Here is a 55,899-nt window from a genome sequence, read left to right on the forward strand (position 1 = left end):
GAACGCGTCCCGGGCCAGCCGGGCCACCTTCACCGCCTCGGTCGCGGTGTGGCAGCCGGCGGTGTTCGGCAGCAGCCGCACCCCGCACCGGTCCAGCAGCTCCAGCAGCCCACCGGTGGAGCCCGGCGCGGTGCCCACCCGGCGCAGCGCCAGCGTGACCAGCTCGGTGCCGGACGCCCGGATCGCCTGTTCCAGCACGTGCAGGTTCGCGGCGCCGCCGGTGCCGAGGATCAACCGCGAGGTGAACGTCTCCCCACCCAGCTCGAACGTCACGCCGCTCACCCGCCCTGCGCCGCGGTGAGGACCTCGACCCGGTCGCCGTCACGCAGCACAGTGGCCGGCCAGCCGGCCCGGGGCACCACCTCGCCGTTGACCGCGACCGCCACCCCCCGCTGTTCGGGCACGACGTCGCGCACCAGGTCGGCCACCGACGCGCCGCCGGGGACGCTGCGTCCGGCCCCGTTCACCGTCAACTCCACCGGTCCCCCTCCGTCGTCGGTTCAGGTCCACCCGCCGCGGCCGGTGTGCGAGCGGCCGATCCGGCACCGACGAACCGTCCGGGTCCGAAGGGCGCGAGCAGCGGGTCGGGCACGCCGTCGAGCACCAGCTCGGTGATCAGGTCGGCGGTGATCGGGGTGAGCACGATGCCGTGCCGGTGGTGCCCGGTGGCGGCCAGCACGTCCGGCCGGTCGGGCAGCGGCCCGAGGATCGGCGCGTTGTCCGGCGTGCCCGGGCGCAGCCCGGCGACCGCCTCGACCAGGTCGTACTCGGCCAGCTCGGGCAGCAGGTCGACTCCGGCGCGGAGCAGGCGCTGCACGGCACCGGCGGTGACAGTGGTGTCCGCCCGTTCCTCGACCGTCGCGCCGAGCACGACCTCGCCGTCGGCGCGGGGCACCAGGTAGACGGGTTCGCCGTCGGCGTACCCCCGGATCACGTGCCGGAAGCCCGGCGCGACGCCGTCGGGCGCGCGAAGCCGGAGGATCTGGCCCTTCACCGGCCGGACGGGCAGGCCAGTGAGGGCGGCGGCCCCACAGCCGGCGGCGACAACCGTGACCGCAGCATCCACATCGGACAGGTGCGCGACCGCCTGCGGCACCAGCACCGCGCCGGCCCGCTGGGCGGCCGTGCGCAGCGCCGGCACCAGCCGCCGGGGGTCGACCTGGTGGTCGGTGGGCGCGAGCGCGCCGCCGCGCAGCCGTGGTGCGAGCGCCGGCTCGCGGTCGCGCAGCTCGCTGGGGCGCAGCGGCGTCACCGGCAGGCCCAACCCCTGCTGGTACGCCCAGAGCCGGCGCGCCTCGGCCAGGTCGTCGCCGGTCAGCCCGACCATCAGAGTGCCCTCGGTCCGGTAGCCGATCCCGGTGCCGCTCGCCGCGGTCAGCTCGGCGGCGAACGCCGGCCAGCGGGCGGCGGACGCCAGCAGCAGCCCGGTCAGCTGCCGCTCACCGAAGTACGCCTCGGCGACCGGCGAGAGCATGCCTGCGGCCACCGCCGACGCCCCCGAGCCGGGCTCCGGATCGTGCACCACCACGCGCAGCCCCCGGGCGGCGCAGCGCCAGGCGATCGCCAGCCCGATCGGCCCCGCCCCCACCACCGCGACGTCCGGCCGGGCCCGGTCACTCGATCGCGCTGACTCCGACCGGCCGGTCAGCACGCCAGGGCCTCGATCAGCTCGGCGGTCGCCCGCGCCGGGTCGGCGGCAGCCGAGACCGCCCCGACGACCGCCACCCCGTACGCCCCGGCGGCCCGCAGTTCCGGCACCCGCTCGGCGGTCACGCCGCCGATCGCGATGACCGGCACGTCGACGGCGTCGACGACGGCACGTACGCCCACGGGCCCGATGGGGTCAGGCAGGCCGGACTTGGTGCTGGTGGCGTGGCACGGCCCGACGCCCAGGTAGCTGGCTCCCGCCGCGACCGCCGCGGTCGCTGTTCCCGGCGCGCGGGCGGTGGCGCCCAGCACGCCGGCCGGGCCGAGCACCCGACGGGCGGCGGCGACCGGCAGGTCGTCTGCCCCGACGTGCCCACCGGCGGCACCGACCGCCAGCGCCACGTGCAGCCGGTCGTTGACCAGGCAGGTCGCCCCGTACGGCACGCAGAGCGCCAGCACCCGCTGGGCCAGCTCGTACGCCTCGCGGTCGGTGGCGGAATCCTCGACCCGGACCTGCACCACCAGGTCGGCTCGGGCCACCGCGAGGGCGGCCCGGACCACGGTGAGCGGGTCTCGCCCGGGTCGGGTGTCGGTGATCAGATGCAGTCGCCCCAGGGACGGCACGGCAACGCTCCTCCCTGCGCCGGCATTATCCGGATCAGGTTCGACGGTCGGGGGCTGTCAGCCCCCCTCTCAGCCCGGTACACCGGACTCCCGTGGGTTACTTGCGTGTCACCGTACGACAGATCCGCCGGTCTGCCAAGGCGGGTGTCGACGGGCCGGAATGGCGGATTAGGTTGGGCGCTTCATCCCGGTCCTATTCGGAATGTCGCCCCCCGTTGCAGAACCGTTACCTGCCGGCATCTTGCCGGACATTGAGCCAGCCGAATTAATTTGTTCAGCGATTCGACAAAATGTTGGCGGGGGCACCGTGACGCGGTGTCACCACCGGCTCCATCTGGGAGGGTCTTCGGCGAGCCGGCTCCCGCGATCCCTGTCACTACGACATAGGAGGCGGCGTGTCCCGTTCTCGTCGTGCCCGCGTACCCATCACCGCAACCCTGATCTCCCTGGCCATGGCCTCGACCACCCTGTTCGGCACGCCCGCCCAGGCGGCCGCCCAGGTCCCCCCACGGGATGCGAAAGCCGCAGCCCCGGTCAGCCAGGTGGTGCCGAAGGCGCCAAAGGCCGCGGCCGATCCCTTCTCCGTCCTCGTCTTCTCCAAGACCGCCGGCTTCCGGCACGACTCCATCCCCACCGGCATCGCCGCCATCCAACAGCTCGGTGTGGCCAACGGATTCACAGTGGACAACTCCGAGGACGGCGCCGCATTCAACGACGCCAACCTCGCGAAGTACAAGGCGGTGATCTGGCTCTCCACCACCGGTGACGTGCTCGACGCCGAGCAGCAGGCGGCGTTCGAGCGCTACGTCAAGGCGGGCGGCGGCTACGTCGGCATCCACGCCGCGTCGGACACCGAGTACAGCTGGGCCTGGTACGGCGACCTGGTCGGCGCGTACTTCGCCAACCACCCGCAGAACCAGCAGGCCACGGTCAAGGTGGAGGACCACGCCCACCCGTCGACTGCCGGGCTGCCGGACCGATGGTCCCGGTTCGACGAGTGGTACAACTACCAGACCAATCCCCGGCCGGACGTGCACGTGCTCGCCAGCCTGGACGAGAAGAGCTACACGGCGGGCGCCGGTGCCATGGGCGCCGACCACCCGATCGCCTGGTGTCAGGACTTCGACGGCGGCCGATCCTGGTACACCGGGGCTGGCCACACCCGGGAGTCGTACGCCGAGCCCGAGTTCCTGTCCCACCTGCTCGGCGGCATCCGGACCGCGGCCGGTGTCGAGAACGCCGACTGCGGCGCCTCGAAGACCTCGAACTTCGAGAAGGTCGCGCTGGACAGCAACACCAGCAACCCGATGGAGCTGGACATTGCCCCGGACGGGCGCGTCTTCTACATCGAGCGCGACGGTCGCGTGCAGATCGTCAAGCCGGACACCGGCAGCACCGTCACCGCCGTCGACCTGGACGTCTTCACCGGCAACGAGGACGGCCTGATCGGCATCCGGCTCGACCCGGACTTCGCCACCAACAAGTGGGTGTATCTCTACTACGCCCCGAACGACGGGGTCACCCGCAACCTGCTGTCCCGCTTCACAGTCACCGGCGACACCATCGACCCGGCCAGCGAGAAGCAGGTGCTGCGGGTCGACACCCAGCGCAACACCTGCTGCCACGCTGGCGGCAGCATGGCCTTCGACAGCGCCGGCAACCTCTACCTGGCCACCGGTGACAACACCAACCCGTTCGAGTCGAGCGCGTACTCGCCGCTCGACGAGCGGCCGGGCCGCCAGGACTACGACTCGCAGCGCACCTCGGCCAACACCAACGACCTGCGCGGCAAGGTGATCCGGATCCACCCGGAGGACGACGGCACGTACACCGTCCCGACGGGCAACCTCTTCGCGCCGGGCACCGAGAAGACCCGCCCCGAGATCTACGCGATGGGCTTCCGCAACCCGTTCCGGATCGGCACCGACCCGAAGACCGACACCCTCTACGTCGGGGACTACGGGCCGGACGCCAACGCGAACAACCCGGACCGGGGCCCCCGGGGCCTGGTCGAGTGGAACGTCGTGACCCCCGGCAACTACGGCTGGCCGTACTGCACCGGGACGAACGAGGCGTACAACGACTACACGTTCCCGTCCGGCCCGAGCGGCCCGAAGTTCGACTGCGCCGCACCGGTGAACAACTCGCCCAACAACACGGGCCTGACCAACCTCCCGCCGGTCGTCCCGGCCACCGTCGACTACGGCTACGCCGGTGACGCGCGCTACCCGGAGATCGGTGGCGGTGGCGCCCCGATGGGCGGCCCGGCCTACCGCTACGACGCCGACCTCAACTCCAACCGCAAGTGGCCGGCCTACTACGACGGCAAGGCGCTGCTCGGCGAGTGGAACCAGAACAAGATGTACACCATGCAGGTGACTCCCGACGGCAAGTCGTTGGTGGACATCAATCAGCTGCTCACCGGCATGAAGATGGTCCGGCCGATGGACTTCGAGTTCGGTCCGGACGGCGCGCTCTATCTGATCGAGTGGGGCACCGGGTTCGGCGGCAACAACGACGACTCCGGCATCTACCGGATCGACTACACCGCCGGTGACCGCGCACCGATCGCCGCGGCGTCCGCCAACCCGACCTCGGGCCCGGCGCCGCTGACTGTCACCTTCTCCAGCGCCGGCTCCCGGGACCCGGACGGCGGCGCGCTCACCTACTCGTGGACCTTCGGCGACGGGCAGACCTCGACCGAGGCCAACCCGACGCACACGTACGCGACGGCCGGCAACTACACCGCCCAGCTCACCGTGACCAACCCGAAGGGCCGTACCGCGGTGGCCAACGTGCCGGTCACCGTGGGCAACACCGCACCGACGGTGAGCATCGAGTTCCCGCCGGACGGTGGCTTCTTCAACTGGGGTGACCAGGTCCGCTACACGGTCAAGGTGACCGACCCCGAGGACGGGCAGATCGACTGTGACCGGGTGAACCTCCAGGTGCTGCTCGGTCACGACGAGCACGCCCACCCGCTGGAGCAGCACACCGGGTGCACCGGCACGGTCCAGACGTCGCTCGCCTCCGGGCACGGCGCCGAGGCGAACGTCTTCGCTGTCTTCGAGGCCACCTACACCGACGAAGGTGGTGCCGGCGGCGCGGGCGCGCTCACCGGCCGGGACATCGAGATCCTGCAGCCCAAGCAGAAGCAGGCCGAGTACTTCACGGCCACCGGACGGGTGCCGGGCGGCACCGGCGGCGGAGACGCCGGCGTGCAACGAGAGGCCGGCGCCGACACCGCCGGTGGGGGCCAGAGCATCGCGTTCATCGAGGACGGCGACTGGTGGTCGGTCGTCCCGGCGGACCTGACGAACATCACCGAGATCCGGTTCCGGGCCGCCTCGGCCGCCGCCGGCGGTCGGATCGAGGTCCACGCGGGCGCCGTCGACGGACCGGTCGTGGCCACGGCCACCGTTCCGACGACCGGCGCGTGGCAGACGTACACGGACGTGAGCGCGCCGGTGACCGGTGCCGCGAGCGGCTCGCTGTACTTCGTGGCCCGCGACCCGAACGGCGGGACGGGTTCGCTGTTCAACGTCAACTGGATGGACTTCGTCGGCCGCGGCGTCACCGAGAACGCGCCGCCGGTGGTCACCGCCACCGCGACCCCGTCCACCGGCACCGTGCCGGTCACCGTCGAGTTCGACGGCACGGCCACCGACGCCGAGGGCGACACCCCGCTGACGTACGCCTGGGACTTCGGTGACGGAGGCTCGGCGACCACAGTGGACGCCAGCCACACCTACACCAACGCGGGCACCTTCACGGCCACCCTCACGGTGACCGACAGCAAGGGCGCCAAGTCGTACGCCACGGTGCCGGTGCGGGTCGACGCTCCGGACACGTCCTGCTTCGGGGCGCGTTCGGACGACTTCAACGGCAACAGCCTCGACAAGGAGCGCTGGACCAGCGTGGTCCGGGAGAACCAGCTCTACTCGGTGTCGGGTGGCGCGCTGCGGCTGCCCACCGGGGTGGGCGACCTCTACGGCGCTCGCAACGACGCCACCAACCTGGTGCTCCAGGCAGCTCCGACCGGCGCCTGGGAGATGACCACCAAGGTCACGCTGCCGGTGACGGCGAACTACCAGCAGGCTGGCGTGCTGGTGTACGGCGACGACGACAACTACGCCAAGCTGGACCTGCTGTACAACGGCAGCCGGCGGGTGGAGTTCATCCGGGAGACGGCCGGTACGCCTCGCAACGAGGCCGCCGACAGTGCCGCCGCACCGGCGGGTGACACCGTGTACCTGCGGATCACCAGCGACGGGACGAACCTGACCGCCGCCGCCTCGGGCGACGGGCAGACCTTCACCCCGGTCGGCCAGTCGGCAGCGCTCGCCGGCATCACCAACCCGCGGATCGGGGTCTTCGCGCTCAACGGAGGCACCGAGGCGCCCGTGGTCGACGCCGCGTTCGACTCGTTCCAGGTCACGCCGGACGCCCCGGCCGGCCCGGTCGACCCGTCGGACGAGTTCACCGGTTCCACGTTGGACAAGTGCCGCTGGGACGCCATCACGCGGGAGGACCCGAACGGTTACCGGGTCACCGATGGCGCGCTGCGGATCGACGTGCCCAACGGTGACATCTACGGCACCGACAACACCGGGCCGAAGAACTTCATCCTCCAGACCGCGCCGTCCGGCGACTGGACCCTGGAGACGAAGGTCGACGGCAGTCTGCTGAACGAGCAGTACCAGCAGGCCGGTCTGCTCGTGCAGGCCGACGACGACAACTACCTGAAGTTGGACTTCATCGCGGACAACCAGGCCGGCCAGGCGGTGACGCGGCGGATCGAGTTCCGCAGCGAGATCGCCGGGACGGTGCAGAACCCGCAGCCGGAGGCGGCCAGCCTCACCTCGGCGGTGTGGCACCTGCGGCTGGCCCGCACCGGTGACACGTTCACCGCGTCGTACTCGGCCGACGGGACGACCTGGACCGCGTTGGAGGCGCTGACGAACAGCGCGGTGGGTGCCACCCCGAAGGTCGGGTTGTTCACCCTCGGCGCCAACCAGACCGCCTCGAAGACCGCCGCGTTCGACTACTTCCGGTTGAGCACGAAGGTCGCCGACGAGACCGCGCCGGTCACCACGGCGACGGTGTCCGGCACCCCGACCGAGGGGTGGCACACGGGGCCGGTGACGGTGACCCTCGCCGCCACCGACGAGGCCGGCGGTAGCGGGCTCGCCAGCACCGAGTACCAGTTGGACGGTGCCACCACCTGGACGGCCTACACCGCTCCGGTGGCGGTCAGCGGGGACGGCGAGCACGAGGTGCGGTTCCGCTCGACCGACCAGGCGGGCAACGTGGAGTCGACGAAGACCGTCACGGTCAAGATCGACACCACAGCGCCGGTCACCACGGCGACGTTCGCTCCGGCGAACGACGCCGGCTGGCACAACGGGACGATCCCGGTCGTGCTGGCCTCGACCGACGCCGGTTCCGGCGTCAAGACGGTGGAGTGGTCCCTGGACGGTGGCACCTGGACGCCGTACACGACGCCGGTCGAGGTGACCGGTGACGGCCAGCACGAGCTGCTGTTCCGCTCGACCGACAAGGCGGGCAACGCCGAGACGCTCAAGTCGGCGGTGCTGCGCATCGACGGCACGAAGCCGACGCTGCTGGTGTCCGGGATCGCCGACGGCCAGCTCTACGGTGACAGCCAGGACGTTCGGGTGTCCTGGCAGGCCGTCGACCCGACCTCGGGCATCGCGTCCGTGGTCGGCCAGCTGGACGGCAGGGCGTACGCCAGCGGCACTCTGCAGGCCATGTACGAGCTGCCGCTCGGCCTGCACGAGCTGACCGTGACCGCGACCGACAAGGCGGGCAACCAGACCACCTCTGCGGTCCGGTTCTTCGTCACCACCTCGTTCCGGGACATGCAGGGCCTGCTGGACCGGTTCAAGGCGACGGGTCGACTCTCGGCCAAGGCGCACAAGCAGTTGACGGCGAAGCTGGACGCGGCCCGTCAGGCCGAGGCGGCCGGCAACGACAACAAGGCGATCAAGCAGTTGGCCGCCTTCCGTACGCTGGCCGCCGACGCCACACTGGTGGCCGAGGCGGAGATCCGGGACGTCCTGATCCGGGACGCCGACGCCATGATCGTCCGGCTCGGCGGCGCGGCCAGCAAGGCCGGGGTGAAGGCGAACGACGGCGCTCCGATCAAGGGCACCGGACGCCTGGGTGAGGATGCCACCCGGCTCGCACCCGGTCGCCAGCTCTGATCCGACGAGGCCCCTCCCCGACGTCACGACGTCGGGGAGGGGCCTCCCTCGTAGGTAGTGAGGAGATGTCCGTGACGGGTATCCGCAAGGTGTTGGCCGCCGTTCTCGTCGGGCTGGCCCTGACCCTGTTCTCCGCTGCCCCGGCGGCCGCTCAGGCCGACAAGCTCAAACTGACGGTGGCCGGTGACGGGGCTGAGGGGGTCACCATCCAGGCCGTCTACGCCGACGGCCGCCGGCTGGACCGGGTGGTGCGGTTGGTCCTCACCGCCACCGGCCCGGACGGGCAGAAGGTCGGGCCGGTGCAACTGGAGCCACAGCCCGAGGGGCAGGGCTTCTACAGCAGCGGCCCGGTGCTCTCCACCGGCACGTGGAAGGTGACGGTGAGCTCCCCCGCTCCGCTCAAGAGCGAGGCCACCGCCACGGTGCAGGCCCGGGCAGCACAGTCACCACCGGTGCCCGCACCGGTCGCGGTGACCAGAACGACTGACGGAGACCGCGGGGCGGGTGCCGACTGGTGGCCGTTCGCGGCGGCCGGCCTCGTGCTCGTCGCCGCGGCGATGGGGGTGGCCATGCTCTTCGGCCGCCGCCGCACCGGTACGCAGAACAACTGATCGACTCGACATCCTTGAAGTCGGGGCTTCCCGGACCGCAGGGCGCCCCGACTTCAAGGAACGCGAGTGGATCACGCGCCGGCGGGCGCCCGCCTCGCTCAGAGGATGGCGCGCAGCGCCGTCAGATCCTCGTCGCTGGGTTCCCAGGTGCCGGCAGCGGCGTTGGCCACCACCTGCTCGGGCGTGGTGGCACCGGCGATCACCGAGGTCACCGCCGGCTGGGCTGCCAGCCCACCGATCGCCACCTGGAGCATGGTCAGACCCCGCTCGGCCGCGTACGCCTCGATCGCCTCGATGGTGTCCCAGTCGGCTGCGGCGAGCCGCTCCGCGTACCGGCCACCGCCGGAGAGTCGGCTGCCGGCCGGCGGCTGACCCGAGCGCTTGTACTTACCGGTGAGCAGGCCGTTGGCGAGCGGGAAGAACGGCAGCATGCCGAGGCCGAACCGCTCGCAGGCCGGGATGACCTCGGCCTCCACCGAACGCTCCAGCAGGCTGTAGTGGTTCTGCGCACTGATGAAGCGGGCCCGACCGTTGGACGACGCGACCCAGTCCGCGTCGGCGATCTGCCAGCCGGCGAAGTTGGAGTTGCCCAGATAACGCACCTTGCCGTCGCGGACCAGGTCGTCCAGGGCGGCGAGGGTCTCGTCGATCGGGGTGCCCGGGTCGGGCTCGTGCATCTGGTAGAGGTCGATGTGGTCGGTGCCGAGCCGGCGCAGCGACGCCTCCACGGCACGGGCGATGTAGCGCCGCGAACCCCGGGCACCGAAGTCCGGCCCGTTGAGGCCGTTCATGTCCATGCCGAACTTGGTGGCCACCACCACGTCGTCCCGGCGCCCCTTGAGCGCCTGCCCGAGCAGTTCCTCGGAGCCGCCCTGCGGTTCGCCGTAGATGTCGGCGGTGTCGAAGAGGTTGATGCCGGCGTCCAGGGCGGCGTCCACCACCGCGCGCGTGCCGTCGAGGTCGAGCTTCCGGCCAAAGTTGTTGCAGCCGATGCCGACCACGGACACCACGAGCCCGGAGTCGCCCAACCGGCGATAGGTCATCTCAGTCACGAGATCCACCCTATGCCCGCCGGACGCGGCGGGCCCGGGGACCGCTCAGCCCAGTCCCAGACCGGCTCCGGAGTCTCCACCACCTCGTTGTCACCCCGGAACAGCACGAACCGGTCGAAGGACCGGGTGAACCAGCGGTCGTGGGTGACCGCGATCACCGTTCCGTCGAACGCGGTCAGACCCGCCTCCAGTGCCTCCGCGCTGGCCAGGTCGAGGTTGTCGGTGGGTTCGTCGAGCAGCAGCAGGGTCGCCCCGGACAGCTCCAGCAGCAGCACCAGGAACCGGGCCTGCTGCCCACCGGAGAGCGTGCCGAAGCGCTGGTCGCCCTGCGCGGCCAACTCGTAGCGGCTGAGCACCCCCATCGCGGCGTGCCGGTCCATCCCGGTGCGATGCTCGTCACCCCTCCAGAGGATCTCGACCAGCGTCTTCGACATCAGCTCCGGCCGGTCGTGGGTCTGGGAGAAGTGACCGGGTCGGACCCGGGCACCGAGGCGGGCCGTGCCGTCGTGCGCCACCGGGGCGAGCGCGCCCGCCCCGTCGACCGGCCCGTTCGCCGGGTCGGGGTCGGTGCCGCCCCGGGCCAGCAACCGCAGGAAGTGCGACTTGCCGCTGCCGTTGGCACCGAGCACCGCCACCCGGTCGCCGTACCAGATCTCCAGGTCGAAGGGGAAGGTCAGGCCGTCGAGCTCAAGCTGCTCGCAGATGACCGCGCGCTTGCCGGTCCGCCCGCCGCTCAGCCGCATCCGGATGTCCTGGTCCTTCGGCGGTACGGGCGGCGGCCCGGCCTCCTCGAACTTGCGCAGCCTGGTCTGCGCGGCCTGGTAGCGCGAGGCCAACCCGTCGTTGTACGCGGCCTTCTGCTTGTACATCAGCATCAGCTCGCGCAGCTTCTGGTGCTCCTCGTCCCAGCGACGACGCAGCTCGTCCAGGCGGGCGTGCCGGGCCACCCGGGCGGAGTGCCAACTGGCGAAGCCACCCGGGTGCACCCAGGCGCTGCCACCCTCGACGGCGACCACCCGGTCGGCGCTCTGGGCCAGCAGCTCGCGGTCGTGCGACACGTAGAGCACCGACTTGGTCGACTCGCGCAGTCGCGCCTCCAGCCAGCGTTTGCCGGGCACGTCGAGGAAGTTGTCCGGCTCGTCGAGCAGCAGCACCTCGTCCGGGCCGCGCAGCAGCAGCTCCAACGCGAAGCGCTTCTGCTGGCCACCGGAGAGGGTGCGCACCGGCCGGTCCCGCACGGTGTCCCAGGGCAGGCCGAGCACGATTGTCGCGACGGTGTCGAAGAGCACCTCGGCGTCGTACCCGCCGGCCTCGCCCCAGGCGCCGAGCGCGTCGGCGTACGCCAACTGGGCCTTGCCCGCGGCGTTGCTGAACTTGCCGTGGGCCTCGGCCGCCCGCATGGCCGTCTCGGTCTCGCCGAGCCGGCGGCCGGCGTCGCGCAGCGCGGGCGGGGCCAGCGACAGGGCGAGGTCGGCGAGCGTCGACTCGTCCCCGATCATGCCGATGAACTGGCGCATGACGCCCAGCCCACCGGCGCGCGCGACGACGCCGCTCCGCACCGGCAGGTCACCGGCGACCATTCGCAGCAGCGTCGTCTTCCCCGCGCCGTTCGGGCCGACCAGGGCGACCTTGGCGCCCTCCCCGACCCGGAACGACACGTCGGCGAAGAGTTCCCGACCGTCGGGCAGGATGTGCCCGACCCCTGCCACGTCCACGTATCCCACGCGGGGATCCTGCCCCAGCGAGGGGCGGAGGGTATATCCAATTACCGGGTGACTCGCAGCACCCGGAAGCCCTTCTGGCTGGCGTGCCGCTCCACCTGCCAGCCCTGTTCGGTGAGCCAGCGTTGCAGCGAGTCGCCGCCGAGGTGCCGGGCGACGACCAGCCAGCCGACGCCGTCCGGCGCGAGGCGGGGCAGCCACCGCAGCAGCAGGTCGTGCAGCCCGTCCTTACCAATCCGAATGGGAGGGTTGGACCAGATCTGGGCGAACGAGACGTCGGCCGGCACGTCGTCCGGCGCGCTGACCCGGACCCGGTCGCCGGCGCCGATCCGGACCGCGTTGGCGGCGGTCAGCTCGCGGGCGCGGGCGTTGACGTCGACGGCCCAGACGGTGCTCGCGGGCGCGAGGTCGGCCAGAACGCAGCTGATCGGCCCGAATCCGCAGCCCAGGTCGAGCAGGTCGCCGCTGGTGTCGGCGGCGGGCAGCTCGGCCTTGCGCAGCAGGACCGCCGTGCCCGGGTCGAGCCGGCTGGCGGAGAAGACCCCGCCGGCCGAGGCGAGCCGGTAGTCGCGGTCGGCGACGGAGAACTCGATCTCGCGCGCCGGGGCGTCGCTGGCAGGCTGCGCGGTGAAGTAGTGGTCGCCGGTCACGCCGGCAATTCTCGCACCGGCCCGGGCCGGCCATGACACGGCCTACGCACACATTTCCTGGATATTATCCCCAAAAGGGACAACGGCTCTTACTCTGGGCGACATGGTGTATCGGTACGAGTCCGATGAGGACGCTTTCGAGGAGTACCCGGAGCCCGGGTCCGACCTGTCGGTGCTCGGCGCCGGTCCGCCCCCGCCCGCCGGGCCCTCTCCGTCGCGCTTCCCCACGCCGTCGCTGCCGCGAGCGAACCAGCTCTCGCTGCCGTCGTCGTCGCCACCACCGCCGCCACCGCCACGGCCGACTCGTGCCGAGACGCCGCCCGCCGCGCCCCGTGGCCACGTCTACAGCTCGGCGTCGCCGATAGAGCCGTCAGCCCGACGCGGCGGCGGCCGACTGTGGCAGGTGCTGATCGGCGGCGCAGCCGTCCTGGTGCTGCTCGCCCTCTGCGGCCTGGGCGCCGCCGCGCTGCTCGACAACCGCGACCAGCAACCGCAGGCCACCCCGACGTTCCAGCCGAACGCCGCCCCGACGTCCGCCGCGGCGCAACGGCTCACCCTGGACTCCCGGGACACCGACCAGGCCCCGCTCACCGCCAAGGAACTCTTTCCCGGCAAGGAGTTGAAGCTCAACGACGGCCAGCCGAGCTACCAGGTCCTCAAGACCCAGTCCAGCGCCAGCTGTGCCGTCGCCGCCACCGGCGAGGTCGCCGACCTGCTGGTCCGACTCGGCTGCAACCAGATCGTCCGGGCCACGCTGCGGACACCCGACGGGGACCATCTGGTCACCACCGGCCTGTTCAACCTCACCGACAAGGTCAGCGCGGAACGGGCCCGGGACCGGATCCGGCCGCTGCTCGACGAACGGCAGGGCCGGTTCCGTGGCCTCACCGCCGGCGAGGGCGACGGCACCGACGTGCTGGCCAGCGCCCCGGCGCGGGTGGGCTGGCAGGTCCGGGGCCACTACCTGGCATACGCGCTGGTGGTCCAGAAGGACGGTGCGGCGATCAAGGCGGGAGACGCCAAGGTCGGCGAGATCCTGTTCGACATGATCGAGCTGCACCTCAGCCGGGGGGTGTTGCAACAGCGGGCCGACGGTGGCAGCGCCGGACAGCCGACGGCGGCGCCGACCGGCAGCAGCGGAACCCAGGGTGGCAGCACCGACGACGGCGAACTGCCGGGCAACTGACCGGCACGTCGTCGACGGTCAGCCCTCGACCGGGACCCGCAGCCGGCGGGTGAGGTCGGCGCGGCGGGCATAGTCGGCCGGGTCGGCCGGGTAGCCGACCGCGACGAGGGTCAACCCGCGCGCCGGGGCCACTGTCACCTCACTGGAACGAACCTCACTGGTGAGCAGGCTGCCCGGCCACTCGACCGGGCGGCGGCCGTCACCCGCCACCAGCATCGCCCCCACCAGGCTGCGCACCATCGCCTGGCAGAACGCGTCGGCCTGCACGGTGGCCACCAGGATGGCGTCCGGGTCGCGACGCCAGTCCAGCCGGGTCACCTCGCGCAGCGTGGTCGCGTTCTCCTTGCGCCGGCAGTACGCGGCGAAGTCGTGCTCACCGACCAGACCGCTCGCCGCGGCGTTCAGCGCCGCCAGGTCCAGGGGCTTGGGCCAGGCCAGCACCTCGTGCCGCCGCAGCGGCTCCGCACCGAAGGGCGCGTCGGTGACCCGGTACTCGTAGCGCCGGAAGGTGGCCGAGAACCGGGCGTCGAAGTCGGACGGCACCTCGGTCATCGCCCGTACGCGTACGTCGGTGGGGAGCAGGCGGGCCAGCCGACGCAGCAGCCGTCCCTCGTGCTCCCGCCACACGTCGACGGGCAGATCCAGGTGGCACACCTGCCCGGTGGCGTGCACTCCCGCGTCGGTCCGCCCGGCCACCGTCAGCCCGGTGGCCGTACCGGCGCCGAGGACGAGGTCCAGGGTCTCGACCAGCACCCCCGCGACGGTGCGCCGGGTCGGCTGGGCGGCCCAGCCGGAGAAGCCCGTGCCGTCGTACGAGACGTCCAGCCGCAGCCGGATCCGCTCGTCCACCTCGTACCTCCTGTCATGGGTCGGGCCCGACACCCCGATGGGGTGCCGGGCCCGACGTTGCCCTTGATCAGGCCTTGTTCTCGGTGGCCTCGTCGCTGTCCTCACGGGCGGCGTCGGTGTCACCGGACGCCGACACCGGCGCCTCGGAGTCCTGGTCGGCCGGGGCCGACTTCGGGGTCTCGTCGGCTGGGGCGAGCGCCTCGACCTTGTCCTGCTGCGCGGCCTTGCGGGCGGCGGTCTTCTTGTTCGCCTTCGGCTCGGCGACCTGAAGCTCCTCCACCAGCTCGATGATGGCCATCGGCGCGTTGTCACCCTTGCGCGGACCGGTCTTCACGATCCGGGTGTAACCGCCGGGGCGGTTGGAGTACCGGGGCGCGATCTGGTCGAACAGGGCGTAGACCACGTCCTTGTCCTTGACGACACCCAGCACCCGCCGCCGCGAGGCGAGGTCACCGCGCTTGGCCTTGGTGATGAGCTGCTCGGCCAGCGGACGCAGCCGCCGAGCCTTCGTCTCGGTGGTCTGGATCTTGCCGTGCTGGAACAGCGCGGTCGCCAGGTTGGCGAGCATCAGCCGCTCGTGCGAGGGGCTGCCGCCGAGGCGGGGGCCCTTGGTGGGCGTGGGCATTTTTGGTGCTCCTCAGTTGTGGCGGCAGCGCGGACTAGAGCTGCTCGGTCTCGCGGTAGTCGTCGGTGTCGTAGTCGGCCTCGCCGAAGGTGTCCACGACGTGCGCCGGGTCGAAGTTCGGAGCCGAGTCCTTCAGCCCGAGACCCATCCCGGCGAGCTTCATCTTGACCTCGTCGATCGACTTCTGCCCGAAGTTGCGGATGTCGAGGAGGTCGGCCTCGGTACGCCCGATGAGCTCACCAACGGAGTTGATGCCCTCGCGCTTGAGGCAGTTGTAGGAGCGGACGGTGAGGTCCAGCTCCTCGATCGGCAGTGCGAGGTCCGCCGCCAGCTGGGCGTCCTGCGGGGACGGCCCGATGTCGATGCCCTCGGCGGTCTCGTCCAGCTCCCGGGCCAGCCCGAACAGCTCGACCAGCGTCGAACCGGCGGAGGCCAGCGCGGTACGCGGACCCATCGACGGCTTGGTCTCGACGTCGATGATCAGCCGGTCGAAGTCGGTGCGCTGCTCGACACGGGTCGCCTCGACGCGGTAGGTCACCTTCAGCACCGGCGAGTAGATCGAGTCGACCGGGATGCGGCCGATCTCGGCGCCGGACTGCTTGTTCTGCGCCGCCGTCACGTAGCCCCGGCCCCGCTCGACGGTCAGCTCCATGTCGAGCCGGCCCTTGCCGTTGAGGGTGGCGAGCTTGAGATCCGGGTTGTGCACCGAGACGCCGGCCGGCGGCTGGATGTCCCCCGCGGTCACGTCGCCCGGGCCCTGCTTGCGCAGGTACATGCTGACCGGCTCGTCGTGCTCGGAGCTGACGCACAGCTCCTTGATGTTCATGACGAGCTCGACCACGTCCTCCTTGACACCGGGGATCGTGGTGAACTCGTGCAGCACGCCGTCGATCTTGATCGAGGTGACGGCCGCGCCCGGGATCGACGACAGCAGCGTGCGCCGCAGCGAGTTGCCCAGGGTGTAGCCGAAGCCCGGCTCCAGCGGCTCGATGGCGAACCGGGACCGGGTCTCGTTGATCGACTCCTCGGACAGGGAGGGTCGCTGGCTGATGAGCATCTTTTCTCTTCTCTTCCGGGCACCCGCTATTTGACGCCCACGACACAAACTGTTCCGGTGGCCCGCCCCCGGGAGGGCGGGCCACCGAACGAGCTCGGACTACTTGGAGTAGAGCTCGACGATCAGCTGTTCCTGGACCTGCGTGTCGATGACCTGCCGGGCCGGGAGGGAGTGCACGAGCACCTTCATCTGGCTCGGGATGGCCTCAAGCCACGCCGGAACCGTCTTCGAGCCGGCCTGAGCCTGCGCGACGATGAACGGGGTGAGCTCCTTGCTCTTGCCCCGAACCTCGATGATGTCGTGCTCCTTGACGCGGTACGACGGGATGTCGACCTTCTTGCCGTTCACCGTGAAGTGACCGTGCTTGACCAGCTGGCGGGCCATGTCCCGCGAGTGGGCGTAGCCGGCCCGGTAAACGACGTTGTCCAGCCGCGACTCGAGGATCTGCAGGAGGACCTCACCGGTCTTGGCCTGCTTGCCAACGGCTTCCTCGTAGTAACCGCGGAACTGCTTCTCCAGCACGCCGTAGACACGACGGGCCTTCTGCTTCTCGCGGAGCTGGAGCAGGTACTCCGTCTCCTTCGTGCGGCCGCGGCCGTGCTGCCCGGGCGGGAACGGCCGGGACTCGAACGGGCACTTCGGACCATCGCACTTGCTGCCCTTGAGGAACAGCTTCATCTTCTCCCGCCGGCAACGGCGGCAGTCTGCACCGGTGTAACGAGCCATCTCTCTCTACCTCTCAGACCCGGCGACGCTTCGGCGGACGGCACCCGTTGTGCGGCTGCGGGGTGACGTCGGCGATCTGCCCGACCTCGAGGCCCACGGCCTGCAGCGAACGGATGGCGGTTTCCCGGCCGGAGCCGGGGCCCTTGACGAACACGTCGACCTTGCGCATGCCGTGCTCCATGGCGCGACGCGCGGCAGCCTCGGCGGCCAGCTGCGCGGCGAACGGAGTCGACTTGCGGGAGCCCTTGAAGCCCACCTGGCCAGCGGAGGCCCAGGAGATGACCGCACCGGTCGGGTCCGTGATGGACACGATGGTGTTGTTGAACGTGCTCTTGATGTGCGCCTGCCCGTGGGCGACGTTCTTGCGTTCCTTGCGCCGGACCTTCTTGACAGCGGCTCCGGCACGAGCCTTCGGTGGCATAAGTCTGTGCGCTCCTAGTTGACTTTCCGGATTGGGTTGCGGCCTGACCCACCTCGGCGGCGGCCGACCCCGTCATCCGGTTAAGAACTACTTCTTGCCGGGCTTCTTCTTGCCGGCGACGGTCCGCTTCGGGCCCTTGCGGGTCCGTGCATTGGTCTTGGTCCGCTGGCCACGCACGGGCAGACCCCGGCGGTGCCGGATGCCGGCGTAGCAGCCGATCTCAACCTTGCGGCGGATGTCAGCGGCGACCTCGCGGCGCAGGTCGCCTTCAACCTTGTAGTTGCCCTCGATGTGGTCGCGGAGCTGCACGAGCTCCTCGTCCGTGAGGTCCCGAGCGCGCTTGTCCGGCGAGATGCCGGTAGCGGCGAGTGTCTCCTGGGCGCGGGTGCGACCGAGCCCGAAGATGTAGGTGAGCGCGATTTCCATCCGCTTCTCGCGGGGGAGATCCACGCCGACTAGACGTGCCATGTGCGGGCGTACTCCTTGTGATGTGTGGCGGAGGTGTGGACCCGTCCCATCCCGCTACCGACTGTCCCGTCCTTCCGACGCGATGAGCGCCGGCGACCGGGAACGGTCGCTGCCCGAGCGGGCCCCGGCCTCCGACCGGGGGTCAGCCACGCAGGAGTACGTCTCGCGTACCGCTCGTGGCTGGGACGAGCATGTGTGATGTGTGTGTCGCTGAGGATCCGCCTGGACCAACGCCACCCGGCCGGTGTTACGGCCGGACGGGCTGAGTCAGCCCTGGCGCTGCTTGTGGCGCGGGTCGCTGCAGATGACCATGACCCGGCCGTGCCGGCGGATAACCCGGCACTTCTGGCAGATCCTCTTGACGCTCGGCTTGACCTTCACGGTTGCCTTACTTCCCATCTGGCCCGGGGACGCGCGTTGCACGACACCAGACGTCGAAGACGGACACGGGACTTCCCGGTCGTCGTCAGGACTACTTGTAGCGGTAGACGATGCGCCCGCGGGTCAGGTCGTACGGCGAAAGTTCGACGACGACCCGGTCCTCCGGAAGGATGCGGATGTAGTGCTGCCGCATCTTGCCGCTGATGTGAGCCAACACCTTGTGGCCGTTCGCGAGCTCCACCCGGAACATGGCGTTCGGCAGGGGCTCGATGACCCGACCCTCGATCTCAATGGCTCCGTCTTTTTTCGGCATGTCCTCCGCTGTCCTGACGTCGATTGCTCCGGGCGGCCCACAACGTCTTACACGGAAATCTGATCAGAATCAGAAAACCGCGCCAGCCGCGGCTCCAGGTCCCACCGAAGCGCAGGGTGGGCATGCCGGAGTGGACGCTGTGCGCCGATCTGAAAGTGTACGCCGGCCTGCACTCGCACGCCAAACCGGCCACCCACCCAGCCCTGTCCCCCACCCCCAGGGACCCACCCCCAGCCCTGTTGATCATGAAGTTAGCGTCACAACACGCCGGGAACGGCGGCGACAACCTCATGATCGACGGGCGGGGTGTGGGCCTGGGGGGCGGGGTTGGGGGTCAGGGGGTTGGTGGGGGGTTTTCTGGGTTGGTGGTGGGGGCTTTGCGCTTTGCCTGTTTGCGCTGTCGCTTGACCGCTTGACGCCTTGGCTCTCCCCCGGCCAGCCCGGTGACCGTCTGGACCGCCAGCACCGCGCCCCACGGCCCCGCCACCCAGGCCGGCCAGAAGTAGAGCAGATCCTGGCTGAGCAGTGACGTCACCGCCCAGATGGTCACCACGATGGCGATCACCTTCAGGTACGGCAGCCACACCTCGGCCAGCCAGCGGGCCGTGACGCCGCGCGCCACCGGGGCAGGCTGGTCACCGACACTCGGCGGGGCAGCCGGGGTGAGCGGCGACAGCGCCGAACGCTCCACCGGCGCAACAGGCGGCAGGTCGGTCAGCAGCCCGTCCAACTCGGCGTACGTGCGCGCGGCGTAGGCACGCTGCAACCGCTCGTCGTACTCGTGCAGATCCAGCCGACCCTCGTTGAGGGCGACCCGTAACCGGTCGGCCACCGCCGTACGGTCCGAGTCCGAGGCTCGCATCCCGTCGCGCCCGTCCATGCCGGCAAGCATGCCACCGTCACGCCAGTCATGCCCCACCCCAGGGCTCAGTCGATCATGAGGTTATCGCCACCGTTCCCGGGGTGGTTTCTAAGGTTCAGTGCAACTGATCTTGGTTGTGCTGGGGGTGTTGGTGGCCAGGCCGGGTGTGTTGACGTTCGGGCATCGGCAGGTGTTGGAGCATCTGTGGGGTGCGGGTCGGCGCATTAGTGAGATCGCCGGTTTGTTGGGGGTGCCGGTGTGCACGGTGTCTCGGGAGGTGTCCCGGTATCACTCTGCGCGGCATGGGACGAAGAACCCGCTCGGGCGGTCGTTGCCGTCGGGGCGGGCACGGGCCCCGTATCGGTGGGGGTATCAGGCGCAGTGGGCGCAGCGGCGTGCGGATACGGCGCGTCGGCGGTCGAAGGCGTCGAAGTTGGGTCCGGGGACGCGGCTGCGGCAGGTGGTGCGGGGGAAACTGGCGCGTAGGTGGTCTCCGAAGCAGATCGCCACGTGGTTGCGGACCACGTTCGCTGACCGGCCGGAGTTGTGGGTGTCGCACGAAACGATCTACCAGGCGATCTACGTTCAGTCGCGGGGCAGCCTGCGCGAGGAGTTGACCCGACAGGTCGCCCTGCGTTCGGGACGAGCTGATCGGCGCCCACAGTCACGGGCCGCCGCGGGTGGCCGTAGTCGCCGGCCGTGGATCGGGGACCTGCACATCAGTGCCCGTCCCGCCGAGGCCGACGACCGGGCGGTGCCCGGGCACTGGGAAGGTGACCTGGTCATCGGTAAGGCCGGCCGTTCGGCGATCGTCACCCTCGTCGAACGGGCCACCCGCTACGTCATGCTCGGCGCCCTCCCGCAGGGCCGCGACACCGAAGCCGTCATCGCCGTGCTCACCGACCTCGCCCAGCGTCTACCAGCACATCTGCGCCGCTCCCTGACCTGGGACCAAGGCAGCGAGATGGCCGCTCACGCGGCATTCACCGTCGCCACCGGCTGCCCGGTCTACTTCTGCGACCCCCACAGCCCCTGGCAACGCGGCTCCAACGAGAACACCAACGGCCTGCTACGCCAGTACTTCCCCAAAGGCAGCTACGACTTCCGCAGCATCGATCAGGCAGGCCTCGACGAAGTCGCCCACGAGATGAACACCCGCCCCCGCCAGACACTCGGCTGGGCAACCCCAGCCGAGCGCCTGGACCACCTCATCGCCACCTGACGATTGCACTCACCCCTTGACCCCAAGCGGCGTGTCGTGACCACAACTTCATGATCAACGGGAGGTGCCGGGGGTGGAGGCCCTGGAGTGGGAGGTTTCAGGGGGTTTTGGAGGCGGCGGGTTGACGGGCGGTCACCAGGTCGCCCAGGCGGGCCCGGCCGCCGTCGAACGCGGTCAGCACCCAGACCCCGTCCGGCAGCAGAGCCATCGAATGCTCGACGTGCGCCGCCACCGAGCCGTCGCGGGTCACCACCGTCCACCCGTCGGACAACTCGACAGTACGCGGGGACGCCATCGTGATCATCGGCTCGATGGCCAACGCCATGCCGGGGACCAGGCGTGGGCCCTTGCCCGGCCGACCGTGGTTGAGCACGTGCGGGTCCTGGTGCATCTCGGTGCCGATGCCGTGCCCGCCATAGCCGTCGACGATGCCGTACCGGCCACCCTTGCGGACGGCGGTCTCCACCGCGTGCGAGATGTCGGTGAGTCGGCCCTTGCCGCTGGCCGCACCGCGGGCTGCGGCGGCGATGCCGGCCCACATCGCGTCCTCGGCCACCGCGGCCATCTTCAGCAGAGCCGGGTCGACCTCGCCGACCCCGACGGTGATCGCAGAGTCGCCGTGCCACCCGTCCAGGACCGCACCGCAGTCGATCGAGATCAGGTCACCGGCCTGGAGCACCTGCTTCGGCGACGGGATGGCATGCACGATCTGCTCGTTGACCGAGGAGCAGATCGACGCCGGGAAACCGTGGTAGCCCTTGAACGACGGAACGCCACCCGCCTCGCGGATGGTCGACTCGGCGATGGCATCCAGATCGGCGGTGCTCACCCCGGGGGCGACAGCCTCCCGCATCCGGCGAAGCGCCTCGGCGACCACCAGCCCGGCGGCCCGCATCTTCTCGATCTGGTCAGGGGTCTTCAGCTGGATGTCCAGCTGGGGACGACGCATGGAGCGATTACCTTTCGTTGCCGAACAGCGGGGCACATAACGCGTACCCCGCTGTTCGCACTCTATCCGCCGTGGCCCGGCCGGACCTCAGCCGCCGTACGACCGCAGGGCGTCGATGGCCCGGGTGGTCACGTCCTCCACCGGGCCGGTGGCGTCGATCCCGACCAGCTTGCCCTGAGCGCCGTAGTAGTCGACCAGGGGTGCGGTCTTCTCGCTGTATTCGCGGAGCCGCGTCGCGATCGTCTCCGGCTTGTCGTCGTCGCGCTGGAACAGCTCGGCGCCGCACCGGTCACAGATGCCGGGCCGGGTCGTGGCGTCGAACTCGACGTGCCAGATCTTGCCGCAACCCCGGCAGGTGCGCCGGCCGGAGAGCCGCCGGATCACCTCGTCGTCGTCGACCACCAGCTCCAGGACCAGATCGAGCGCGGTGCCCAGGTCAGCGAGGAGCTTGTCCAGAGCGGCCGCCTGCGGAGTGGTCCGCGGGAAACCGTCGAGAAGGAAACCCTCGCTGGCGTCGGGCTCGGCCAGCCGGTCCCGGACCATGTTGATGGTGACCTCGTCCGGAACCAGCTCGCCCGCGTCCATGTAGCGCTTCGCCTCGACCCCGAGCGGCGTGCCCTGGGTGACGTTCGACCGGAAGATGTCTCCGGTCGAGATCTTCGGCACCGAGAGGTGCGCGGCGATGAACTCGGCCTGTGTGCCCTTGCCCGCCCCCGGCGGGCCAACCAGAACGAGTCTCATCTACCGCAGGAACCCTTCGTAGTTCCGCTGCATGAGTTGGCTCTCGATCTGCTTCACGGTCTCCAGACCGACGCCGACCATGATGAGCACAGCGGTGCCGCCGAACGGGAAGTTCTGGTACTGCTGGTTGTCCAGCCAGATGAAGAAGAAGTTCGGCAGGATCGAGATGACGCCCAGGTAGAGCGCGCCCGGCAGGGTGATCCGACTGAGGATGAAGTCCAGGTAGTCGGCGGTCGGCTTGCCCGGGCGGATGCCCGGCACGAACCCGCCGTACTTCTTCATGTTGTCCGCGACCTCGGTCGGGTTGAACGTGATCGAGACGTAGAAGTACGTGAAGAAGATGATCAGCAGGAAGTAGACCGCGATGTAGATCGGGCTGCTCGGGTTGACCAGGTTGTTCTGGATCCACGCCTGGGTCTTGCCCGGGTCGTTCTGATCGAAGAACTGCAGGGCCAGCTGCGGCAGGTAGAGCAGCGACGAGCCGAAGATGACCGGGATGACACCCGCCTGGTTGACCTTCAACGGGATGTAGGTCGAGGTGCCGCCGTACATCCGCCGGCCGATCATCCGCTTGGCGTACTGCACCGGAATGCGGCGCTGCGCCTGCTCGATGAAGGTGACCGCGGTGATGACCACCAGGACCAGCGCGATGACCAGGGCGAACATGTCCCAGCCCTTGCTGGTCTTGATCTGCCAGCCCTCGCTGGGCAGCCGCGCCGCGATCGAGGTGAAGATCAGGACGGACATGCCGTTGCCGACGCCCCGGTCGGTGATCAGCTCACCGAGCCACATGACCATGCCGGTGCCGGCGGTCATCGTCATCACCAGGATGGTCAGGGTCAGCCAGTCCGGGATGCCGGTGCCGGTGGGGATGATCGGGAACTGGTCGCACTTGTTTTGGAACAGCTGCCCGGAGCGGGCCAGGGCCACGAAGGCCGAGGCCTGGAGCACACCGAGGCCGAGGGTCAGGTAGCGCGTGTACTGCGTGATCTTCGCCTGACCGGCCTGGCCCTCCTTGCGGAGCTGCTCCAGACGCGGGATCACGACGGTCAGCAGCTGCAGGATGATCGACGCGGTGATGTAGGGCATGATGCCCAGCGCGAAGACCGAGAGCTGTAGCAGCGCTCCGCCGGAGAAGAGGTTGAGCAGGTTCACCACCCCGGTGGTGTCCCCCTGGATGGTGTCGAGGCACTTCTGCACATTGCCGTACGAGACGCCCGGGCTGGGGAGCGTCGCGCCCAGCCGGTAGACCGCAATGATGCCTACTGTGAACAGCAGCTTCTTGCGCAGGTCAGGCGTACGGAACGCACTGAGAAAGGCGGACAGCAACTTCTTCCTCCTGCGCGAGGCGGGCCGCCGGTGATCCCTGGCGGGTCGGGGTGGATCACGGGCGAGCGCCCGCAATCCATGGCTGGGATGGGACTCTAACAGCCCCACCCCGGTCCGGGCAGATGCGCCCGACTACATAAATCGATTCCGATATTACCGGGCGCTCAGGCCCCAGGCAGACCATGGCGCCCGCCAGTTGCTCACAACTGGACGGGCGCCATGGGTTGTACGCCTTACAGCTCGGTGACGGAGCCACCGGCAGCAGCGATCTTCTCCTTGGCCGACGCACTGAACGCGTGCGCAGACACCTGGAGCGCCACACCGCCGAGATCCCCGGTGCCGAGGACCTTGACCGGGTGACCCTTGCGGACCGCGCCGGACTCGACGAGCTCCAGCGGGCCGACCTGACCACCATTCGGGAACAGCTCAGCGAGCCGGTCCAGGTTGACCACCTGGAAGACGACCTTGAACTTGTTCTTGAAGCCCTTCATCTTCGGAAGGCGCATGTGGATGGGCATCTGCCCACCCTCGAACGCCGCCGAGATGTTCTTACGGGCCTTGGAACCCTTGGTACCGCGACCAGCGGTCTTGCCCTTGGAACCCTCACCGCGACCCACACGGGTCTTCGCGGTCTTGGAACCGGGCGCCGGGCGCAGGTGGTGAACCTTGATCGTCATTACTCGACCTCCTCGACCTTCACGAGGTGGCTCACAGTGAAGATCATGCCGCGGATCTCGGGCCGGTCCTCCTTGACCACCACGTCGTTGATCCGCTTGAGACCGAGCGAACGCAGCGACTCACGCTGGTTGTGCTTGGTCCCGATACCGGACCGGAGCTGGGTGACCTTCAGACGTGCCATCAGCGAGCCACCCCCGCACGCGACGCCAGCATGGCTGCCGGCGCGACGTCCTCCACCGGCAGACCACGACGCGCCGCGACCTGCTCGGGGGACTCAAGCCCCTTCAGGGCCGCCACGGTGGCGTGCACGATGTTGATCGGGTTCGACGAGCCGAGGCTCTTCGAGAGCACGTCGTGGATCCCGGCGCACTCCAGCACGGCGCGCACCGGACCACCGGCGATGACACCCGTACCGGCCGAGGCCGGCTTGAGCAGCACGACGCCAGCGGCGTCCTCACCCGTGATCGGGTGCGGGATCGACTGGCCGATCCGCGGAACCTTGAAGAAGTGCTTCTTGGCCTCCTCGACACCCTTGGCGATGGCCGCGGGCACCTCCTTGGCCTTTCCGTAGCCCACGCCGACCGTGCCGTCGCCGTCGCCCACGATCACCAGGGCGGTGAAGCTGAAGCGACGACCACCCTTCACGACCTTGGCGACGCGGTTGATCGCGACGACCCGCTCAAGGTGCGGGGTCTTCTCGACGGGCGCGTTTCCGCGGCCGCCCTCACGGCGGTTGTCGCGGCGACCACCCTCGTTGCCACCGGACCCGCCGCCACGGCGCTGTTGACCTGGCATCAGCAGCCTTCCTTATCTCTCGTGACGGGGTTGTTAGAACTCGAGCCCGGCTTCGCGGGCGGCATCGGCAAGCGCGGCGACTCGCCCCGCGTACCGGTTGCCACCGCGGTCGAAGACGACCTTGGAGACGCCGGCGGCCTTGGCCCGCTCGGCGAGCAGCGCGCCCACCTTGCCAGCCAGGGCGCTCTTGTCGCCCTCCGTACCACGCAGCGAGGCGTCCAGGCTCGACGCCGACGCCAGGGTGTGACCCTTGGTGTCGTCGACGACCTGGGCAACCATGTGCCGCAGCGAGCGGGTGACGACCAGGCGCGGACGCTCGGCCGTACCACTGACGTTCTTGCGGACGCGGAAGTGCCGACGCGCACGCCCGACGGCGCGCTTGGCGGCAACGCCGCGGCGGCGCTTGAGCAGCGTGGCGCTCACTTCTTACCTGCCTTTCCAGCCTTGCGGCGGATGACCTCGCCCTGGTACTTCACGCCCTTGCCCTTGTAGGGCTCCGGCGGGCGGATCTTCCGGATGTTGGCGGCGACCTCACCGACCTGCTGCTTGTCGATGCCAGCCACGTGGAACAGGGTCGGCCGCTCCACCGTGAAGGTGATGCCCGCCGGGGCGGGGACGACCACCGGGTGCGAGAACCCGAGCGCGAACTCGAGGTCCGAACCCTTGGCGGTGACCCGGTAACCGGTGCCGGCGATCTCCAGGCTCTTGCGGTAGCCCTCGGTGACCCCGACGATCATGTTGGCAACCAGCGTACGGCTCAGGCCGTGGAGTTCCTTGGCCTTGCGCTCGTCGTTCGGCCGGTTGACGCTCAGCTGCCCATCCTCGGCCCGCTCGACCGTGATCGGCTCGGCGAGGGTGTGCTCAAGCTGGCCCTTGGGGCCCTTGACCTTGACGGTCTGCCCGTCGATCGTGATGTCGACGCCGGCTGGCACCGGGATCGACTTACGTCCAATTCGCGACATTTCTACCAGTCTCCCGTTACCAGACGAAGGCGAGGACTTCCCCGCCAACACTCCGCTTGCGGGCCTGCCGGTCGGTCAGCAGCCCCTGGGACGTCGAAATGATCGCCACGCCCAGCCCACCGAGCACCCGCGGGAGCCCGTCCGACTTGGCGTACACCCGGAGACCGGGCTTGGACACGCGCTTGATGCCGGCCAGGCTCCGCTCGCGGCTCTGGCCGTACTTCAGCTCGACGACCAGTCGCTTGCCGACGGCGCCCTCTTCGGGCTCCTCGACCGACCAGGCAGCGATGTAACCCTCGGCCTTCAAGACCTCGGCGATGTTCGCCTTGATCTTGGAGTAGGGCATCTTCACCTGATCGTGGTACGCCTGGTTGGCGTTACGCAGACGCGTGAGCATGTCTGCGATCGGGTCGGTCATCGTCATGGATTTCGTCAGCCTTTCTCGCCGGGGTTCCCCGGGCATCAGCCCCGGGCCTACGGCGAAGAGCAATACCTAATCGGTGCAGGAGTTCCCGGCCGACGGCCGGGACGCGGTCGCCCTTACCAGGAAGCCTTGGACACGCCCGGCAGCTCACCGCGGTGAGCCATCTCCCGGATGCAGACCCGGCAGAGCCCGAACTTGCGGTAGACCGCCTTCGGACGCCCGCACCGCTGGCAGCGGGTGTACGCGCGAACCGAGAACTTCGGCTTCGCGGCCGCCTTGATGATCAGCGCCTTCTTGGCCATCTCAGTTCTCCTTGAACGGGAAGCCCAGGAGCTTGAGCAGCGCCCGGCCCTCGTCGTCGGTCGTGGCGGTCGTGACCACCGTGATGTCCATGCCCCGCTGGCGATCGATCCGGTCCTGGTCGATCTCGTGGAACACCGACTGCTCGGTCAGACCGAACGTGTAGTTGCCGTGCCCGTCCAGCTTGCGCCCGTCCAGGCCGCGGAAGTCGCGGATACGCGGCAGCGCGATGGAGAGCAGCCGGTCCAGGAACTCCCACATCCGGTCGCCACGAAGGGTGACCTTCGCGCCGATCGGCATGCCCTCGCGGAGCTTGAACTGCGCGATGGACTTGGTCGCCCGCCGCACCTGCGGCTTCTGGCCGGTGATCGTGGCGAGGTCGCGGACCGCGCCGTCGATCAGCTTGGCGTCGCGAGCAGCCTCGCCGACACCCATGTTGACGACGACCTTGACCAGCCGCGGCACCTGCATGGGGTTGCCGTAGCTGTGCTGCTCACGCAGCTGGGCCACGATCTCGTTGCGGTACCGCTCCTTGAGGCGCGGCAGGGTCTTTTCGGTAGCCGTGGTCATCACAGGTCCTTACCGGTGCTACGCGCGATGCGGACCTTCTGGCCGTTGTCGTCGATCCGGTAACCGACGCGGGTCGGCTTGCCGTCGGAGTCCAGGACCTGCACGTTCGAGACGTGGATCGGGGCCTCCTGAGTGACGATGCCGCCGGTCTTGGCGCCACGCTGGGTGGTGCTGATACGGGTGTGCTTCTTGACCCGGTTCACGCCCTCGACCAGGACCTTGTCCTGCCGCGGGTAGGCCGCGATGACCTTGCCCTTGGCACCCTTGTCCTTGCCGGCGATGATGACGACCGTGTCGCCCTTCTTGACCTTCACGGTCACAACACCTCCGGCGCGAGGGAGATAATCTTCATGAACCGCTTGTCCCGCAGCTCCCGGCCCACCGGGCCGAAGATGCGGGTACCACGCGGGTCCCCGCCGTCCTTGATGATGACGGCGGCGTTCTCGTCGAAGCGGATGTACGAGCCGTCCGGCCGACGCCTCTCCTTGGCGGTGCGAACGACGACCGCCTTGACGACGTCGCCCTTCTTCACACCGGCACCCGGGATCGCGTCCTTGACCGTGGCCACGATGACGTCGCCGATGCTCGCGTAGCGCCGACCCGAGCCACCGAGAACCCGGATGCAAAGGATCTCCCGAGCACCCGTGTTGTCGGCGACGCGCAGTCGCGACTCCTGCTGAATCACGTCTATCTCCTATGTCTGCCGGTTCTCCGGCCGCCGTAGCGGCCGGCCGGAGCCTGGCGGAACCTACGCCCGACGCAACCGCCGGGCTCGAGCCTTCGCTACTTGGCCTTTTCCAGGATCTCCACGATCCGCCAACGCTTGGTGGCGCTCAGCGGCCGGGTCTCCATGATGAGAACCCGGTCGCCGGTGCCAGCGGCGTTCTGCTCGTCGTGCACCTTCAGCTTGGCCGTACGGCGCATGATCTTGCCGTACAGCGCGTGCCGAACCCGGTCCTCGACCTCGACCACGACGGTCTTGTCCATCTTGTCGCTGATCACCAGGCCCTCGCGGACCTTGCGGCGCGACCGCGCGGCGGCGGTGGCGGTCTCTTCGGTCATGATGCAGTCACCTCAGTCGGCGCGGCCGAGAGCCCCAGCTCACGCTCACGCATGATCGTGTAGATCCGGGCAATCTCCCGACGGATGACCTGCAGCCGCCGGTTGTTGTCCAGCTGCCCGGTTGCGGCCTGCACGCGGAGGTTGAACAGCTCCGCCTTGGCCTCCCGCAGCTTCGTGACCAGCTCCTCTTCGGAGAGCTCACGCAGCTCGGTCGCCTTAACGCCCGCTGCCATCAGGATTCACCCACTTCGCGCGTAACAATGCGGCACTTCATCGGGAGCTTGTGGATCGCGCGACGCATGGCCTCTCGCGCGATCTGCTCGTTGGGGAAGGACATCTCGAAGAGAACCCGCCCCGGCTTGACGTTGGCGACCCACCACTCGGGCGAACCCTTACCGGAACCCATCCGGGTCTCGGCAGGCTTCTTGGTGAGGGCCTGGTCCGGGAAGATCGTGATCCAGACCTTGCCACCACGCTTGATGTGGCGAGTCATCGCGATACGTGCCGACTCGATCTGCCGGTTCGTCACGTACGCCGGCTCGAGAGCCTGGATCCCGAACTCGCCGAAGACCACCCGGTTACCACCCTTGGACGCGCCACTGCGGTCCGGGTGGTGCGGCTTGCGGAAGCCCTTCGGGGGCTTGCGCGGCATCAGCATCTGTCAGCCCTCCTGCTGCGTTTCTGCCGGCTGAGTCGCGGCCGGAGCGGTAGCCGTTGCGGCGACAGCTGCGCTGTCGACCGGCTCGCCACTCGGCGTCTCGGCCTGCTGCGCGATGGTGGTCGCAGCAGCCCGGCCGGCCTCGGTGCCACCAGCCGTGGTGCCGGACGAACCCGACCGACCACGGCGCGGACGCTCGGGACGGTCGCCACGCTCACCACGACGCGGGCGGGACGGACCGGCCTCGGCCGGAGCCTCCCGGCCCGGAACGGCGTCGCCCTTGTAGATCCAGACCTTGACACCGATCCGGCCGAACGTCGTACGGGCCTCGAAGAAGCCGTACTCGATGTTGGCCCGCAGCGTGTGCAGCGGAACCCGGCCCTCACGGTAGAACTCGGTCCGGCTCATCTCGGCGCCGCCCAGGCGACCCGAGACCTGAACCCGAATGCCCTTGCAGACCGGGTTCTTCATCGCCGACTGCATGGCCTTGCGCATCGCCCGACGGAAGCTGACCCGGCTGGACAGCTGCTCGGCCACGCCCTGCGCAACCAGCTGGGCGTCCGACTCGGGGTTCTTCACCTCGATGATGTTCAGCTGAACCTGCTTGCCGGTGAGCTTCTCCAGCTCGCCGCGGATCCGGTCGGCCTCCGCACCCTTACGGCCGATGACAATGCCCGGCCGGGCGGTGTGGATGTCGACGCGAACCCGGTCGCGGGTGCGCTCGATGTCGACCTTGGAAATCCCGGCACGCTCGAGGCCCTTGGACATCATGCGGCGGATCTTGACATCCTCGCCGATGTAGTCCTTGTAGAGCTTGTCCGCGAACCAGCGGGACTTCCAGTCGGTCGAGATGCCGAGCCGGAACCCAGTGGGGTGAACCTTCTGACCCATTACTCGGCGTCCTCCGTCTTGCTCTGCGCTTCGGCCGGTGCGGCCTCCGTGGCCGGGGCGGCCTTCTTCGCCGCGGCCTTCCTCGGCGCTGCCGGCGCGACCGCTTCGACCGCCACAGTGATGTGGCAGGTGCGCTTGCGGATTCGGTACGCCCGACCCTGCGCCCGCGGCTGGAACCGCTTCATCGTCGGGCCCTCGTCAACGAAGGCCTCGCTGACGAGCAGCGCGTCAGGGTCCAGCCGCTCGTTGTTCTCCGCGTTGGCAATCGCGCTAGCGAGCACCTTGTACACCTGCTCGCTCGCAGCCTGCGGCGCGAACTGCAGCACCGTTAGCGCCTCCTTCGCGGGCAGGCCGCGGACGAGGTTGACCACCCGGCGCGCCTTCATCGGCGAGATGCGCACGTGCCGCGCAACCGCCCGCGCGCCCGGAAGCACCGGAGCGTCGCCCTTTCCTGGCATCGCTGTAACCCCTTGTTCCCTCTATCCGTATGCCCGCGGCGTCAGCGCCGACGGCTCTTCCGGTCGTCCTTCTCGTGACCCTTGAACGTGCGGGTCAGCGCGAACTCGCCGAGCTTGTGCCCGACCATCGCCTCGGTCACGAACACCGGGACGTGCTTACGTCCGTCGTGCACGGCGATCGTGTGCCCCAGCATCTCGGGGATGATCGTCGAGCGCCGCGACCAGGTCTTGATCACGTTCTTGGAACCCTTGTCGTTCTGTACTTCCACCTTCTTGAGCAGGTGGTCGTCGACGAACGGGCCCTTCTTCAGGCTGCGAGGCATGTCTTATCTCCCTCAGCCGCGCTTACGCGTGGCGTAGCGGCGGCGGACGATCAGCCGGTCACTCGGCTGGCCCTTACGGCGGGTGCGGCCCTCGGGCTTACCCTGCGGGTTGACCGGGTGGCGACCACCGGAGGTCTTACCCTCACCACCACCGTGCGGGTGGTCGACCGGGTTCATGGCGACACCACGGACGGTCGGGCGCTTGCCCTTCCACCGCATCCGGCCGGCCTTGCCCCAGTTGATGTTCGACTGGTCGGCGTTGCCGATCTCGCCGACGCTCGCGCGGCAGCGCACGTCCACCCGCCGGATCTCGCCGGACGGCATACGCAGGGTCGCGTACGCGCCCTCGCGGCCGAGCAGCTGGATGCCGACGCCGGCGGAACGAGCCAGCTTGGCCCCGCCACCCGGACGCAGCTCCACGTTGTGGATCGTGGTGCCGACCGGGATGTTGCGCAGCGGCAGGTTGTTGCCGGGCTTGATGTCGGCGCCCGGACCGGACTCGACGCGGTCGCCCTGCTTCATGTCCTTCGGCGCGATGATGTACCGCTTCTCGCCGTCGGCGTAGTGCAGCAGCGCAATGCGCGCCGTGCGGTTCGGGTCGTACTCGATGTGAGCGACCTTCGCCGGCACGCCGTCCTTGTCGACCCGCTTGAAGTCGATCAGACGGTACTGGCGCTTGTGACCGCCGCCGTGGTGACGCGTGGTGATCCGGCCGTGGGCGTTACGCCCGCCCTTCTTCGGCAACGGAGCCAGCAGCGACTTCTCCGGCGTGGACCGAGTGATCTCGGCGAAGTCAGCGACGCTGGAGCCACGTCGGCCCGGCGTCGTCGGCTTGTACTTACGGATAGCCATTGTCTACACCCCTCAGCTGACCGGGCCGCCGAAGGCCTCGATGCGGTCACCGTCAGCCAGCTTCACGATCGCCCGCTTGGTCGCCTTGCGCTGACCGAAGCCGGTCTTGGTGCGCTTGCGCTTACCCTGGCGGTTGAGCGTGTTGACCGTCAGGACGCGGACGTTGAAGATCTGCTGGATAGCGATCTTGATCTCGGTCTTGTTCGCGTCCGGGTGCACCAGGAAGGTGTACCAGTTCCGGTTCAGCTCGCTGTAGCTCTTCTCCGAGACGACCGGCGCGACGATGATGTCGCGCGGGTCGGCGATGGTGCTCACTTGCCACCCTCCTCGGTGGTCTCGGCGGGCACGCCCAGGAACTCGTCCAGGGCGTCCTTGGTGAAGACCACGTCGTCGGCCACCAGCACGTCGTACGTGTTCAGCTGGCCGGACTCGATCAGGTGCACGCGCGGCTCGTTGCGCAGCGACACCCAGTTCAGTTCGTCGGTGCTGCTCAGCACGACCAGGACCCGGCGGGCCTCGGTGAGCTTGGTCAGCGTGGCCAGGGCCGCCTTGGTCGACGGCTTCTCGCCCGAGACGAACGCCTCGACGACGTGCACCTGCCCGGCGCGTGCCCGGTCGGAGAGGGCACCCCGCAGAGCGGCGGCCTTCATCTTCTTCGGGGTCCGCTGGCTGTAGTCGCGCGGCACGGGACCGTGCACGACGCCACCGCCGGCGAACTGCGGCGCGCGGATCGAGCCCTGGCGGGCGCGACCGGTGCCCTTCTGCTTGTACGGCTTCTTGCCGCCACCGGCGACCTCGCCGCGGGTCTTGGCCTTGTGCGTGCCCTGTCGGGCCGCCGCGAGCTGGGCCACCACGACCTGGTGCATCAGCGCGACGTTGGCCTGCACGTCGAAGATGTCCGCCGGCAACTCGACCGAGCTGCTGGTGGTGCCTTCGACGGTGCGCACGTCAACGGTGGTCACTTGGCCGCACCGCCCTTCTTCACCTTGCTCTTGGCCGCGGTCCGGACCAGAACCAGCGCGCCCTTGGGACCAGGAATGGCACCCCGGACGAGCAGCAGGTTGTTCTCGGTGTCGACCGCCTGGACGGTGAGGTTCTGCACGGTGTACCGCACGCCACCCATCCGGCCGGCCATCCGGGTGCCCTTGAAGACACGACCCGGAGTGGCGCAGGCGCCGATGGAGCCGGGCGAGCGGTGCTTGCGCTCGACACCGTGGCCGGCACCCAGACCGTGGAAGCCGTGCCGCTTCATCGGGCCGGCGTAGCCCTTGCCCTTGGTCTTGCCGGTGACGTCGATGGTGACGCCGGCCGGGAACTCCTCGACCGTGACTTCCTGGCCGAGCGAGTATTCCCCAGCGTCCGTGGTGCGCAGCTCGACGATGTGCCGGCGCGGCGCCACGTCCGCCTTGGCGTAGTGGCCGCTGATCGGCTTCTTGACCTTGCGCGGGTCGATGATGCCGTACGCCAGCTGGACCGCTGAGTAACCGTCCTTCTCGGCGCTACGAACCTGGCTGATGACGCACGGGCCGGCCTCGACCACGGTCACGGGAACAACACGGTTGTTGTCCCAGACCTGGGTCATGCCGAGCTTGGCGCCCAGGATCCCCTTGACTTGCCTGTCCATTTGTCCGGTCCCTACAGCTTGATCTCGATGTCGACGCCAGCCGGCAGGTCGAGGCGCATGAGCGAGTCGACCGTCTTCGGGGTCGGGTCGATGATGTCGATCAGCCGCTTGTGCGTGCGCATCTCGAAGTGCTCGCGCGAGTCCTTGTACTTGTGCGGCGAGCGGATAACGCAGAAACGGTTGATCTCCGTGGGCAGCGGCACCGGGCCCGCGACCTGCGCCCCGGTGCGCGTCACCGTCTCGACGATCTTCCGAGCCGAGGAGTCGACGACCTCGTGGTCATAGGCCTTGAGCCGGATGCGGATCTTCTGTCCCGCCATGGTGGCTTCTGTTCCTTCTCTCGATGCCGCTGTGTTGCGGGCGCCTGTACCGGCTGGTACAGGCCCACTTCGCCGACCCCCGCGGTCGGGCGTGTCGCGCCCTCGGATCGGGCTCCGCCCCGTGGTTCCGGAGCGGTGCTGACCGCGCGGTGGGTCAAGGCGCCGATCGCATTACCGCGACCTGAACGCCGTGCGAGGGTGGTTGGCGACTGGGCCGCCAACCACCCCACGCTCGACTGCCTCGCCACCCGGAGGTTCAGCGAAAGCCGAACACAGGCGACGAACTGTCGTTACGCAACCTGACTAGTATGCCGCACGACCGGCGGCGGGTCTAATCGGGGTTACCTAATTCACTTGATGATCTTGGTGACGAACCCGGCGCCGACGGTGCGGCCACCCTCGCGGATCGCGAACTTGAGGTTCTCCTCCATGGCGATGGGCTGGATCAGCTTCACCGACATGGTGGTGTTGTCGCCCGGCATGACCATCTCGGTGCCCTCGGGAAGGGTGACGACACCGGTGACGTCCGTGGTCCGGAAGTAGAACTGCGGGCGGTAGTTCTGGAAGAACGGGGTGTGGCGGCCGCCCTCCTCCTTGGAGAGGATGTAGACCGTCGCCTCGAACTCCGTGTGCGGGGTGTTCGAGCCCGGCTTCACGACGACCATGCCGCGCTCGACCTCGTCGCGCTTGGTGCCACGCAGCAGCAGGCCGACGTTCTCGCCTGCGCGGGCGTCGTCCAGGGTCTTCCGGAACATCTCGATCGCGGTGACCTTGGTCTTGAAGCTCTTCTCCTTGATACCGACGAGCTCAACATCCTCGTTCGGCAGGAGAACGCCGCGCTCCACGCGACCGGTGACGACGGTGCCACGACCGGTGATCGTGAAGACGTCCTCAACCGGCATCAGGAACGGCATGTCGACCTCGCGCTCCGGCTGCGGGATCGAGGTGTCGACCGCGGTCATCAGGTCCAGCAGCTTGCCGGTCCACTCGGGGTCACCCTCGAGGGCCTTCAGCGCCGAAACCCGAACCACCGGCAGGTCGTCGCCCGGGTACTCCTGCGACGAGAGCAGCTCACGGACCTCGAGCTCGACGAGCTCCAGGAGCTCCTCGTCATCGACCATGTCGCTCTTGTTGAGCGCCACGACGATGTACGGCACACCAACCTGACGGGCCAGCAGCACGTGCTCGCGGGTCTGCGGCATCGGGCCGTCGGTCGCCGCGACCACCAGGATCGCGCCGTCCATCTGCGCGGCACCGGTGATCATGTTCTTGATGTAGTCGGCGTGCCCAGGGCAGTCGACGTGCGCGTAGTGCCGCGACTCGGTCTGGTACTCGACGTGCGCGATCGAGATCGTGATGCCGCGGGCCTTCTCCTCCGGCGCCTTGTCGATCTCGTCGAACGGCGTGTAGGGGTTCAGGTCCGGGTACTGGTCGTGCAGGACCTTGGTGATGGCCGCCGTCAGCGTCGTCTTACCGTGGTCGATGTGACCAATGGTGCCGATGTTGACGTGCGGCTTAGTCCGCTCGAACTTAGCCTTCGCCACTGGTGTCCTCCTGTGGACTTCTTGGTTCGTACGCCCGGCGCGCCGGTCGGCGCTTAGGACTCTGTCGACAGCCTTTCCGGCCAGAAGGCCGGGAAGCCATTGTGGGTTCTGCGGCGATGAAGCCTACAGGCCCGGTCTCACGCGATCCGATCGTGGTGGCCGCGGGCGGGTGAAACCTCCCGCGACCAACCACGAATCACCTGCTCAGGGCGTTACTCGCCCGTTGCCTTGGCGATGATCTCCTTCGCGACGCTCTGCGGAACCTCGGCGTAGGAGTCGAACTGCATGCTGTAGCTAGCCCGGCCCTGGGTCTTCGACCGCAGGTCGCCGACGTAGCCGAACATCTCCGACAACGGCACCAGAGCCCGGACGATGCGGGCGCCGCTGCGCTCCTCCATCGCCTGGATGATGCCGCGGCGGGAGTTGAGGTCACCGATGACGTCACCCATGTTCTCCTCAGGAGTGGTGACTTCAACGGCCATCATCGGCTCGAGCAGCGCGGGATCGGCCTTGCGGGCCGCGTCCTTCATCACCATCGAGCCGGCGATCTTGAATGCCATTTCCGACGAGTCGACCTCGTGGTACTGGCCGTCGAGCAGCGTCAGCTTCACACCCACCAGCGGGAAGCCCGCCAGGATGCCGTACTGAAGCGCGTCCTGCGCACCGGCGTCCACCGACGGGATGAACTCCCGGGGGATGCGGCCACCGCTGACGGCGTTGGCGAACTCGTAGGTCGGCGATTCGTTGTCCAGCGGCAGCGGCTCGACGCTCACGATGACGCGGGCGTACTGGCCGGAACCACCGGTCTGCTTCTTGTGGGTGTACTCGACCTTGTCCACCTTGCGGCGGATGGTCTCACGGTATGCCACCTGCGGCTTGCCGACGTTGGCCTCGACGTTGAACTCACGCCGCATCCGGTCGACCAGGATGTCCAGGTGCAGCTCGCCCATGCCGGAGATGACCGTCTGACCGGTCTCCTCGTCCAAGCGGACGCGGAAGGTCGGGTCCTCTTCGGCCAGCCGCTGGATCGCGGTGCCGAGCTTCTCCTGGTCGGACTTGGTCTTCGGCTCGATTGCCACCGAGATGACCGGCTCCGGGAAGGTCATCGACTCCAGGATCACCGGGTTCGCCGGGTCGGAGAGCGTGTCGCCGGTGGTGGTCTGCTTGAGACCCTGCACGGCGATGATGTCGCCGGCCTGCGCCGTCGGACGCTCTTCGCGCTTGTTGGCGTGCATCTGGTAGATCTTGCCGATCCGCTCCTTGCGGTCCTTGGTGGAGTTGACCACCTGGGAACCGGATTCGAGCAGACCGGAGTAGACCCGGACGTAGGTGAGCTTGCCGAGGTGCTTGTCCGTCTGGATCTTGAAGGCCAGACCGGAGAACGGCTCCGACTTGGAAGGCTTGCGGAGCAGCGGCGTCTCGCCGTCCGGCGCGGTGCCCTCGATGGCCGGAACGTCCAGCGGCGACGGCAGGAAGTCGACCACGGCGTCGAGCATGGGCTGGACGCCCTTGTTCTTGAACGCCGAGCCGCACAGCACCGGGTTGGCCTTGCCGGCGATGGTGGCACGCCGGATGGCGGCCTTGATCTCCTCGGGGGAGACCTCCTCGCCTTCCAGGTACTTCTCCATCACCGAGTCGTCGACGTCGGCCAGGGTCTCCATCAGCTTCTCGCGCCACTCGGCCGCGGAGTCGGCCAGCTCGGCCGGGATCTCCTCGATCGCGTAGTCGTCACCCTTCTGGGTCTCCCCACGCCAGGTGAGAGCGCGCATGCCGATCAGGTCGACGACACCGATGTGGTCGCCCTCGAGCCCGATCGGGATCTGGAGCACAAGCGGGGTGGCGTTCAGCCGGTCGATCATCATCTGCACGCAGCGGAAGAAGTCGGCGCCGGTCCGGTCGAGCTTGTTGACGAAGCACATACGCGGGACGTTGTACTTGTCGGCCTGCCGCCAGACGTTCTCCGTCTGCGGCTCCACGCCGGCGACACCGTCGTAGACCGCGACCGCACCATCCAGAACCCGCAGCGACCGCTCGACCTCGACCGTGAAGTCGACGTGGCCCGGCGTGTCGATGATCTGGATCGTGTGGCCCTTCCACTCACACTTGGTAGCAGCGGAGGTGATGGTGATGCCACGCTCCTGCTCCTGCTCCATCCAGTCCATGACGGCAGCGCCCTCGTGGACCTCACCGATCTTGTACGTGATGCCGGTGTAGAACAGGATCCGCTCGGTGGTCGTGGTCTTACCGGCATCGATGTGCGCCATGATGCCGATGTTGCGTACGTTGGCGAGCGCGTCTGCGGCGGCCACTTCAATCCCTACTTATCGTCGTCTCGACTCAACTGGTGGCGGTTCCGGCGCCGCGAGGGCGCCGGAACCAGGGTGTTACCAGCGGTAGTGCGCGAAGGCCTTGTTCGACTCGGCCATCTTGTGCGTGTCCTCGCGCCGCTTGACGGCGGCACCGAGGCCGTTGCTCGCGTCCAGCAGCTCGTTCATCAGCCGCTCGACCATGGTCTTCTCGCGACGAGCACGGGAGTAGGTGACCAGCCAGCGCAGGCCCAGCGTGGTCGCCCGGGTCGGGCGGACCTCGACCGGCACCTGGTAGGTGGCGCCACCAACACGACGGCTGCGTACCTCGAGGGTCGGCTTGACGTTGTCCATCGCCCGCTTGAGGGTGACGACCGGGTCGGTGCCGGACTTCTCGCGGCAGCCCTCGAGGGCCGCGTACACGATCGACTCGGCGAGCTGACGCTTGCCGCGGAGCAGGATCTTGTTCACCAGCTGGGTGACCAGCGGCGAGTTGTACACCGGGTCAGCGACCAGTGGCCGCCGCGGAGCGGGTCCCTTACGCGGCATGTCAGCTCTTCTCCTTCTTCGCGCCGTAACGGCTGCGCGCCTGCTTGCGGTTGCGGACACCCTGGGTGTCCAGCGAGCCGCGAACGATCTTGTAACGCACGCCGGGGAGGTCCTTCACCCGGCCACCGCGCACGAGCACGATCGAGTGCTCCTGGAGGTTGTGACCGACGCCCGGGATGTAGGCGGTCACCTCGATCTGGCTGCTGAGCTTCACGCGAGCGACCTTGCGCAGCGCCGAGTTCGGCTTCTTGGGAGTGGTGGTGTACACGCGGGTGCACACGCCGCGCCGCTGAGGGGAACCCTTCAGCGCCGGGGTCTTGGTCTTGGTCGTCTTCGCCTGGCGGCCCTTTCGGACCAGCTGCTGGATCGTGGGCACCGGGTTTCTCCGCTCCCTTCGGCCGCATTCGCGGCCGCGCCGTCGCTCGTTAGCCGGCCTGATGACCGGCTCTCCTACATTCCGACCAGGGTCACCTTGCGGAGACCCCGGCACCCGCGGTCGGGCGTGTCGCCCTCGTCACGGCCCCGTTGCGACGCTTTCGCGTGCGTACCGGGTTTGTTCACCGGTGCGCGGGTCGCCCCGCCCCGGATCTTTGGCTTGTCGTGCCGCCGCCCGGACTCCGGGGACAGCGCACGCACGAGTTGCCCGGGCATGCCCGGGCACAAGGGGAAAGAGTACCTACCACAACCGCCCAGGTCAAAACGGAATGGCCCGGCGACTGTCTCACATCCGCCGGCCGGATCTCGTCCTGCCCCCTCGCCCGCGATGGGCACCTGCAGACACAAGTGTACCGGCTTCCCCGCGCGGCCACCCGTCGGCCCCGGGCCGGCACCGCGGGGCCTCGGCATCGCGGACCGGACGGTGGCCGGCCTCAGGCCAGGCTGAGAAGCAGTGCCAGGCCCAGGCCCAGGAGGCTGAGCACTCCTCCCGCCACGCCACAGCTGATTCCGGCCACGGCAAGCCCACGGCCGGTGAACCGGACCGCGGGAGGCGCCACCGGCCGACGGATCTGCCGCTGACCGAGCAGACCGGTGACGATCGCCGCCACGCCGGCCAGCACCCCGAGCACGGTGAACGCTCCGGAGGCCCAGGCCCCGCCGTCGTCCTTGAAGCTCACCCCGAAGCAGATCACCAGCAGCGAGACCAGGACCGAGGCCACCCCGGCCACCAGCGCCCCGACGGCCAGCCCGGAGGTGACCGGCGCCACGTCCAGGTGCACGACACCGAACGGCGTGCCGGGCACCTGCTCCACCCGCTTCGGCGGCCGGCGTTGGTCATCGGTGGGCGGCGGCACCGGATGCCCGGTCATGCCACCCCAACCGGGCGCGTGACCCGGTGGCGGCGGCCCCCAACCCGCAGGCGTGCCGGGCCCGGACGGCGGCGGCCCCCAACCGGGAGGCGAACCAGGTCCGGACGACGGCGGACCCCACCCCGCAGGCGCGCCAGGCGCGGACGACGGCGGACCCCAACCGGGAGGTGCGCCAGGCCCAGACGACGGCGGACCCCAACCCGGCGGGGTCGGCGCACCGGAGACCGGGTACGGCTGGCTGGAGCCGGTCGGGGTGGTCGGGCCCCAGCCGGGGTGCGGCGCGGGAGATGACGGCGCCGGCGATGACGGCGCGCTCGGCGTGGCCGCGGGCGGGTGCGGCTCGCTACTCGGGTCCGGTCGCGCCCAGTCACTCGGCTCGGGCGGGGTCGGCGCGTCCGGATGACCGGCCGGTTCATCCGCAGGGGGCCGCGCCGGTTCCGTCACGAGGTCCTCCTGTCGAAAGGGCACCGCCGCCGCACGGCGGACACCGGCCAGGCTACCGCCGAGGGCACCGCCGTCCGCGCCCGGCGCGGCCACGGGCGGCTCAGTCCATGTTCGCCGGGTAGTCGTGGCCGAACGGCGCGCCGGCCAACCGCACCACCCCAATCACCACCGCGGCCACCACGGTGACCGCGACCAGCACGAGGCCGGTCCAGGCCATCCGCTCCCCCCGTCGCAGCCAGGCGCCGCCGGTCAGGAAACCCCCCGAGGCGTACGCCTCACGGCGCGCCTGCCGGGCCAGTTGCAGCGCCACCGTCGCCGGCACCACCCCGCCGATGAAGAGCCCGGTCAGCATGCCGAGCAACCCCAGCGCGAAGACCGCCCGCGCCTTCGTGGCACGGACCGGATCCGGGTCCAGCGGGTGGCGCAGGCCCTGCTGCGCGACGGGCACCTGCCCGGGTGCAGTCGTCATACCCCCATCATGCCGAACTCGGCCCGGGGGTGGGTGGGTCCGGACACGACGAGGCCCCCGGCGGAAACCGGGGGCCTCGTCGTGCGATTGGTGCTTAGCGGTACGACCCGAAGTCGAAGTCGTCCAGCGGCACAGCCTGCCCGCCGGCCGGCCCGAAGCCGTAGTCGGTCTCCGGGTACCCGGTCATCGAGTAGACCTTGGCCTTGGCCTCCTCGGTGGGCTCCACCCGGACGTTGCGGTACTTGCTGATGCCCGTACCGGCCGGGATGAGCTTTCCGATGATCACGTTCTCCTTGAGGCCGACCAACGAATCGCTGCGCGAGTTGATCGCAGCGTCGGTCAGCACCCGGGTGGTCTCCTGGAAGGAGGCCGCCGAGAGCCAGGAGTCCGTGGCCAGCGAGGCCTTGGTGATACCCATCAGCACCGGACGACCAGCGGCGGGCTCGCCGCCCTCCGAGACGAGTCGGCGGTTCTCCGACTCGAACAGCGCCCGGTCGACCAGCACACCCGGCAGGAACTCGGTCGAGCCGGAGTCGATGACCGTCACCCGCTTGAGCATCTGGCGGATGATGATCTCGATGTGCTTGTCGTGGATGAGCACACCCTGCGAGCGGTAGACCTCCTGGACCTCACTGGTCAGGTGGACCTGGACCGCCCGCGGACCCATGATCCGCAGAAGCTCGTGCGGGTCGATGGTGCCCTCGGTCAGCTTCTCGCCGACCGCGACGTGACCGCCGTCGTGGGTACGGAGCTTGACGCGCTTCGAGATCTTGTCGTAGACGATCTCTTCGCTGCCGTCGTCCGGCACCACGATGATCTTGCGCGAGCGCTCGCCGTCCTCGATCCGGATCCGGCCGGGGGTGTCGGCGATGGGCGCCTTACCCTTCGGGACCCGAGCCTCGAAGATTTCCTGAACACGCGGCAGACCCTGGGTGATGTCCTCACCCGCGACACCACCGGTGTGGAAGGTACGCATCGTCAGCTGCGTACCGGGCTCACCGATGGACTGGGCGGCGATGATGCCGACCGCCTCGCCGATGTCGACCGACTTACCGGTCGGCAGCGACCGGCCGTAGCAGGCCGCGCAGACACCCAGCTTGGACTCGCAGGTGAGCACGCTGCGCACCCGGACCGTCTCCACACCGGCGGCGACGATCTTGTCGACCCCGATGGAGTTGATGTCCTGGCCGCGCTCGGCCACCACGGTGCCGTCCGGCCCCTTGATGTCGTCGGCCAGCGTCCGGGCGTGCACGCTGGTCTCGGCGTGGGTGTGGACGACGAGCTTGCCGTCCAGCTTCTCGCCGATCTGCATCGGGATCGCCCGGTCGGTGCCGCAGTCCTCTTCACGGATGATGACGTCCTGCGAGACGTCCACCAGACGACGGGTCAGGTAACCCGAGTCGGCGGTCCGCAGCGCGGTGTCGGCGAGACCCTTACGGGCACCGTGCGTGGAGATGAAGTACTCCAGCACGGACAGACCCTCCCGGTAGCTGGCCTTGATCGGCCGCGGGATGATCTCGCCCTTCGGGTTGGCCACCAGACCACGGATCGCCGCGATCTGCCGGAGCTGGAGCAGGTTACCGCGGGCACCCGAGTGGATCATCTTCCACAGTGGGTTCTCCTGCGGCAGCGCGGTGTCCATCTCCTTGGCGACCTCGTTGGTCGCCTTGGTCCAGATCTCGATGAGCTCGCCGCGACGCTCCTCGGCGGTCATCAGACCACGCTGGTACTGCTTGTCGATCCGGTCGGCTTCCTTCTCGTACTTCGCCAGGATCTCCGCCTTGCGCGGCGGAGCGATGACGTCCTCCATGCCGATCGTCACGCCGGACCAGGTGGCCCAGTGGAAACCGGCCTCCTTGAGCCCGTCCAGGGTGGCGGCCAGCGCCACCTTGGGGAAGCGCTCGGCGAGGTCGTTGACGATCGCGGAGAGCTGACCCTTGCGGATCTCGTAGTTCACGAAGCGGTAGCCCTGCGGCAGCGTCTCGTTGAACAGCACCCGACCCAGGGTGGTCTCCACGGTCAGCGCGTCACCCTCGACGAAGCCCTCCGGAGCGGACCACGCCTCGGCGCCGGCACCGTTGTCGACCTCGACCACACCACGAAGGCGGATCTTGACGGGCGCCTGCAGGTGCAGCTCACCGTTGTCGAAGGCCATCCGCGCCTCGGCGTCCGAGCTGAACGCCCGGCCCTCGCCCTTCTCACCGGCGGTGAGGTGGGTGAGGTGGTAGAGACCGATGACCATGTCCTGGGTGGGCATGGTGACCGGCTTACCGTCGGCCGGCTTGAGGATGTTGTTCGACGACAGCATCAGGATCCGAGCCTCGGCCTGAGCCTCGGCGGACAGCGGCACGTGCACCGCCATCTGGTCACCGTCGAAGTCGGCGTTGAACGCCGTGCAGACCAGCGGGTGGATCTGGATGGCCTTGCCCTCGACCAGTTGCGGCTCGAAGGCCTGGATGCCCAGGCGGTGCAGGGTCGGCGCCCGGTTGAGCAGCACCGGGTGCTCGCCGATGACCTCTTCCAGCACGTCCCACACGACCGGGCGCTGACGCTCGACCATCCGCTTGGCGGACTTGATGTTCTGTGCGTGGTTGAGGTCCACCAGCCGCTTCATGACGAACGGCTTGAACAGCTCCAGGGCCATCTGCTTGGGCAGACCGCACTGGTGCAGCTTGAGCTTCGGGCCGACCACGATGACCGAACGGCCGGAGTAGTCGACGCGCTTGCCCAGCAGGTTCTGGCGGAACCGGCCCTGCTTGCCCTTGAGCATGTCGGACAGCGACTTGAGCGGGCGGTTACCCGGGCCGGTGACCGGCCGGCCGCGACGGCCGTTGTCGAACAGCGCGTCGACGGCCTCCTGGAGCATCCGCTTCTCGTTGTTGACGATGATCTCGGGAGCACCGAGGTCGATCAGCCGCTTGAGGCGGTTGTTCCGGTTGATCACGCGGCGGTACAGGTCGTTCAGGTCCGAGGTCGCGAACCGGCCACCGTCGAGCTGCACCATCGGGCGCAGGTCCGGCGGGATGACCGGGACGCAGTCCAGCACCATGCCGAGCGGCGAGTTGCGGGTGTTCAGGAACGCCGCCACGACCTTGAGCCGCTTGAGCGCCCGGATCTTCCGCTGGCCCTTACCGGACCGGATGGTCTCCCGCAGGCTCTCGGCCTCGGCGTCAAGGTCCATGTTCTGGACCAGCGCCTTGATCGCCTCCGCGCCCATGGAACCGGTGAAGTACTCACCGAACCGGTCGCGCAGCTCGCGGTAGAGCAGCTCGTCGGTGACCAGCTGCTTCGGCTCCAGCTTGCGGAAGGTGTCCAGCACCTCGTCCAGGCGGTCGATCTCGCGCTGGGCCCGGTCGCGGATCTGGCGCATCTCGCGCTCTCCGCCCTCCTTGACCTTGCGCCGGACGTCCGCCTTCGCGCCCTCGGCCTCCAGCTCGGCCAGGTCGGCCTCGAGCTTGGCGGCGCGCTTCTCGATCTCCGAGTCGCGGCTGTTCTCGGACTGCCGCTTCTCGGCCAGGATCTCGTTCTCGATCGTCGAGAGGTCACGGTGACGCGACTCCGCGTCCACGCTCGTCACGACGTACGAGGCGAAGTAGATGATCTTTTCGAGGTCCTTGGGGGCGAGGTCCAGCAGGTAGCCCAGCCGGCTCGGAACGCCCTTGAAGTACCAGATGTGGGTCACCGGAGCAGCGAGCTCGATGTGCCCCATCCGCTCACGACGGACCTTGGAGCGAGTCACCTCGACGCCGCAGCGCTCACAGATGATGCCCTTGAACCGAACGCGCTTGTACTTACCGCAGTAGCACTCCCAGTCGCGCTGCGGACCGAAGATCTTCTCGCAGAAGAGCCCGTCCTTCTCCGGCTTCAGGGTGCGGTAGTTGATCGTCTCAGGCTTCTTGACCTCGCCGTGCGACCACTGACGGATGTCGTCGGCGGTGGCGAGACCAATGCGCAGCTCGTCGAAGAAGTTGACGTCGAGCACTATGTCCCCTATGTCGTCGTCTGTACTGCTAATTCTCGGGCGGGGTCGGGGGCCGGCGAACCGGCCCCCGACCGCTCACCTCAGACCTCTTCGACCGAGCTCGGCTCGCGCCGGGACAGGTCGATGCCCAGCTCCTCAGCGGCCCGGAACACCTCGTCGTCGGTCTCGCGCATTTCCAGGGCCACACCGTCGCTGGAGAGCACCTCAACGTTGAGGCACAGCGACTGCAGCTCCTTGAGCAGCACCTTGAACGACTCCGGGATGCCCGGCTCCGGGATGTTCTCGCCCTTGACGATGGCCTCGTAGACCTTCACCCGGCCGAGCACGTCGTCGGACTTGATCGTGAGCAGCTCCTGCAGGGCGTACGCGGCGCCGTACGCCTGCATCGCCCAGCACTCCATCTCACCGAAACGCTGACCACCGAACTGCGCCTTACCACCCAGCGGCTGCTGCGTGATCATCGAGTACGGCCCGGTCGAACGAGCGTGGATCTTGTCGTCGACCAGGTGGTTGAGCTTCAGGATGTAGACGTAGCCGACCGCGATCGGGTCGGGCAGCGGCTCGCCGGAACGACCGTCGAACAGCTGCGCCTTGCCGGTGCGCCCGATCAGCTGCTTGCCGTCCCGGTTGGGCAGGCTCGACTCGAGCAGACCGGAGATCTCCTCCTCGCGGGCACCGTCGAAGACCGGGGTGGCCACGTTGGTGTCCCCCTCGGACTCGTGCGCGTCGATCGAGCGGAGCTGGCGCTTCCAGTCGGCGTCGTCACCCTCGACCTTCCAACCGGTCTTGGCGACCCAACCGAGGTGGGTCTCCAGAACCTGGCCGATGTTCATCCGGCTCGGCACACCGAGCGGGTTGAGCACGATGTCGACCGGGGTGCCGTCCTCAAGGAACGGCATGTCCTCGATCGGCAGGATCTTCGAGATGACGCCCTTGTTGCCGTGCCGGCCGGCGAGCTTGTCGCCGTCCTGGATCTTGCGCTTCTGGGCGACGTAGACCCGGACCAGCTCGTTGACACCCGGCGGCAACTCGTCGCCGTCCTCGCGGGAGAACGTGCGCACACCGATGACCGTGCCGGTCTCGCCGTGCGGCACCTTCAGCGAGGTGTCCCGAACCTCACGCGCCTTCTCACCGAAGATCGCGCGGAGCAGTCGCTCCTCCGGGGTCAGCTCGGTCTCACCCTTGGGCGTGACCTTGCCGACCAGGATGTCACCGGGGACGACCTCGGCACCGATCCGGATGATGCCGCGCTCGTCGAGGTCAGCGAGCATTTCCTCGCTGACGTTCGGGATGTCGCGGGTGATCTCCTCCGGACCGAGCTTGGTGTCCCGGGCGTCGACCTCGTGCTCCTCGATGTGGATCGAGGTGAGCACGTCCTGCTGCACGAGGCGCTGCGACAGGATGATCGCGTCCTCGTAGTTGTGACCCTCCCAGCACATGAACGCCACCAGCAGGTTGCGTCCGAGTGCCATCTCGCCTTCGTCGGTGCACGGGCCGTCGGCGATGACCTGACCGGCCTCGACGCGGTCGCCCTCGAAGACCACCGGCTTCTGGTTGACGCAGGAGCCGGCGTTGGAGCGGCGGAACTTGTGCAGCAGGTACGTCCGGCGGTGGCCGTCATCCTGGTGGATGGTGACGTAGTCGGCGCAGAGATCCTCGATCACACCGCCGACCTCGGCGACAACCACGTCGCCAGCGTCGACCGCGGCCCGGTATTCCATGCCCGTACCCACGAGCGGCGCCTCGGCCTTGACCAGCGGCACCGCCTGGCGCTGCATGTTCGCGCCCATCAGTGCCCGGTTGGCGTCGTCGTGCTCGAGGAACGGGATCATGGCGGTCGCGACCGAGGTCATCTGCCGGGGCGAGACGTCCATGTAGTCGACGGCACCGGGGACGACGTCCTCGGTCTCGCCGCCCTTACGACGGCAGAGCACCCGTTCCTCGGCGAACGTGCCGTCAGCCTTCAGGCGCGCGTTGGCCTGGGCCTTGACGAACCGGTCCTCCTCGTCCGCGGTCAGGTAGTCGATCTGGTCGGTGACCCGACCCTCGACGACCTTCCGGTACGGCGTCTCGATGAAGCCGAACGGGTTGACCCGGGCGAAGGTGGACAGGGCGCCGATCAGGCCGATGTTCGGGCCTTCCGGCGTCTCGATCGGGCACATCCGGCCGTAGTGGGACGGGTGCACGTCGCGGACCTCGAAGCCGGCCCGCTCGCGGGACAGACCACCCGGGCCGAGCGCGCTCAGCCGGCGCCGGTGGGTCAAGCCCGCCAGCGGGTTGGTCTGGTCCATGAACTGGGACAGCTGCGACGTACCGAAGAACTCCTTGATCGCCGCCACCACCGGGCGGATGTTGATCAGGGTCTGCGGCGTGATCGCCTCGACGTCCTGCGTGGTCATCCGCTCGCGGACGACCCGCTCCATGCGGGACAGGCCGACCCGAACCTGGTTCTGGATCAGCTCACCCACGGTGCGCAGGCGACGGTTGCCGAAGTGGTCGATGTCGTCGGCCTCGTAGCCGTCCTCACCGGCGTGCAGCCGGCACAGGTATTCCACGGTGGCGACGATGTCGTCCTCGGTCAGCGTGCCAGTGGTGATCGGCACGCCAACTTCGAGCTTCTTGTTGAACTTGTAGCGCCCGACCTTGGCGACGTCGTACCTCTTCGGGTTGAAGAAGAGGTTGTCGAGCAGGGTCTGGGCGTTCTCGCGCGTCGGCGGCTCGCCAGGGCGCAGCTTGCGGTAGATATCGAGCAGGGCCTCGTCGGCGCCGGCGATGTGGTCCTTCTCGAGCGTGGTCATCATCAGCTCGGACCAGCCGAACCGCTCGCGGATCCGCTCAGCCGACCATCCGACGGCCTTGAGCAGGACCGTGACGGCCTGCCGACGCTTACGGTCGATACGAACGCCGACCGTGTCGCGCTTGTCGATGTCAAACTCCAGCCAGGCACCCCGACTCGGGATGACCTTGACGCTGGAGAGGTCGCGGTCGGAGGTCTTGTCCGGCTCCTTGGAGAAGTACACGCCCGGGGATCGGACGAGCTGGCTGACCACGACGCGCTCGGTGCCGTTGATGACGAAGGTGCCCTTGGGCGTCATCATCGGGAAGTCACCCATGAACACCGTCTGGCTCTTGATCTCGCCAGTGGTGTTGTTGGTGAACTCCGCGGTCACGAAGAGCGGAGCGCAGTAGGTCAGGTCCTTCTCCTTGCACTCCTCGATCGAGGCCTTGACCTCGTCGAAGCGCGGCGCGGAGAAGGAAAGTGACATGGTGCCGGAGAAGTCCTCAATGGGACTGATCTCTTCAAGGATCTCCGCGAGACCCGAGCGTGCGTGCGGGTCGTCCGCCGACCGGCCCTGCCAAGCCTCGTTGCCGACGAGCCAGTCGAAGGACTCGTTTTGAATGGCAAGGAGGTTGGGGACCTCGAGGTGTTCGGTGATCCTGCCGAATGAAACTCGGCGGGGAGCGAATGCGCTCGACGTACGACTGGTCTTCGCAGGGCGGGAAGCTGCCAAGATGCGTCCTTCCGAGGACCGGTGCTGCAGAACGGCTGGTACGCGTGCACTCCAATGACCCCACCAGAAATATCCGTAAACGGACATTTCCGAGCAGGGGTCAAGTCGGAAGGCAGCGCAAACTAGCAGTGTAGCCGAGAGGCTAACCGCTGTCCAGCCCACCCCGCAGGTCGTTTGCGGAACGTGCCTCGGCCCCCGTCAACCGGGGTCTGCCGGGCCGCTCAGAACGCAACGTCCCCACTGGGCCGCTCGGGTTACTGCGGCGATGGTGCCACCGCTGTCATACCCACATCATGGCCGTCGCAAGCGCGGTGTCTTGCTGGTGTCAGCGTGCCTGGCAGCCTGGGGCCGCGTCAAGGGCCGGTATCCGGGTTGTCCCTTGTTTCCCACCGGAGGGCGACCCGTCACGCTCGTTCGGGTCAACGGTGCCGGTCGTCGGAGCCCTGCTCAGGAGCGGTCGGCGCCGGATCCACCAACACGGCGGGCGGCGATCCGTGTCGGATCACCGCCCGCCGCGATGCGATCGTGTCCCGGCTCACGAGCCGGGACACGCGCGCTGGTGGAGCTCAGGTCACTTGAGGGTGACCTTGGCGCCTTCGCCCTCGAGCTTGGCCTTCGCCTTGTCGGCGGTCTCCTTGTTGACCTTCTCAAGGATGGCCTTCGGCGCGGACTCGACCGCGTCCTTGGCCTCCTTGAGGCCCAGGCCGGTCAGCTCACGCACGACCTTGATGACCTGGATCTTCTTGCCGCCGTCAGCCTCGAGGATGACGTCGAACTCGTCCTTCTCCTCCTCGACCGGAGCAGCAGCAGCGCCGCCGCCGCCACCCGGGCCCGCCATGGCGACCGGAGCCGCGGCGGTGACCTCGAAGGTCTCCTCGAACTGCTTCACGAACTCAGAGAGCTCGATCAGCGTCATCTCCTTGAACGCGTCGAGCAGCTCGACAGTGCTGAGCTTCGCCATATCTGGCGTCCTTTCCTGATTCTGTTAAGTAAGAACTGGTGCGCCGTGGGGGCCATCAGGCCGCCTCGGCGCCCTCCTTCTCGCGCTTGTCCTGCAGAGCTGCCGCCAGGCGGGCGGTCTTCGACAGCGGGGCCTGGAACAGGGCCGCGGCCTTGCTCAGGTTGCCCTTCATCGCGCCGGCCAGCTTGGCCAGCAGCACCTCGCGGGACTCCAGGTCGGCAAGCTTCGTGACCTCGGCCGCGGAAATGGCCTTGCCCTCGAAGACACCGCCCTTGATGACGAGCTTCGGGTTGGCCTTCGCGAAGTCGCGAAGCCCCTTCGCCGCCTCGACGACGTCGCCCGAAACGAAAGTCAGCGCGGTAGGACCGGTGAACAGCTCGTCGAGGCCGGTGATGCCCGCGTCCGTCGCAGCACGCTTCGCGAGCGTGTTCTTCGCGACCGTGTAGCTGGTGTCGGCGCCGAGCGAGCGCCGAAGCTGGGTGAGCTGGGAAACCGTCAGACCGCGGTACTCGGTCAGCACGGTGGCGCCCGAGCTGCGGAAGCTCTCGGTCAGCTCAGCAACGGCCGTGGCCTTGTCGGCCCGGATCGGCTTGTCCGCCATGTCCCTCCTCTCTCGTTACTCGAGGCTGGTCCCCGTCACCGCCGAGGCGGGAACGGGGGCGGAGGCAGCACGACAACGAAAAAGCCCCGGCGCAGGGCGCACGGGGCGAGGGCCGGAAGATCATCACGGTCGGCGGACCATGAACACTGCCGAGTTACGCTTGCCGCCCTACGCGGGTCGCCCGATGTCGCGGGGCCTTCGACCGTGCCGAAGCACGGTGACCAGCGGTCTCTGGGTGGTTCCTCATCCGTGAGAACACGGATGACGGTTGAAGAGTACGCGCCCCGGCCACCAGCACCAAATCGCGGTCGGTGAGCCGCGCCACGGACGCCGGCACCGGTCAGCCCTGGGCCCGCCGCCGCCACAGATAGCCGCCGAGCACCGCAGCGCTCCAGGCCAGCGCCCACCCGCTCAACCCCAGCAGGGTCAGCGCGGCCGCGTCGCCGCCGGTGGTGCGTGCGGCGGCCATGATCGGCGGCGCCAGCCAGGGGGCCACCGACCCACTCAGGCCGAGCACCACCGCGCCGACCCCGCCGAGGGCCAGCACCGCGACGCCGTACCCGGCACCGCCCACCGACGCCCGGCTGGCCAGCGCGCCGAGGGCAACCGCAGCGGGTACGGCGAGCAGGTGCGCCCACACTCCCAGCGCGAGCCCGACCGGGATCGACCGGTCCCCCGGGTCGACCGGGCCGGAGACCCCGCCGACCAGCCACGGAAAGAGCAGCGCCACGGCCACCGTCACCAGAGCCGCCACACCGGCGGCGAGGAGCCCGGCCAGCCGCTCCCGGGCCATCCCGACCGCCACCTGCGCCAGGCGGCGCTGCACGTCCGGCTCCACGTCCAGAAGAATCTTGGTCTGCCAGGCGACGACCGGGAAGAGGACCACGGCCGAGACGCCGTACGCCTCCGCCGGCTGCGCGCGGCCACCGCCGTAGAGGGTGCCGAGAACGATCAGGCCGGCGAGCAACGGGGCCACCGCACGCCCGGTCCGCAGGAAACCGGCCAACCTCATCCGCACCAGGGGGATCACCGGGCCTCCCCCGCTGCTGGCTCGATCATCGGGCCGACGCCCTGGTCGGCCCCGGACTGCGCGGGTGTCGGCTCACCGGTCGCCGATCGGATCGACGGTGCGGCGGATCGCGCCTGTGCGGCGGCAGTGGAGGCGTCGGCGCGTACTCCCAGCACGTGGTGGCCCTCGGCGCGCAACCGGGCGACGGTGCCGGCGACCCGCGCGGCCGGCACCGCGACCTCGACCACGGCGAACGTCTCGTCCGCCGACGACGTCTCCTCGGTCAGCGAACCGTCGGCCACCAGCCAGCGGCGCGCGGCCGGCAGCCGGATCGTCTCGCCACGGTGGTCGCTGACCAGAACGGCGCCATCGGCGGCGAGCACCTCGGCGATCAGCTCGGGAACCAGCTCACGGGTGGCGGCGTCCAGCCCCTCCCACGGCTCGTCGAGCACCAGCAGGCCCGGCGGGCGCAGCATCGCCTGGGCCAGGCCCACCTTCTGCGCGGTGCCCTTGGACAGCTCGGGCAGTCGGACCGAGCGGAAGGCGGACAACCCGAGCCGGTCGGTCCAGGAGGTCACCGCCTCGTCGGCCGCCGCTCCGCGCAACCCCGCCACCCGGGCCATCCCGGTGAGATAACGGGCCACGGTGAACGGCTGGTCGGCCGGGAAACGCTCCGGCACCCAGCCCACCCGCGTCGGGCGGCCGGTGACCCGGCCCCGGCCCGGCCGGAGCACGCCGGCGGCCACCTGGAGCAGTGTCGACTTGCCCACCCCGTTGCGGCCCAGCACGACCGCCGCCTCGCCCGGACCGATGTGCACGTCGATGCCTCGCAGCACCCACGGCCCGCGCCGGTGGTACCGCAACCAGACGTCTTCCAGCCGCATGGGCCGAGCCTGCCACATCCCAAACGCGCCGGGGCGCCGCCACAGTCGTGGCGGCGCCCCGGCGGAGCGAACTGTCGGCTCAGGCCTCGGCCTGGTCCTCCCGGAGGTTCTTCACCAGGTTCGGGTCGACCGGGACACCCGGGCCCATCGTGGTGGTCAGGATGACCTTGCGGAGGTACTTGCCCTTGGACGCGGACGGCTTGGCACGCAGCACCTCGTCGAGCACCGCAGCGTAGTTGTCCACCAGCTGGCTCTCCGTGAAGGAGGCCTTGCCGATGATCAGGTGCAGGTTGGAGTGCTTGTCCACCCGGAAGGTGATCTTGCCACCCTTGATGTCCTGCACCGCCTTGGTGACGTCCATGGTCACAGTGCCGGTCTTCGGGTTCGGCATGAGACCGCGCGGGCCCAGGATCCGCGCGATCCGGCCGATCTTGGCCATCTGGTCCGGCGTGGCGATCGCCGCGTCGAAGTCCAGCCAACCACCCTGGATCCGGGCGACCAGCTCGTCGGTGCCCACCTCGTCGGCACCCGCGGCGGCGGCCTCTTCGGCCTTCGCGCCGCTGGCGAACACGATCACGCGGGCGGTCTTACCGGTGCCGTGCGGCAGGTTGACCACGCCGCGGACCATCTGGTCCGCCTTGCGGGGGTCGACGCCGAGGCGCATGGCGACCTCAACCGTGGCGTCGAACTTGACGTTGGTGGTCTCCTTGGCCAGCTTCACGGCCTCGGAGGGGGTGTAGAGCTTCGACCGGTCGATGACATCGGCGGCCTTGCGGTAGCTCTTGCTGCGCTGCATTGCTGATTACTCCTGTGGTCTCTGGCGGGCCGCTCGGCGCGAGCCCTCCCACGGTCGGGTCGAAGGCTTTGGCCGACGTCAGTCGTTGACGGTGATGCCCATCGACCGGGCGGTGCCGGCGATGATCTTCTCGGCCTGGGCCAGGTCGTTGGCGTTGAGGTCGGCCATCTTCTTCTCGGCGATCTCACGCAGCTGGGCGCGGCTGACCGAGCCGACCTTCTCGGACTGCGGAACACCCGAGCCCTTCTGCACACCGGCGGCCTTGATCAGCAGCCGGGCAGCGGGCGGGGTCTTCAGCACGAAGGTGAAGGACCGGTCCTCGTAGACGCTGATCTCGGCGGGGACGATGTCGCCCCGCTGGGACTCGGTCTGCGAGTTGTAGGACTTGCAGAACTCCATGATGTTCACGCCGTGCTGGCCGAGCGCGGGGCCGACCGGCGGCGCCGGCGTGGCCTGGCCCGCCGGCAGCTGAAGCGTGAACGTCTTGACGAGCTTCTTCTTCGGAGGCATGTCACTTCCTGGGGCTTGGAGCTGGGAAAATGCGGCTGTCGCCGCCCTCGGAGCGCGCACGGTCAGCGCGGTGCGACAGCGGCGACATTCAAGAGTAGCGCAGGCCGCAGCCCACTCGTCCGCCGAGGTCGAGCGGGAGGGCATACGCCGACGTCGGCGGCGGGCCAGGCCCGCCGCCGACGACCAGTCAGATCTTGGCGACCTGGTTGAAGTTGAGCTCCACCGGGGTCTCGCGACCGAAGATCGACACCAGCACCTTGAGCTTCTGCTGGTCGGCGTTGATCTCGCTGATGGTGGCCGGCAGCGATGCGAACGCGCCGTCGGTGACGGTGACGGAGTCGCCCACCTCGAAGTCGAGGACCTTGATCTCCGGCTTCGACTTCTTCTGCTCGGTCTCGACGGCCGGCGCCAGCCACTTCAGCACCTCGTCGAGGGAGAGCGGGGCGGGCCGGTCGGCCCGGTCGGTCGCGCCGACGAAGCCGGTCACGCCCGGGGTGTTACGGACACAGGAGTACGACTCGGCGGTCAGCTCCATCCGGACCAGGATGTAGCCCGGGAAGACCTTGGCCTGGATCTGGGAACGCTTACCGTTCTTGACCTCGACCTCTTCCCGGGTCGGCACCTCGACCTGGTAGATGAAGTCCTCCATGTCGAGGCTCGTGATCCGGGTCTCGAGGTTGGTCTTGACCTTGTTCTCGTAGCCGGCGTAAGAGTGCACCACATACCAGTCACCCGGCGCGTAGCGCAGCTTCTGCCTCAGCTCGGCAACTGCGTCGAACTCCTCGTCCGGTGCGGGCTCGGTCGTTGGGAACTCCGGCTCGCTGGCGGCCTCAACCGACTCGTCACCAGCCGCCGTCGCGACCGTGGACTGCTCGTCCACCGGTCCGGCGGTCTCGTCGTACTCAGGCACGCTCGCTCACTTCCGTCACTATCGGCTGGAGGCAGCCGGTCAGTCCGAGTTGCCGAAGACAAACAGCACGACCTTGGCGAAGCCGTAGTCCAGCACACCGACGATCGTCAGCATGACCGCGACGAACGTCACCACCACGGCGGTGTAGGTCAGCAACTCCTTGCGGGTCGGCCAGATGACCTTACGCAGTTCGGCTACGACCTCGCGGAAGAACCGGGCGATGCGGCCGAACACGCCCACCCGACCCGTTTCCGACCGGGTGGTCGGTCGGCTGTCTGCCGACTCTGCCCGGGCGCGGGACCGCGTGGCGGTGCCTCCCCGGGATACCGGCTCGTCCGCGCTGGAGGCGTCGTCGTCGGCTACGTCGTCGACGACCTCGTCGTCCAGACGATCGTCGCCGGCGTCCTCGCCGTGCCGCTTGTTGTCGGCCACTTCGCCCTCCGTCGCGGAATCTCGGGTCGCACGCCGAGTGGCGTACGCGGCGCTGGTCACGCCGGCCGGGCCCAACCGTCCCGCGACGGGCCGCGGCCGGTGGATCATCCGGAGGGCCCCGATTGCCTCGGAACCACCCCGCCGATGCCACCACCACGGGCCGGACGCCGCCAAGCTGGCGGCGCGACCCACGGGAACGGTCAGGCCTGAGGCGCAGGGGTGACAGGACTTGAACCTGCAGCCTGCGGTTTTGGAGACCGCTGCTCTGCCAATTGAGCTACACCCCTATGTGGCAACACTCGCCCCACGCGGCCACAGACGACCGAGCAGGGGTCACTTGCCCCACGGCGGACCAGTGTACGGGTAGCCACCCGACTTTCCCAACCGGTCTCCCCGCCACGCGTGGCGGGGAGAGTTCAGCGGGTCGAACGGATGGTCGCCCGTGCCTGTGAGAGCACCTTCTCGCCCCCGCAGACCGCTGTCACATCGATTCGGGTCAGGCCGTCCTCGGTCACCTCACGGACCCGCGCGGTGACCTCGATCTCGGTCCCCTGGTCGTCGTCGGGGACGACCACGGGCCGGGTGAAACGGACGTTGTACTCGACCACCGCGTCCGGTGCCCCGGCCCACTCGGTGATCGCCCGGCCGACCAGCGCCATGGTGAACATGCCATGGGCGATCACCCCGGGCAGACCCACCTTGGTGGCGACCCGGTCGCTCCAGTGGATCGGGTTGAAGTCGCCCGAGGCGCCGGCGTAGCGGACCAGGTCCGCGCGGGTCACCCGGAACGTCTGTGCTGCCAACTCCATCTCAGGCCTCCCCGCGTACGACGTACTTGGCCCAGACGGACACGACCGGGTCCCCGCCGACGGTGCTCACGTCGGTGCGGGTGGTCAGGAAACCGTGCCCACCCCGGGTGCTGACGTCCTCGATGGTGTTGGTGCAGACCAGCTCGTCGCCGGCGACCACCGGCCGGGTGTACGCGAACCGCTGGTCGCCGTGCACCACCCGGCTGTAGTCCACGCCCAGGGCCGGATCCTCGATGATCTGGCTGCTCGCGGCCATTGTGATGATCACCGGGAAGGTCGGCGGGGCCACCACGTCGGAGTGGCCCAGCGCCCGAGCGGCGTCCGGGTCGTGATGAGCCGGGTCGGTGGCGCCGATGGCGCTGGCGAACTCACGGATCTTTTCTCGGCCCACCTGATAGGGGGCGGTCGGCGGATAGGTCCGGCCGACGAAGGAAGGGTCCAGAGACATGCCGCGAACCTACACGGAAAGCACAATCGCCGATCTGGTCGGCAGGCGGCGGCGGAGCCGCGCCAAACCGCTCAGATCGGCGATTGAAAGCTTCGACAGCGGCCGGCGCGAAGCCGGCCCCGGGTCAGCGGGTCTCGCGGTGGACCGTGTGCCGACCGTCGCGCGGGCAGAACTTCTTCAGCTCGATGCGGTCGGGGTCGTTACGCCGGTTCTTGCGCGTGATGTAGTTGCGCTCCTTGCACTCCACACACGCCAAAGTGATCTTCGGCCGGACATCGGTAGCCTTCGCCACGGCGGAGTGCCTTCCTCGCTAACGGAAACAACTACGACGCGCCAGCCTAGACGCTGACAGCGCGGACATGCAAAGTGGGCGCCAGAAGCGCCCATTTTCTTACGACCACCGGCAACGAGCCCGGAAGACGAGAGTAGCGGTGGCCGGACTTGAACCGGCGACACAGCGATTATGAGCCGCTTGCTCTACCATCTGAGCTACACCGCTGCGATGGGTCCAGCTGAACCCTCGAGCCCCCTTACGGAATCGAACCGTAGACCTTCTCCTTACCATGGAGACGCTCTGCCGACTGAGCTAAGGGGGCCTGCGCGATCTCCCCGTGGGGCGCGCAGGAGTAAGAGTACACGGCCCGGCTCGACAGGTGAAATCGGATCCCCGGTGATCGTCCGCGTCCTGCTCAGGGCACGACACGCAGGCGCGGAAGCTCCCCGCTGGCGACCGTCTCCGGCTCGACCTGGGCACCGAACCAGGCAGCCAACCGCTCGTACGGCAGTGGCCTGCTGAACAGGAAGCCCTGCCCGATCTCACAGCCGATGTCCTGGAGAAGCTCCAGGGT

Annotated in this window: 64 protein-coding genes, 3 tRNA genes and 1 riboswitch (2 of these 68 cut by a window edge); of the genes, 4 read left to right on the forward strand and 63 right to left on the reverse strand. The window is 68.9% G+C overall.

Features of this window, described 5'->3' with window-relative positions; all coding sequences use genetic code 11:
* From AC3CF1_RS15620 to thiE, 4 genes are all read right to left on the reverse strand, one after another.
* Positions 1–282: the 5' end (the start) of a thiazole synthase gene (locus AC3CF1_RS15620; RefSeq protein ID WP_088950216.1), read on the reverse strand. The gene continues 498 nt to the left of window position 1, outside the view; only the first 282 of its 780 coding nucleotides appear in the window; its start codon is at positions 280–282; its stop codon lies off the left edge, out of view.
* Positions 279–479: a sulfur carrier protein ThiS gene (gene thiS / locus AC3CF1_RS15625; protein WP_088950217.1), complete on the reverse strand. Its 201-nt coding sequence runs from the start codon at positions 477–479 to the stop codon at positions 279–281. The genes AC3CF1_RS15620 and thiS overlap by 4 nt, the downstream gene beginning before the upstream one ends.
* Entirely contained in the window at positions 470–1,651 is a 1,182-nt protein-coding gene (thiO, locus tag AC3CF1_RS15630) for a glycine oxidase ThiO (RefSeq protein ID WP_488450729.1), read from the reverse strand. The genes thiS and thiO overlap by 10 nt, the downstream gene beginning before the upstream one ends.
* The gene (thiE, locus tag AC3CF1_RS15635) at positions 1,645–2,271 is read right to left on the reverse strand and encodes a thiamine phosphate synthase (RefSeq protein ID WP_354982878.1); all 627 of its coding nucleotides are present in this window, start codon (positions 2,269–2,271) and stop codon (positions 1,645–1,647) included. Before thiE ends, thiO begins: the two co-directional genes overlap by 7 nt.
* Positions 2,266–2,375: riboswitch (TPP riboswitch) on the reverse strand. Its footprint overlaps the gene before it by 6 nt.
* A 291-nt stretch (positions 2,376–2,666) precedes the next feature.
* Between thiE and AC3CF1_RS15640 the strand changes: the two genes are divergently transcribed.
* Complete coding sequence (locus tag AC3CF1_RS15640; protein WP_488450730.1) at positions 2,667–8,498, forward strand: ThuA domain-containing protein; 5,832 nt, start codon at positions 2,667–2,669, stop codon at positions 8,496–8,498.
* Between the two features lie 65 nt (positions 8,499–8,563).
* Positions 8,564–9,109, forward strand: coding sequence for a hypothetical protein (locus tag AC3CF1_RS15645; protein ID WP_488450731.1), 546 nt, complete (start codon positions 8,564–8,566; stop codon positions 9,107–9,109).
* 98 nt (positions 9,110–9,207) lie between these two features.
* Here the strand turns inward: AC3CF1_RS15645 and AC3CF1_RS15650 are convergent, their stop codons facing one another.
* Genes AC3CF1_RS15650 through AC3CF1_RS15660 form a run of 3 tightly spaced genes read right to left on the reverse strand, consistent with a single transcriptional unit; the run spans position 9,208 to position 12,532 of the window.
* Positions 9,208–10,170, reverse strand: coding sequence for an aldo/keto reductase (locus AC3CF1_RS15650; RefSeq protein ID WP_354982875.1), 963 nt, complete (start codon positions 10,168–10,170; stop codon positions 9,208–9,210).
* Positions 10,158–11,885 (reverse strand): ABC-F family ATP-binding cassette domain-containing protein, encoded by a 1,728-nt coding sequence (locus tag AC3CF1_RS15655; protein WP_488450732.1) that lies wholly within the window; start codon positions 11,883–11,885, stop codon positions 10,158–10,160. The genes AC3CF1_RS15650 and AC3CF1_RS15655 overlap by 13 nt, the downstream gene beginning before the upstream one ends.
* Positions 11,886–11,926: 41 nt before the next feature.
* The gene (locus AC3CF1_RS15660) at positions 11,927–12,532 is read right to left on the reverse strand and encodes a class I SAM-dependent methyltransferase (protein WP_354982872.1); all 606 of its coding nucleotides are present in this window, start codon (positions 12,530–12,532) and stop codon (positions 11,927–11,929) included.
* 103 nt (positions 12,533–12,635) lie between these two features.
* Between AC3CF1_RS15660 and AC3CF1_RS15665 the strand changes: the two genes are divergently transcribed.
* Positions 12,636–13,718 carry a hypothetical protein gene (locus AC3CF1_RS15665; RefSeq protein WP_488450734.1) on the forward strand — a complete coding sequence of 361 codons (1,083 nt, stop codon included), beginning with the start codon at positions 12,636–12,638 and terminating at the stop codon, positions 13,716–13,718.
* Between the two features lie 18 nt (positions 13,719–13,736).
* Here the strand turns inward: AC3CF1_RS15665 and truA are convergent, their stop codons facing one another.
* From truA to AC3CF1_RS15710, 9 genes are all read right to left on the reverse strand, one after another.
* Complete coding sequence (gene truA, locus AC3CF1_RS15670) at positions 13,737–14,567, reverse strand: tRNA pseudouridine(38-40) synthase TruA (protein WP_488450735.1); 831 nt, start codon at positions 14,565–14,567, stop codon at positions 13,737–13,739.
* 67 nt (positions 14,568–14,634) lie between these two features.
* Complete coding sequence (gene rplQ, locus AC3CF1_RS15675) at positions 14,635–15,192, reverse strand: 50S ribosomal protein L17 (RefSeq protein WP_088950225.1); 558 nt, start codon at positions 15,190–15,192, stop codon at positions 14,635–14,637.
* 34 nt (positions 15,193–15,226) lie between these two features.
* The gene (locus tag AC3CF1_RS15680) at positions 15,227–16,249 is read right to left on the reverse strand and encodes a DNA-directed RNA polymerase subunit alpha (RefSeq protein ID WP_007465227.1); all 1,023 of its coding nucleotides are present in this window, start codon (positions 16,247–16,249) and stop codon (positions 15,227–15,229) included.
* Between the two features lie 99 nt (positions 16,250–16,348).
* Positions 16,349–16,975 carry a 30S ribosomal protein S4 gene (rpsD, locus tag AC3CF1_RS15685; protein WP_030489600.1) on the reverse strand — a complete coding sequence of 209 codons (627 nt, stop codon included), beginning with the start codon at positions 16,973–16,975 and terminating at the stop codon, positions 16,349–16,351.
* Positions 16,976–16,988: 13 nt separating this feature from the next.
* Positions 16,989–17,396, reverse strand: a complete 408-nt coding sequence (rpsK, locus tag AC3CF1_RS15690) for a 30S ribosomal protein S11 (RefSeq protein WP_030329919.1) — start codon at positions 17,394–17,396, stop codon at positions 16,989–16,991.
* Positions 17,397–17,483: 87 nt separating this feature from the next.
* Positions 17,484–17,864 (reverse strand): 30S ribosomal protein S13, encoded by a 381-nt coding sequence (rpsM, locus tag AC3CF1_RS15695; RefSeq protein ID WP_088950226.1) that lies wholly within the window; start codon positions 17,862–17,864, stop codon positions 17,484–17,486.
* A 267-nt stretch (positions 17,865–18,131) separates the two neighbouring features.
* The gene (rpmJ, locus tag AC3CF1_RS15700) at positions 18,132–18,245 is read right to left on the reverse strand and encodes a 50S ribosomal protein L36 (RefSeq protein ID WP_088952025.1); all 114 of its coding nucleotides are present in this window, start codon (positions 18,243–18,245) and stop codon (positions 18,132–18,134) included.
* A gap of 91 nt (positions 18,246–18,336) precedes the next feature.
* Positions 18,337–18,558 carry a translation initiation factor IF-1 gene (gene infA, locus AC3CF1_RS15705; protein ID WP_007073013.1) on the reverse strand — a complete coding sequence of 74 codons (222 nt, stop codon included), beginning with the start codon at positions 18,556–18,558 and terminating at the stop codon, positions 18,337–18,339.
* A gap of 334 nt (positions 18,559–18,892) precedes the next feature.
* Positions 18,893–19,438 carry a DUF1707 SHOCT-like domain-containing protein gene (locus AC3CF1_RS15710; protein ID WP_488450736.1) on the reverse strand — a complete coding sequence of 182 codons (546 nt, stop codon included), beginning with the start codon at positions 19,436–19,438 and terminating at the stop codon, positions 18,893–18,895.
* Positions 19,439–19,538: 100 nt separating this feature from the next.
* On the opposite strand from AC3CF1_RS15710, the gene AC3CF1_RS15715 reads away from it, so the two are divergent.
* Positions 19,539–20,642, forward strand: coding sequence for an IS30 family transposase (locus AC3CF1_RS15715; protein WP_328380910.1), 1,104 nt, complete (start codon positions 19,539–19,541; stop codon positions 20,640–20,642).
* A gap of 97 nt (positions 20,643–20,739) precedes the next feature.
* Here AC3CF1_RS15715 and map read toward each other — a convergent pair whose 3' ends face one another.
* From map to AC3CF1_RS15950, 47 genes are all read right to left on the reverse strand, one after another.
* Positions 20,740–21,591: a type I methionyl aminopeptidase gene (map, locus tag AC3CF1_RS15720; RefSeq protein ID WP_099848674.1), complete on the reverse strand. Its 852-nt coding sequence runs from the start codon at positions 21,589–21,591 to the stop codon at positions 20,740–20,742.
* 87 nt (positions 21,592–21,678) lie between these two features.
* Positions 21,679–22,332: an adenylate kinase gene (locus tag AC3CF1_RS15725; protein ID WP_088950228.1), complete on the reverse strand. Its 654-nt coding sequence runs from the start codon at positions 22,330–22,332 to the stop codon at positions 21,679–21,681.
* Positions 22,333–23,661, reverse strand: coding sequence for a preprotein translocase subunit SecY (secY, locus tag AC3CF1_RS15730; RefSeq protein ID WP_145778901.1), 1,329 nt, complete (start codon positions 23,659–23,661; stop codon positions 22,333–22,335).
* 233 nt (positions 23,662–23,894) lie between these two features.
* A complete protein-coding gene (gene rplO / locus AC3CF1_RS15735; RefSeq protein WP_030329906.1) occupies positions 23,895–24,338 on the reverse strand; it encodes a 50S ribosomal protein L15 in 444 nt (147 codons plus the stop codon).
* Entirely contained in the window at positions 24,338–24,520 is a 183-nt protein-coding gene (gene rpmD, locus AC3CF1_RS15740) for a 50S ribosomal protein L30 (RefSeq protein WP_007465262.1), read from the reverse strand. The genes rplO and rpmD overlap by 1 nt, the downstream gene beginning before the upstream one ends.
* Positions 24,520–25,134, reverse strand: coding sequence for a 30S ribosomal protein S5 (gene rpsE, locus AC3CF1_RS15745; protein WP_088950231.1), 615 nt, complete (start codon positions 25,132–25,134; stop codon positions 24,520–24,522). Before rpsE ends, rpmD begins: the two co-directional genes overlap by 1 nt.
* 33 nt (positions 25,135–25,167) lie before the next feature.
* Positions 25,168–25,557: a 50S ribosomal protein L18 gene (gene rplR, locus AC3CF1_RS15750; RefSeq protein WP_088950232.1), complete on the reverse strand. Its 390-nt coding sequence runs from the start codon at positions 25,555–25,557 to the stop codon at positions 25,168–25,170.
* Positions 25,554–26,096, reverse strand: a complete 543-nt coding sequence (gene rplF, locus AC3CF1_RS15755; RefSeq protein ID WP_088950233.1) for a 50S ribosomal protein L6 — start codon at positions 26,094–26,096, stop codon at positions 25,554–25,556. The genes rplR and rplF overlap by 4 nt, the downstream gene beginning before the upstream one ends.
* 16 nt (positions 26,097–26,112) lie before the next feature.
* Positions 26,113–26,520: a 30S ribosomal protein S8 gene (rpsH, locus tag AC3CF1_RS15760; protein WP_088950234.1), complete on the reverse strand. Its 408-nt coding sequence runs from the start codon at positions 26,518–26,520 to the stop codon at positions 26,113–26,115.
* Positions 26,521–26,636: 116 nt separating this feature from the next.
* Positions 26,637–26,822, reverse strand: coding sequence for a type Z 30S ribosomal protein S14 (locus AC3CF1_RS15765; protein WP_007465272.1), 186 nt, complete (start codon positions 26,820–26,822; stop codon positions 26,637–26,639).
* Between the two features lies 1 nt (position 26,823).
* Positions 26,824–27,390 (reverse strand): 50S ribosomal protein L5, encoded by a 567-nt coding sequence (gene rplE / locus AC3CF1_RS15770; protein WP_088950235.1) that lies wholly within the window; start codon positions 27,388–27,390, stop codon positions 26,824–26,826.
* A complete protein-coding gene (gene rplX / locus AC3CF1_RS15775) occupies positions 27,390–27,710 on the reverse strand; it encodes a 50S ribosomal protein L24 (protein ID WP_179781030.1) in 321 nt (106 codons plus the stop codon). The genes rplE and rplX overlap by 1 nt, the downstream gene beginning before the upstream one ends.
* Complete coding sequence (gene rplN, locus AC3CF1_RS15780; protein WP_007465279.1) at positions 27,707–28,075, reverse strand: 50S ribosomal protein L14; 369 nt, start codon at positions 28,073–28,075, stop codon at positions 27,707–27,709. The genes rplX and rplN overlap by 4 nt, the downstream gene beginning before the upstream one ends.
* A gap of 98 nt (positions 28,076–28,173) precedes the next feature.
* On the reverse strand, positions 28,174–28,452 hold the full coding sequence (gene rpsQ / locus AC3CF1_RS15785) for a 30S ribosomal protein S17 (protein WP_030489590.1): 279 nt from the start codon (positions 28,450–28,452) through the stop codon (positions 28,174–28,176).
* Positions 28,449–28,685 (reverse strand): 50S ribosomal protein L29, encoded by a 237-nt coding sequence (gene rpmC, locus AC3CF1_RS15790; protein ID WP_007465283.1) that lies wholly within the window; start codon positions 28,683–28,685, stop codon positions 28,449–28,451. The genes rpsQ and rpmC overlap by 4 nt, the downstream gene beginning before the upstream one ends.
* A complete protein-coding gene (gene rplP, locus AC3CF1_RS15795) occupies positions 28,685–29,110 on the reverse strand; it encodes a 50S ribosomal protein L16 (RefSeq protein WP_007465292.1) in 426 nt (141 codons plus the stop codon). The genes rpmC and rplP overlap by 1 nt, the downstream gene beginning before the upstream one ends.
* A 3-nt stretch (positions 29,111–29,113) precedes the next feature.
* Complete coding sequence (gene rpsC / locus AC3CF1_RS15800; protein WP_088950236.1) at positions 29,114–30,001, reverse strand: 30S ribosomal protein S3; 888 nt, start codon at positions 29,999–30,001, stop codon at positions 29,114–29,116.
* A complete protein-coding gene (gene rplV / locus AC3CF1_RS15805; RefSeq protein ID WP_007465297.1) occupies positions 30,001–30,459 on the reverse strand; it encodes a 50S ribosomal protein L22 in 459 nt (152 codons plus the stop codon). The genes rpsC and rplV overlap by 1 nt, the downstream gene beginning before the upstream one ends.
* A 41-nt stretch (positions 30,460–30,500) precedes the next feature.
* Positions 30,501–30,782 carry a 30S ribosomal protein S19 gene (gene rpsS / locus AC3CF1_RS15810; protein WP_007465299.1) on the reverse strand — a complete coding sequence of 94 codons (282 nt, stop codon included), beginning with the start codon at positions 30,780–30,782 and terminating at the stop codon, positions 30,501–30,503.
* Between the two features lie 12 nt (positions 30,783–30,794).
* Complete coding sequence (gene rplB / locus AC3CF1_RS15815) at positions 30,795–31,634, reverse strand: 50S ribosomal protein L2 (RefSeq protein ID WP_088950237.1); 840 nt, start codon at positions 31,632–31,634, stop codon at positions 30,795–30,797.
* 12 nt (positions 31,635–31,646) lie between these two features.
* Complete coding sequence (gene rplW / locus AC3CF1_RS15820) at positions 31,647–31,949, reverse strand: 50S ribosomal protein L23 (protein ID WP_007465304.1); 303 nt, start codon at positions 31,947–31,949, stop codon at positions 31,647–31,649.
* Positions 31,946–32,596 (reverse strand): 50S ribosomal protein L4, encoded by a 651-nt coding sequence (gene rplD / locus AC3CF1_RS15825; RefSeq protein WP_007465305.1) that lies wholly within the window; start codon positions 32,594–32,596, stop codon positions 31,946–31,948. Before rplD ends, rplW begins: the two co-directional genes overlap by 4 nt.
* Positions 32,593–33,258: a 50S ribosomal protein L3 gene (rplC, locus tag AC3CF1_RS15830; RefSeq protein WP_099848680.1), complete on the reverse strand. Its 666-nt coding sequence runs from the start codon at positions 33,256–33,258 to the stop codon at positions 32,593–32,595. Before rplC ends, rplD begins: the two co-directional genes overlap by 4 nt.
* Positions 33,259–33,269: 11 nt before the next feature.
* Complete coding sequence (gene rpsJ / locus AC3CF1_RS15835; RefSeq protein WP_007073037.1) at positions 33,270–33,578, reverse strand: 30S ribosomal protein S10; 309 nt, start codon at positions 33,576–33,578, stop codon at positions 33,270–33,272.
* Positions 33,579–33,928: 350 nt separating this feature from the next.
* Positions 33,929–35,122: an elongation factor Tu gene (gene tuf / locus AC3CF1_RS15840; protein ID WP_088950239.1), complete on the reverse strand. Its 1,194-nt coding sequence runs from the start codon at positions 35,120–35,122 to the stop codon at positions 33,929–33,931.
* Between the two features lie 212 nt (positions 35,123–35,334).
* Positions 35,335–37,431 (reverse strand): elongation factor G, encoded by a 2,097-nt coding sequence (fusA, locus tag AC3CF1_RS15845; RefSeq protein ID WP_088950240.1) that lies wholly within the window; start codon positions 37,429–37,431, stop codon positions 35,335–35,337.
* 75 nt (positions 37,432–37,506) lie between these two features.
* Positions 37,507–37,977 carry a 30S ribosomal protein S7 gene (gene rpsG, locus AC3CF1_RS15850; RefSeq protein ID WP_007465317.1) on the reverse strand — a complete coding sequence of 157 codons (471 nt, stop codon included), beginning with the start codon at positions 37,975–37,977 and terminating at the stop codon, positions 37,507–37,509.
* Position 37,978: 1 nt separating this feature from the next.
* A complete protein-coding gene (gene rpsL / locus AC3CF1_RS15855) occupies positions 37,979–38,353 on the reverse strand; it encodes a 30S ribosomal protein S12 (protein WP_007465318.1) in 375 nt (124 codons plus the stop codon).
* Between the two features lie 493 nt (positions 38,354–38,846).
* Positions 38,847–39,227: a hypothetical protein gene (locus AC3CF1_RS15860; protein ID WP_488452086.1), complete on the reverse strand. Its 381-nt coding sequence runs from the start codon at positions 39,225–39,227 to the stop codon at positions 38,847–38,849.
* A 601-nt stretch (positions 39,228–39,828) separates the two neighbouring features.
* Positions 39,829–40,197 carry a hypothetical protein gene (locus tag AC3CF1_RS15865; RefSeq protein WP_354982867.1) on the reverse strand — a complete coding sequence of 123 codons (369 nt, stop codon included), beginning with the start codon at positions 40,195–40,197 and terminating at the stop codon, positions 39,829–39,831.
* 94 nt (positions 40,198–40,291) lie between these two features.
* Positions 40,292–44,179: a DNA-directed RNA polymerase subunit beta' gene (locus AC3CF1_RS15870; RefSeq protein WP_088950242.1), complete on the reverse strand. Its 3,888-nt coding sequence runs from the start codon at positions 44,177–44,179 to the stop codon at positions 40,292–40,294.
* A gap of 80 nt (positions 44,180–44,259) precedes the next feature.
* Positions 44,260–47,691: a DNA-directed RNA polymerase subunit beta gene (rpoB, locus tag AC3CF1_RS15875; protein ID WP_088950243.1), complete on the reverse strand. Its 3,432-nt coding sequence runs from the start codon at positions 47,689–47,691 to the stop codon at positions 44,260–44,262.
* Between the two features lie 571 nt (positions 47,692–48,262).
* Positions 48,263–48,652 carry a 50S ribosomal protein L7/L12 gene (rplL, locus tag AC3CF1_RS15880; protein WP_088950244.1) on the reverse strand — a complete coding sequence of 130 codons (390 nt, stop codon included), beginning with the start codon at positions 48,650–48,652 and terminating at the stop codon, positions 48,263–48,265.
* Between the two features lie 55 nt (positions 48,653–48,707).
* Positions 48,708–49,253 (reverse strand): 50S ribosomal protein L10, encoded by a 546-nt coding sequence (gene rplJ, locus AC3CF1_RS15885; protein ID WP_030329872.1) that lies wholly within the window; start codon positions 49,251–49,253, stop codon positions 48,708–48,710.
* A gap of 340 nt (positions 49,254–49,593) precedes the next feature.
* Entirely contained in the window at positions 49,594–50,283 is a 690-nt protein-coding gene (locus AC3CF1_RS15890) for a hypothetical protein (protein WP_354982866.1), read from the reverse strand.
* Positions 50,280–51,146 (reverse strand): ABC transporter ATP-binding protein, encoded by an 867-nt coding sequence (locus tag AC3CF1_RS15895; protein WP_354982865.1) that lies wholly within the window; start codon positions 51,144–51,146, stop codon positions 50,280–50,282. Before AC3CF1_RS15895 ends, AC3CF1_RS15890 begins: the two co-directional genes overlap by 4 nt.
* 79 nt (positions 51,147–51,225) lie before the next feature.
* Complete coding sequence (gene rplA / locus AC3CF1_RS15900) at positions 51,226–51,942, reverse strand: 50S ribosomal protein L1 (RefSeq protein WP_088950246.1); 717 nt, start codon at positions 51,940–51,942, stop codon at positions 51,226–51,228.
* A gap of 78 nt (positions 51,943–52,020) precedes the next feature.
* Positions 52,021–52,452 (reverse strand): 50S ribosomal protein L11, encoded by a 432-nt coding sequence (gene rplK / locus AC3CF1_RS15905; protein ID WP_088950247.1) that lies wholly within the window; start codon positions 52,450–52,452, stop codon positions 52,021–52,023.
* A 187-nt stretch (positions 52,453–52,639) separates the two neighbouring features.
* Positions 52,640–53,362 (reverse strand): transcription termination/antitermination protein NusG, encoded by a 723-nt coding sequence (nusG, locus tag AC3CF1_RS15910; protein WP_354982864.1) that lies wholly within the window; start codon positions 53,360–53,362, stop codon positions 52,640–52,642.
* 39 nt (positions 53,363–53,401) lie between these two features.
* Positions 53,402–53,794 carry a preprotein translocase subunit SecE gene (gene secE, locus AC3CF1_RS15915; protein WP_088950249.1) on the reverse strand — a complete coding sequence of 131 codons (393 nt, stop codon included), beginning with the start codon at positions 53,792–53,794 and terminating at the stop codon, positions 53,402–53,404.
* A gap of 214 nt (positions 53,795–54,008) precedes the next feature.
* Positions 54,009–54,081: transfer RNA gene (locus tag AC3CF1_RS15920), tRNA-Trp, on the reverse strand.
* A gap of 129 nt (positions 54,082–54,210) precedes the next feature.
* A complete protein-coding gene (locus AC3CF1_RS15925) occupies positions 54,211–54,603 on the reverse strand; it encodes a MaoC family dehydratase (protein ID WP_088950250.1) in 393 nt (130 codons plus the stop codon).
* 1 nt (position 54,604) lies between these two features.
* Positions 54,605–55,051, reverse strand: coding sequence for a MaoC family dehydratase N-terminal domain-containing protein (locus AC3CF1_RS15930; protein WP_210923547.1), 447 nt, complete (start codon positions 55,049–55,051; stop codon positions 54,605–54,607).
* 124 nt (positions 55,052–55,175) lie between these two features.
* Positions 55,176–55,343, reverse strand: a complete 168-nt coding sequence (gene rpmG, locus AC3CF1_RS15935) for a 50S ribosomal protein L33 (RefSeq protein ID WP_007073056.1) — start codon at positions 55,341–55,343, stop codon at positions 55,176–55,178.
* 134 nt (positions 55,344–55,477) lie between these two features.
* Positions 55,478–55,550 (reverse strand) — tRNA-Met (locus tag AC3CF1_RS15940).
* A gap of 24 nt (positions 55,551–55,574) precedes the next feature.
* Positions 55,575–55,647, reverse strand: a tRNA-Thr gene (locus AC3CF1_RS15945).
* Between the two features lie 93 nt (positions 55,648–55,740).
* Positions 55,741–55,899 carry the final stretch of a putative bifunctional diguanylate cyclase/phosphodiesterase gene (locus AC3CF1_RS15950; protein WP_354982863.1) on the reverse strand. It continues 2,370 nt past the right edge of the window, so only the last 159 of its 2,529 coding nucleotides appear in the window; the start codon falls outside the window, past its right edge; the stop codon is at positions 55,741–55,743.

It is taken from the genome of Micromonospora sp. MGP-C2, assembly GCF_057766525.1.

Bases quoted from the DNA above. Each gene is read 5' to 3' on its own strand.
- AC3CF1_RS15645 (WP_488450731.1), top strand. From the start codon at position 8,564: ATGTCCGTGACGGGTATCCGCAAGGTGTTGGCCGCCGTTCTCGTCGGG.
- AC3CF1_RS15665 (WP_488450734.1), top strand. From the start codon at position 12,636: ATGGTGTATCGGTACGAGTCCGATGAGGACGCTTTCGAGGAGTACCCG.
- rplQ (WP_088950225.1), bottom strand. From the start codon at position 15,192: ATGCCCACGCCCACCAAGGGCCCCCGCCTCGGCGGCAGCCCCTCGCAC.
- AC3CF1_RS15680 (WP_007465227.1), bottom strand. From the start codon at position 16,249: ATGCTCATCAGCCAGCGACCCTCCCTGTCCGAGGAGTCGATCAACGAG.
- rpsD (WP_030489600.1), bottom strand. From the start codon at position 16,975: ATGGCTCGTTACACCGGTGCAGACTGCCGCCGTTGCCGGCGGGAGAAG.
- rpsK (WP_030329919.1), bottom strand. From the start codon at position 17,396: ATGCCACCGAAGGCTCGTGCCGGAGCCGCTGTCAAGAAGGTCCGGCGC.
- rpsM (WP_088950226.1), bottom strand. From the start codon at position 17,864: ATGGCACGTCTAGTCGGCGTGGATCTCCCCCGCGAGAAGCGGATGGAA.
- infA (WP_007073013.1), bottom strand. From the start codon at position 18,558: ATGCCGAAAAAAGACGGAGCCATTGAGATCGAGGGTCGGGTCATCGAG.
- AC3CF1_RS15710 (WP_488450736.1), bottom strand. From the start codon at position 19,438: ATGGACGGGCGCGACGGGATGCGAGCCTCGGACTCGGACCGTACGGCG.
- map (WP_099848674.1), bottom strand. From the start codon at position 21,591: ATGCGTCGTCCCCAGCTGGACATCCAGCTGAAGACCCCTGACCAGATC.
- AC3CF1_RS15725 (WP_088950228.1), bottom strand. From the start codon at position 22,332: ATGAGACTCGTTCTGGTTGGCCCGCCGGGGGCGGGCAAGGGCACACAG.
- rplO (WP_030329906.1), bottom strand. From the start codon at position 24,338: ATGACGATCAAGGTTCACCACCTGCGCCCGGCGCCCGGTTCCAAGACC.
- rpmD (WP_007465262.1), bottom strand. From the start codon at position 24,520: ATGGCACGTCTGAAGGTCACCCAGCTCCGGTCCGGTATCGGGACCAAG.
- rpsE (WP_088950231.1), bottom strand. From the start codon at position 25,134: ATGCCAGGTCAACAGCGCCGTGGCGGCGGGTCCGGTGGCAACGAGGGT.
- rplF (WP_088950233.1), bottom strand. From the start codon at position 26,096: ATGTCGCGAATTGGACGTAAGTCGATCCCGGTGCCAGCCGGCGTCGAC.
- rpsH (WP_088950234.1), bottom strand. From the start codon at position 26,520: ATGACGATGACCGACCCGATCGCAGACATGCTCACGCGTCTGCGTAAC.
- AC3CF1_RS15765 (WP_007465272.1), bottom strand. From the start codon at position 26,822: ATGGCCAAGAAGGCGCTGATCATCAAGGCGGCCGCGAAGCCGAAGTTC.
- rplE (WP_088950235.1), bottom strand. From the start codon at position 27,390: ATGACCACGGCTACCGAAAAGACCCTGCCGCGCCTCAAGGAGCGGTAC.
- rpsQ (WP_030489590.1), bottom strand. From the start codon at position 28,452: ATGACCGAAGAGACCGCCACCGCCGCCGCGCGGTCGCGCCGCAAGGTC.
- rpmC (WP_007465283.1), bottom strand. From the start codon at position 28,685: ATGGCAGCGGGCGTTAAGGCGACCGAGCTGCGTGAGCTCTCCGAAGAG.
- rplP (WP_007465292.1), bottom strand. From the start codon at position 29,110: ATGCTGATGCCGCGCAAGCCCCCGAAGGGCTTCCGCAAGCCGCACCAC.
- rpsC (WP_088950236.1), bottom strand. From the start codon at position 30,001: ATGGGTCAGAAGGTTCACCCCACTGGGTTCCGGCTCGGCATCTCGACC.
- rplV (WP_007465297.1), bottom strand. From the start codon at position 30,459: ATGCCAGGAAAGGGCGACGCTCCGGTGCTTCCGGGCGCGCGGGCGGTT.
- rpsS (WP_007465299.1), bottom strand. From the start codon at position 30,782: ATGCCTCGCAGCCTGAAGAAGGGCCCGTTCGTCGACGACCACCTGCTC.
- rplB (WP_088950237.1), bottom strand. From the start codon at position 31,634: ATGGCTATCCGTAAGTACAAGCCGACGACGCCGGGCCGACGTGGCTCC.
- rplC (WP_099848680.1), bottom strand. From the start codon at position 33,258: ATGGACAGGCAAGTCAAGGGGATCCTGGGCGCCAAGCTCGGCATGACC.
- rpsJ (WP_007073037.1), bottom strand. From the start codon at position 33,578: ATGGCGGGACAGAAGATCCGCATCCGGCTCAAGGCCTATGACCACGAG.
- rpsG (WP_007465317.1), bottom strand. From the start codon at position 37,977: ATGCCGCGTAAGGGACCCGCTCCGCGGCGGCCACTGGTCGCTGACCCG.
- AC3CF1_RS15865 (WP_354982867.1), bottom strand. From the start codon at position 40,197: ATGACGACTGCACCCGGGCAGGTGCCCGTCGCGCAGCAGGGCCTGCGC.
- rplL (WP_088950244.1), bottom strand. From the start codon at position 48,652: ATGGCGAAGCTCAGCACTGTCGAGCTGCTCGACGCGTTCAAGGAGATG.
- rplJ (WP_030329872.1), bottom strand. From the start codon at position 49,253: ATGGCGGACAAGCCGATCCGGGCCGACAAGGCCACGGCCGTTGCTGAG.
- AC3CF1_RS15895 (WP_354982865.1), bottom strand. From the start codon at position 51,146: ATGCGGCTGGAAGACGTCTGGTTGCGGTACCACCGGCGCGGGCCGTGG.
- rplA (WP_088950246.1), bottom strand. From the start codon at position 51,942: ATGCAGCGCAGCAAGAGCTACCGCAAGGCCGCCGATGTCATCGACCGG.
- rplK (WP_088950247.1), bottom strand. From the start codon at position 52,452: ATGCCTCCGAAGAAGAAGCTCGTCAAGACGTTCACGCTTCAGCTGCCG.
- AC3CF1_RS15925 (WP_088950250.1), bottom strand. From the start codon at position 54,603: ATGGAGTTGGCAGCACAGACGTTCCGGGTGACCCGCGCGGACCTGGTC.
- AC3CF1_RS15930 (WP_210923547.1), bottom strand. From the start codon at position 55,051: ATGTCTCTGGACCCTTCCTTCGTCGGCCGGACCTATCCGCCGACCGCC.